At 58.5% G+C, this 57,671-nt stretch carries 51 protein-coding genes and 2 tRNA genes (1 of these 53 running past the window's edge); 33 read left to right on the top strand and 20 right to left on the bottom strand.

Annotated elements, in window-relative coordinates; genetic code table 11:
* Nucleotides 1-787 carry the 5' portion of a glucose-6-phosphate dehydrogenase gene (gene zwf / locus Q5H33_RS03525; protein ID WP_011743063.1) on the bottom strand. The gene continues 776 nt to the left of window position 1, outside the view, so only the first 787 of its 1,563 coding nucleotides appear in the window; its start codon is at nucleotides 785-787; the stop codon falls past the left edge of the window.
* A 122-nt stretch (nucleotides 788-909) separates the two neighbouring features.
* On the opposite strand from zwf, the gene Q5H33_RS03520 reads away from it, so the two are divergent.
* A complete protein-coding gene (locus Q5H33_RS03520) occupies nucleotides 910-2,325 on the top strand; it encodes an MATE family efflux transporter (protein ID WP_201290140.1) in 1,416 nt (471 codons plus the stop codon).
* Here Q5H33_RS03520 and Q5H33_RS03515 read toward each other — a convergent pair.
* A complete protein-coding gene (locus Q5H33_RS03515) occupies nucleotides 2,315-3,109 on the bottom strand; it encodes an SDR family oxidoreductase (protein ID WP_055680428.1) in 795 nt (264 codons plus the stop codon). The two genes, Q5H33_RS03520 and Q5H33_RS03515, sit on opposite strands and share 11 nt — an antisense overlap.
* A gap of 242 nt (nucleotides 3,110-3,351) precedes the next feature.
* Between Q5H33_RS03515 and Q5H33_RS03510 the strand changes: the two genes are divergently transcribed.
* Nucleotides 3,352-3,909 carry a methylated-DNA--[protein]-cysteine S-methyltransferase gene (locus tag Q5H33_RS03510; RefSeq protein WP_033500122.1) on the top strand — a complete coding sequence of 186 codons (558 nt, stop codon included), beginning with the start codon at nucleotides 3,352-3,354 and terminating at the stop codon, nucleotides 3,907-3,909.
* Here Q5H33_RS03510 and Q5H33_RS03505 read toward each other — a convergent pair.
* The 5 genes from Q5H33_RS03505 to Q5H33_RS03485 form a co-directional block, all read right to left on the bottom strand.
* Nucleotides 3,878-4,408, bottom strand: a complete 531-nt coding sequence (locus Q5H33_RS03505) for a flavodoxin (RefSeq protein ID WP_302423043.1) — start codon at nucleotides 4,406-4,408, stop codon at nucleotides 3,878-3,880. The genes Q5H33_RS03510 and Q5H33_RS03505 overlap by 32 nt on opposite strands.
* Before the next feature lie 52 nt (nucleotides 4,409-4,460).
* Nucleotides 4,461-5,666, bottom strand: coding sequence for a MalY/PatB family protein (locus Q5H33_RS03500; RefSeq protein WP_003808927.1), 1,206 nt, complete (start codon nucleotides 5,664-5,666; stop codon nucleotides 4,461-4,463).
* 20 nt (nucleotides 5,667-5,686) lie between these two features.
* The gene (locus Q5H33_RS03495) at nucleotides 5,687-6,532 is read right to left on the bottom strand and encodes a DUF3737 family protein (protein ID WP_042990758.1); all 846 of its coding nucleotides are present in this window, start codon (nucleotides 6,530-6,532) and stop codon (nucleotides 5,687-5,689) included.
* Between the two features lie 182 nt (nucleotides 6,533-6,714).
* Entirely contained in the window at nucleotides 6,715-7,230 is a 516-nt protein-coding gene (locus Q5H33_RS03490; protein ID WP_003808930.1) for an NAD(P)H-dependent oxidoreductase, read from the bottom strand.
* Nucleotides 7,231-7,257: 27 nt separating this feature from the next.
* Nucleotides 7,258-7,638, bottom strand: coding sequence for a hypothetical protein (locus Q5H33_RS03485; RefSeq protein WP_223896008.1), 381 nt, complete (start codon nucleotides 7,636-7,638; stop codon nucleotides 7,258-7,260).
* Here Q5H33_RS03485 and Q5H33_RS03480 point away from each other — a divergent pair.
* Both Q5H33_RS03480 and Q5H33_RS03475 read left to right on the top strand, forming a co-directional pair.
* Nucleotides 7,523-8,245, top strand: a complete 723-nt coding sequence (locus Q5H33_RS03480; RefSeq protein WP_223896007.1) for an AzlC family ABC transporter permease — start codon at nucleotides 7,523-7,525, stop codon at nucleotides 8,243-8,245. The genes Q5H33_RS03485 and Q5H33_RS03480 overlap by 116 nt on opposite strands.
* Nucleotides 8,245-8,580, top strand: coding sequence for a branched-chain amino acid transporter permease (locus Q5H33_RS03475; protein ID WP_026645783.1), 336 nt, complete (start codon nucleotides 8,245-8,247; stop codon nucleotides 8,578-8,580). Before Q5H33_RS03480 ends, Q5H33_RS03475 begins: the two co-directional genes overlap by 1 nt.
* Nucleotides 8,581-8,610: 30 nt before the next feature.
* Here the strand turns inward: Q5H33_RS03475 and Q5H33_RS03470 are convergent, their stop codons facing one another.
* A complete protein-coding gene (locus tag Q5H33_RS03470) occupies nucleotides 8,611-9,612 on the bottom strand; it encodes a glycoside hydrolase family 3 N-terminal domain-containing protein (protein WP_151915626.1) in 1,002 nt (333 codons plus the stop codon).
* 366 nt (nucleotides 9,613-9,978) lie between these two features.
* Between Q5H33_RS03470 and Q5H33_RS03465 the strand changes: the two genes are divergently transcribed.
* The 13 genes from Q5H33_RS03465 to Q5H33_RS03405 all read left to right on the top strand — a co-directional run bounded on the left by Q5H33_RS03465 (nucleotide 9,979) and on the right by Q5H33_RS03405 (nucleotide 25,100).
* Nucleotides 9,979-13,230, top strand: coding sequence for a UPF0182 family protein (locus tag Q5H33_RS03465; protein ID WP_302423038.1), 3,252 nt, complete (start codon nucleotides 9,979-9,981; stop codon nucleotides 13,228-13,230).
* Between the two features lie 94 nt (nucleotides 13,231-13,324).
* The gene (locus tag Q5H33_RS03460; protein WP_011743072.1) at nucleotides 13,325-13,849 is read left to right on the top strand and encodes a GNAT family N-acetyltransferase; all 525 of its coding nucleotides are present in this window, start codon (nucleotides 13,325-13,327) and stop codon (nucleotides 13,847-13,849) included.
* Nucleotides 13,850-13,922: 73 nt separating this feature from the next.
* The gene (gene pth / locus Q5H33_RS03455; RefSeq protein ID WP_011743073.1) at nucleotides 13,923-14,522 is read left to right on the top strand and encodes an aminoacyl-tRNA hydrolase; all 600 of its coding nucleotides are present in this window, start codon (nucleotides 13,923-13,925) and stop codon (nucleotides 14,520-14,522) included.
* Entirely contained in the window at nucleotides 14,512-18,078 is a 3,567-nt protein-coding gene (gene mfd / locus Q5H33_RS03450; RefSeq protein ID WP_055309242.1) for a transcription-repair coupling factor, read from the top strand. The genes pth and mfd overlap by 11 nt, the downstream gene beginning before the upstream one ends.
* A 123-nt stretch (nucleotides 18,079-18,201) precedes the next feature.
* Nucleotides 18,202-19,500, top strand: coding sequence for a phosphopyruvate hydratase (eno, locus tag Q5H33_RS03445; RefSeq protein ID WP_302423031.1), 1,299 nt, complete (start codon nucleotides 18,202-18,204; stop codon nucleotides 19,498-19,500).
* 82 nt (nucleotides 19,501-19,582) lie between these two features.
* Nucleotides 19,583-20,131 (top strand): septum formation initiator family protein, encoded by a 549-nt coding sequence (locus Q5H33_RS03440; RefSeq protein ID WP_003808949.1) that lies wholly within the window; start codon nucleotides 19,583-19,585, stop codon nucleotides 20,129-20,131.
* Nucleotides 20,132-20,138: 7 nt separating this feature from the next.
* A complete protein-coding gene (locus Q5H33_RS03435) occupies nucleotides 20,139-20,705 on the top strand; it encodes a DUF501 domain-containing protein (RefSeq protein ID WP_162836573.1) in 567 nt (188 codons plus the stop codon).
* A 12-nt stretch (nucleotides 20,706-20,717) separates the two neighbouring features.
* Entirely contained in the window at nucleotides 20,718-21,713 is a 996-nt protein-coding gene (locus Q5H33_RS03430; RefSeq protein WP_011743075.1) for a Ppx/GppA phosphatase family protein, read from the top strand.
* A 47-nt stretch (nucleotides 21,714-21,760) separates the two neighbouring features.
* Nucleotides 21,761-21,840, top strand: a tRNA-Leu gene (locus Q5H33_RS03425).
* Between the two features lie 212 nt (nucleotides 21,841-22,052).
* Nucleotides 22,053-22,628, top strand: coding sequence for a cadmium transporter (locus Q5H33_RS03420; protein WP_302423027.1), 576 nt, complete (start codon nucleotides 22,053-22,055; stop codon nucleotides 22,626-22,628).
* 33 nt (nucleotides 22,629-22,661) lie between these two features.
* Entirely contained in the window at nucleotides 22,662-24,122 is a 1,461-nt protein-coding gene (locus Q5H33_RS03415) for an L-serine ammonia-lyase (RefSeq protein WP_302423026.1), read from the top strand.
* A gap of 52 nt (nucleotides 24,123-24,174) precedes the next feature.
* Nucleotides 24,175-24,582, top strand: coding sequence for an FKBP-type peptidyl-prolyl cis-trans isomerase (locus Q5H33_RS03410; RefSeq protein WP_003809595.1), 408 nt, complete (start codon nucleotides 24,175-24,177; stop codon nucleotides 24,580-24,582).
* Nucleotides 24,583-24,620: 38 nt separating this feature from the next.
* Complete coding sequence (locus Q5H33_RS03405; protein ID WP_003809594.1) at nucleotides 24,621-25,100, top strand: transcription elongation factor GreA; 480 nt, start codon at nucleotides 24,621-24,623, stop codon at nucleotides 25,098-25,100.
* 97 nt (nucleotides 25,101-25,197) lie between these two features.
* Here the strand turns inward: Q5H33_RS03405 and Q5H33_RS03400 are convergent, their stop codons facing one another.
* Nucleotides 25,198-26,085 carry a hemolysin III family protein gene (locus tag Q5H33_RS03400; protein ID WP_038444372.1) on the bottom strand — a complete coding sequence of 296 codons (888 nt, stop codon included), beginning with the start codon at nucleotides 26,083-26,085 and terminating at the stop codon, nucleotides 25,198-25,200.
* A 131-nt stretch (nucleotides 26,086-26,216) separates the two neighbouring features.
* Here Q5H33_RS03400 and Q5H33_RS03395 point away from each other — a divergent pair, with 131 nt between their 5' ends.
* Complete coding sequence (locus tag Q5H33_RS03395; protein ID WP_033500243.1) at nucleotides 26,217-27,704, top strand: sensor histidine kinase; 1,488 nt, start codon at nucleotides 26,217-26,219, stop codon at nucleotides 27,702-27,704.
* 82 nt (nucleotides 27,705-27,786) lie between these two features.
* Here the strand turns inward: Q5H33_RS03395 and Q5H33_RS03390 are convergent, their stop codons facing one another.
* The 4 genes from Q5H33_RS03390 to Q5H33_RS03375 all read right to left on the bottom strand — a co-directional run bounded on the left by Q5H33_RS03390 (nucleotide 27,787) and on the right by Q5H33_RS03375 (nucleotide 32,848).
* Nucleotides 27,787-28,065, bottom strand: coding sequence for a WhiB family transcriptional regulator (locus tag Q5H33_RS03390; protein WP_003809589.1), 279 nt, complete (start codon nucleotides 28,063-28,065; stop codon nucleotides 27,787-27,789).
* Between the two features lie 104 nt (nucleotides 28,066-28,169).
* Nucleotides 28,170-29,933, bottom strand: coding sequence for an FtsK/SpoIIIE domain-containing protein (locus tag Q5H33_RS03385; RefSeq protein WP_003809587.1), 1,764 nt, complete (start codon nucleotides 29,931-29,933; stop codon nucleotides 28,170-28,172).
* Between the two features lie 93 nt (nucleotides 29,934-30,026).
* The gene (locus tag Q5H33_RS03380; RefSeq protein WP_171025000.1) at nucleotides 30,027-31,379 is read right to left on the bottom strand and encodes an LCP family protein; all 1,353 of its coding nucleotides are present in this window, start codon (nucleotides 31,377-31,379) and stop codon (nucleotides 30,027-30,029) included.
* A 65-nt stretch (nucleotides 31,380-31,444) separates the two neighbouring features.
* Entirely contained in the window at nucleotides 31,445-32,848 is a 1,404-nt protein-coding gene (locus Q5H33_RS03375) for an LCP family protein (protein WP_021913615.1), read from the bottom strand.
* A gap of 264 nt (nucleotides 32,849-33,112) precedes the next feature.
* On the opposite strand from Q5H33_RS03375, the gene Q5H33_RS03370 reads away from it, so the two are divergent.
* The 3 genes from Q5H33_RS03370 to Q5H33_RS03360 are packed head-to-tail and all read left to right on the top strand — an operon-like array spanning nucleotide 33,113 to nucleotide 38,076.
* Nucleotides 33,113-33,412 carry a WhiB family transcriptional regulator gene (locus Q5H33_RS03370; protein ID WP_021913616.1) on the top strand — a complete coding sequence of 100 codons (300 nt, stop codon included), beginning with the start codon at nucleotides 33,113-33,115 and terminating at the stop codon, nucleotides 33,410-33,412.
* Nucleotides 33,413-33,445: 33 nt separating this feature from the next.
* Entirely contained in the window at nucleotides 33,446-36,550 is a 3,105-nt protein-coding gene (locus Q5H33_RS03365; RefSeq protein WP_033500232.1) for a glycosyltransferase family 2 protein, read from the top strand.
* Entirely contained in the window at nucleotides 36,547-38,076 is a 1,530-nt protein-coding gene (locus tag Q5H33_RS03360) for a DUF5719 family protein (protein WP_033500231.1), read from the top strand. The genes Q5H33_RS03365 and Q5H33_RS03360 overlap by 4 nt, the downstream gene beginning before the upstream one ends.
* 3 nt (nucleotides 38,077-38,079) lie before the next feature.
* Here Q5H33_RS03360 and Q5H33_RS03355 read toward each other — a convergent pair whose 3' ends face one another.
* A complete protein-coding gene (locus Q5H33_RS03355) occupies nucleotides 38,080-38,508 on the bottom strand; it encodes a metallopeptidase family protein (RefSeq protein ID WP_021913619.1) in 429 nt (142 codons plus the stop codon).
* A 76-nt stretch (nucleotides 38,509-38,584) separates the two neighbouring features.
* Between Q5H33_RS03355 and Q5H33_RS03350 the strand changes: the two genes are divergently transcribed.
* Entirely contained in the window at nucleotides 38,585-39,391 is an 807-nt protein-coding gene (locus Q5H33_RS03350; protein WP_033500241.1) for an HAD-IIB family hydrolase, read from the top strand.
* A gap of 19 nt (nucleotides 39,392-39,410) precedes the next feature.
* Nucleotides 39,411-40,118, top strand: a complete 708-nt coding sequence (locus Q5H33_RS03345) for a ComF family protein (RefSeq protein ID WP_033500240.1) — start codon at nucleotides 39,411-39,413, stop codon at nucleotides 40,116-40,118.
* A gap of 4 nt (nucleotides 40,119-40,122) precedes the next feature.
* On the opposite strand, the gene Q5H33_RS03340 is transcribed toward Q5H33_RS03345, so the two are convergent.
* The 3 genes from Q5H33_RS03340 to glgB are packed head-to-tail and all read right to left on the bottom strand — an operon-like array spanning nucleotide 40,123 to nucleotide 44,217.
* Nucleotides 40,123-41,199, bottom strand: coding sequence for a cell wall metabolism sensor histidine kinase WalK (locus Q5H33_RS03340; RefSeq protein ID WP_011743087.1), 1,077 nt, complete (start codon nucleotides 41,197-41,199; stop codon nucleotides 40,123-40,125).
* Nucleotides 41,200-41,223: 24 nt separating this feature from the next.
* A complete protein-coding gene (locus tag Q5H33_RS03335; RefSeq protein ID WP_011743088.1) occupies nucleotides 41,224-41,946 on the bottom strand; it encodes a response regulator transcription factor in 723 nt (240 codons plus the stop codon).
* A 15-nt stretch (nucleotides 41,947-41,961) separates the two neighbouring features.
* The gene (gene glgB, locus Q5H33_RS03330; protein ID WP_270479452.1) at nucleotides 41,962-44,217 is read right to left on the bottom strand and encodes a 1,4-alpha-glucan branching protein GlgB; all 2,256 of its coding nucleotides are present in this window, start codon (nucleotides 44,215-44,217) and stop codon (nucleotides 41,962-41,964) included.
* Between the two features lie 128 nt (nucleotides 44,218-44,345).
* Between glgB and Q5H33_RS03325 the strand changes: the two genes are divergently transcribed.
* Together Q5H33_RS03325 and ispF are read left to right on the top strand one after the other, a co-directional pair.
* Nucleotides 44,346-44,942 carry a CarD family transcriptional regulator gene (locus tag Q5H33_RS03325; RefSeq protein WP_011743090.1) on the top strand — a complete coding sequence of 199 codons (597 nt, stop codon included), beginning with the start codon at nucleotides 44,346-44,348 and terminating at the stop codon, nucleotides 44,940-44,942.
* Nucleotides 44,943-44,952: 10 nt separating this feature from the next.
* Nucleotides 44,953-45,429, top strand: a complete 477-nt coding sequence (gene ispF / locus Q5H33_RS03320) for a 2-C-methyl-D-erythritol 2,4-cyclodiphosphate synthase (RefSeq protein ID WP_221651630.1) — start codon at nucleotides 44,953-44,955, stop codon at nucleotides 45,427-45,429.
* Between the two features lie 8 nt (nucleotides 45,430-45,437).
* On the opposite strand, the gene Q5H33_RS03315 is transcribed toward ispF, so the two are convergent.
* From Q5H33_RS03315 to Q5H33_RS03305, 3 genes are all read right to left on the bottom strand, one after another.
* Nucleotides 45,438-46,274, bottom strand: coding sequence for a metal ABC transporter permease (locus Q5H33_RS03315; RefSeq protein WP_021913624.1), 837 nt, complete (start codon nucleotides 46,272-46,274; stop codon nucleotides 45,438-45,440).
* Between the two features lie 2 nt (nucleotides 46,275-46,276).
* The gene (locus Q5H33_RS03310) at nucleotides 46,277-47,140 is read right to left on the bottom strand and encodes an ABC transporter ATP-binding protein (RefSeq protein WP_042990128.1); all 864 of its coding nucleotides are present in this window, start codon (nucleotides 47,138-47,140) and stop codon (nucleotides 46,277-46,279) included.
* A 200-nt stretch (nucleotides 47,141-47,340) separates the two neighbouring features.
* Nucleotides 47,341-48,408, bottom strand: a complete 1,068-nt coding sequence (locus tag Q5H33_RS03305; RefSeq protein WP_042990125.1) for a metal ABC transporter solute-binding protein, Zn/Mn family — start codon at nucleotides 48,406-48,408, stop codon at nucleotides 47,341-47,343.
* A 145-nt stretch (nucleotides 48,409-48,553) separates the two neighbouring features.
* Here Q5H33_RS03305 and Q5H33_RS03300 point away from each other — a divergent pair, with 145 nt between their 5' ends.
* The 8 genes from Q5H33_RS03300 to Q5H33_RS03265 all read left to right on the top strand — a co-directional run bounded on the left by Q5H33_RS03300 (nucleotide 48,554) and on the right by Q5H33_RS03265 (nucleotide 57,623).
* Entirely contained in the window at nucleotides 48,554-49,429 is an 876-nt protein-coding gene (locus Q5H33_RS03300; RefSeq protein WP_011743094.1) for a bifunctional methylenetetrahydrofolate dehydrogenase/methenyltetrahydrofolate cyclohydrolase, read from the top strand.
* Nucleotides 49,430-49,582: 153 nt separating this feature from the next.
* Complete coding sequence (gene rpsA, locus Q5H33_RS03295) at nucleotides 49,583-51,055, top strand: 30S ribosomal protein S1 (RefSeq protein ID WP_003809549.1); 1,473 nt, start codon at nucleotides 49,583-49,585, stop codon at nucleotides 51,053-51,055.
* A gap of 119 nt (nucleotides 51,056-51,174) precedes the next feature.
* Nucleotides 51,175-51,816, top strand: a complete 642-nt coding sequence (gene coaE, locus Q5H33_RS03290) for a dephospho-CoA kinase (protein ID WP_080505081.1) — start codon at nucleotides 51,175-51,177, stop codon at nucleotides 51,814-51,816.
* Nucleotides 51,800-53,911, top strand: a complete 2,112-nt coding sequence (gene uvrB, locus Q5H33_RS03285; RefSeq protein ID WP_033500223.1) for an excinuclease ABC subunit UvrB — start codon at nucleotides 51,800-51,802, stop codon at nucleotides 53,909-53,911. The genes coaE and uvrB overlap by 17 nt, the downstream gene beginning before the upstream one ends.
* 39 nt (nucleotides 53,912-53,950) lie before the next feature.
* On the top strand, nucleotides 53,951-54,934 hold the full coding sequence (locus Q5H33_RS03280) for a TerC family protein (protein ID WP_033500222.1): 984 nt from the start codon (nucleotides 53,951-53,953) through the stop codon (nucleotides 54,932-54,934).
* Between the two features lie 173 nt (nucleotides 54,935-55,107).
* Nucleotides 55,108-56,550 (top strand): pyruvate kinase, encoded by a 1,443-nt coding sequence (gene pyk, locus Q5H33_RS03275; RefSeq protein ID WP_302423012.1) that lies wholly within the window; start codon nucleotides 55,108-55,110, stop codon nucleotides 56,548-56,550.
* A gap of 154 nt (nucleotides 56,551-56,704) precedes the next feature.
* Nucleotides 56,705-56,778: transfer RNA gene (locus Q5H33_RS03270), tRNA-Leu, on the top strand.
* 80 nt (nucleotides 56,779-56,858) lie between these two features.
* Nucleotides 56,859-57,623: an ANTAR domain-containing response regulator gene (locus Q5H33_RS03265; protein WP_221651633.1), complete on the top strand. Its 765-nt coding sequence runs from the start codon at nucleotides 56,859-56,861 to the stop codon at nucleotides 57,621-57,623.
* Nucleotides 57,624-57,671: the final 48 nt, after the last annotated feature.

Here is a 57,671-nt window from a genome sequence, read left to right as displayed (position 1 = left end):
TGCCGTCGTAGTATCCGGCGCGCCCGGCCACGCCGATGTCCTCGGCCATGGTGATCTGCACATGGTCGACGTAATTGTTGTTCCAGATCGGCTCGTACATGGCGTTCGCGAAACGCAACGCCAGCATGTTCTGCACGGTCTCCTTGCCAAGATAATGGTCGATGCGGAACACGCTCGACGGGTCGAACACTTCGGAGACCACGCGATCGAGCTCCTTGGCGCTGGCCAGGTCATGACCGAACGGCTTTTCGATGATCACACGACGCCAAGCGCCCTTGTCGCTTTTCGCCAGACCACAGTCGGCCAGCTGACGGGACACCTGCGGGAACGCGCGCGGCGGCACCGACATGTAGAACGCGTGATTGCCGCGCGTGCCACGGTCGCGGTCAAGCTCGGCGACCGTGTCGGACAGACGCTCGAACGCTTTCGGATCATCGAACGTGCCCTGTACGAAACGGATACCGGCCGCAAGCTGCTTCCAAGTCGATTCCTTGAACGGCGTACGGCAATGCGCCTGCACGTTCTCCTTGACGAAGTCCTTGAAATGGTCCTCGGTCCAGTCGCGGCGTGCGAAGCCTGTCAGACCGAAGCTTGGCGGCAACAAGCCACGGTTGGCCAGATCGTAGATGGCGGGGAGCAGCTTCTTACGGGACAGATCGCCGGTCACGCCGAAAATCACGATGCTGCATGGGCCTGCGATGCGGGGAAGTCTCAGATCGCGCGGGTCGCGCAGCGGATTCGTCCATGCGTCGGCCGCGTTGGATGCGGTTGAAACGGTTTCACTCATGCCTTTCATACTAACGCGCGGGCTCCACTCGCCGCCAAAGGGAATTCGAAAACGTCATGGCCCTTTTTTAGAGCATCCTACAAAACGGCATGGCGGTTCCCTCGTTTGGTGCCGCCACTACAATGCCTTCGGAAGCGAACGACGAGCCGGCTGCGGCTGGCGGAGGCAAAAACGTGGTGCACAACAAGCAGGGTATAGACATGCTGCACGGGCGCATATGGACGAAAGTCCTGCGATTCGCGCTCCCCGTGGCGGCGACCGGCATTCTGGAACAACTCTTCAACGCATCCGGCATCATGATCGTCGGCAACTTCTCCCAATCCGACGGCACCGCCGCGGTCGCGGCCGTCGGCTCCAACGCGCCCGTCACCGGACTCATCCTCAACCTGTTCATCGGCATCGCTCTCGGCGCGAACGTCGTCATCGCCAACGCCATCGGACGAGGCAGCCGCGAAGCGGTGCGCAACGCCGTGCACACGTCCATCGTCACCGCCCTGATCGGCGGCGTGATCGTCGCCATCATCGGAGAATTGCTCGCCGGACCGCTTCTCGGCATGCTCAACGTGACCGCCGACGTGTTCCCCCTGGCGCTCGCATACCTGCGCATCTACCTCATCGGCATGCCCGTCATCCTGCTATACAATTTCGAAACAGCCATCTTCCGCAGCATCGGCGACACCCAGGCTCCGCTCGCCGTACTCGCCATTTCCGGCGTGCTCAACGTGACCATGGGACTGATTTTCGTCGTATTGTTCCATTGGGGTGTTTCGGGCGTCGCGACGGCCACAGTCATCGCGAACGTCGTCAGCTCCATGATTCTGCTGTATCGACTGGTTCATACTGACGCAGCCATCCATGTTGATTTGCGCGAGTTCGGCATCGACTGGTTCACCCTGCGTCAGATTCTGCGCATCGGACTGCCCGCCGGCGTGCAAAGCGCGGTGTTCGCCGTGGCCAACATCATCATCCAAGCCGCCATCAACAGTCTCGGCACCGTTGTCATGGCCGCCTCCAGCGCCGCGTTCAACATCGAAATCATCGCCTACTACGTGCTCAACTCGTTCAGCCAGGCCTGCGCCACCTTCACCGGGCAAAACTATGGAGCCAAACGGATCGGACGCTGCAAGCGCGTGCTTGGCATCTGCATTCTGGAGGATTTCATCGTCACCGCGGCCACCATCGCCGTCGTGCTGTTCTTCGGCCATAGTCTGCTGGCGTTGTTCGATGCGACACCGGAGGTCATTTCCGTCGGCTACACCAGACTCGTCATGGTGTTCTCCGCCTACACGTTCAGCATGCTGTACGAGGTCATGTCCGGATATCTGCGCGGCTTCGGCATCTCACTGGTGCCGGCGCTGCTCACCGTAATCGGCGTGGTCGGCGTGCGCATCACCTGGATCGCGTTCGTGTTCCCCGCGCATCGCACGTTCGAGGCCATCATGATCGTCTACCCGATCAGCCTCGCCGCAACCGCCGTACTCATCGGCATCGCTCTGCTCTGCTACCGTCCGTCCAAGCGATTCGCCGTTAAACCTTAAGCGTGTGCGGCTTGCCGCCGTTCATGAACGCGGCGATTCGCCGGGTCAGAGCGCGGGGAAGAACCCGTTCCGCGAGCGCGCCCGCCTTGGTGAGCGGACCATGGTAGGCGAGGGTTGAGCCGCGCATCATCCTGCGGTAGGCGTACGTGGCAAGCTGACGTGCGGTGGCCGGTTTGGTCATGGTGAAGAAGTTGCGGCCACTCATATTCGCAGCCTTCTGAAAGCCGGTCGTGGTCGGACCGGGACATACGCAGGTCACCGTCACGCCCGTGCCGCGCAATTCGTGGGCCACGGCCTCGGATAGCGAGCGCACGAATGCCTTCGACGCGAAATACATCGCCATGTATGGGCCTGCCATCATCGAGGCGACGGACGAAATATTCAAAATCCTGCCATGCCCGTTGGCGCGCATGTCTCGGCCATACCGATACGTCAACTCAGCGAGCGCATGCATGTTGAGCTGCATCATCTCGTTTTGCCGGTTCCAGTCGGCGTCGAGAAAATCCGTCCAGTCAGCGAAGCCTGCGTTATTAACGAGATGGTCGACCGCAATACCTTGTGATGTGGTGAAATCATGGAGTTTCTTCGGTGCGTTGGCTTCGCTCAGATCTATGGCGAACGTCACCACATGCACGCCAAAACGCTGCTCGAGCTTGGTTTTTATCATGTCAAGCCGTTCCTGGCTGCGGGCGGTGATCACCAGGTCATGTCCGTCCGCTGCGAACAGCGCCGCCAGTTCGCGTCCGATGCCGCCGGACGCTCCCGTGATGAGTGCGTATCCCATGCCAACTCCTTCGTTTTGGTCCTATCTCGCCTATGAATGGCGGATTTGCGGGTCTGCCTGATGCTATCTCCACTATAGATGGCGGATGTTTTTCGACTTATACCCCCTGAGATAGCGTATGGGGGTAAAAAGCGCGGCTTTTCACTTTGCCGTCCGCCATCTATAAGCGAGATAACATGTGTCGAAAGACGAAATCCGCCATCCATAGGCGAGATAGGTGTTTTGTGGAGGGATGGAGGACAGTGGTGAAAACAAAGTCGCATTACGATTCGCCGCTTGGCGGCATCACGCTGATCACCGACGAAACGGCATTGCTCGGCCTGTGGTTCGATTGGCAGCCAGGCTATGCGGACGATGATTCCGCGGTTTTGGGTGATTCGCCGACGATTGGCGCCGCGAAACGATGGCTGGACGAATACTTTGCAGGTTGCATACCTCGGACCGAAGTGCCGTTGCGGCTGGAAGGCACGCCGTTTCGCAAGGAAGCATGGGCATTGCTGCGGAAAGTGCCATACGGCGAAACGGTTTCATACGGCGGACTCGCACGTCGATTGGAGTTGAAACGTGCGGACGGGCGTAGGGTATCCGCACGCGCCATCGGGGGAGCGGTGCACCGCAATCCGATCGCGCTTATCGTGCCCTGCCATCGGGTCGTCGGCGCTGACGGCAGTCTCACCGGTTATGCGGGAGGCATTGAAACCAAAATCCGTCTGCTCCAACTCGAAGGCGTGCTGAAGCAGACGGAACGGATGGATGTGGATTGCGAATCTATAGACCGGATTTGGCGATCCACCCGCTGACGGCTTCGGCGGCTTTACTTGCGTTGTTCTGTGCGTCGGTCCCCATGACCGCAAGCCCCGGCTTCACCGTCGTCTTGGTGATTGCGGTGATACGTTCCGGAGTCCGTCCAAGCCCGCTGCCGCCGTGCGTGCAGAACGGATAAATGGTTTTGCCGGACCAGTCGCGGCTTTCCAGAAAAGCGTACACGGGCATCGGCATATCGCCGCACCAAATCGGATAGCCAAGGAACACGGTATCGGACGAATCGAGCGCATCGGTATCGCCGCTGAGCGTGAACAGCGGACGCGCGTTGACACGCTGCTCCTCCTGCACCATTTCTGAGGTCGCGGCGTACCGTTCCGGATAAGGCTCGGTACGTGTGATTTCAATCATCGGCGAATCGGTCCGCCGGGCCACCTCTTGGGCAAGCTTCGCGGTATTGCCGACCGTCACCTCGCCCACTTCGTAGTTTTCGCCGGCGCGGGAGAAAAACACCACCACCATGTTGCGTCCTTTCATGGTCCTTGAAGAGGCCGTTGCCGCATCCGTCATGCGTCAGTCCAAGGGTTTATCAGTCCATCTTTGGAAACGATTGTGCTCGATACGCGAGCAGACCGTCGATGAACCGTGCAAGACCCTCGATCATGCGTGCACGCGGACAGGCCACGTTGATACGCACGAAATCATGACCGTTGCCACCATATTCGGAACCCTCGGAGAACATCACCTTATGCTCGCGCTTGAGATAATCGCACAACGCATCCGTGTCATGCGTGATGGCCGAACAGTCGACCCACAACAGGTAGGTGGCATGTCCTTCGACCATGATGATGCGCCGGTCGGCCGGCACCGAAGCGTTGTATTTGTCGAACATCGCACGCGCGGTCGCCTTGTTGCCGGCCAGATAGGCTCGTAATTCGTTCAGCCACGGTTCGCCCTCATTGAACGCGGCCAGGGTGGCGTCCATGGCGAAGGCGTTCGGCTCCGCCACCTCATCGGTGTTCAAAGCTCGCCACACCTTATGACGCAACACCGGATTCGGAATCATCACGGCCGCGGAATTCAGTCCTGCGATGTTGAACGTTTTGGTCGGAGCCATGCAGGTCACCGAATTCATCGCGCAATGCTCACCCACCGAGGCGAACGGCACGTAATCGAAACCCGGATCGGTCAGATCGCAGTGAATCTCATCGCTGACCACCGTCACATGATGCTTCCAGCACAGTTCGCCGATACGTTCCAAAGTCTCACAATCCCAAATACGGTCGATCGGATTATGCGGGTTGCACAGAATCATCAGCGTGGTCTGCGGGTCGGCGAGTTTCGTTTCGAAATCAGCCCAATCGATCTCGTAATGTCCTTCGCCGTCATAGGCGAGCGGCGATTCAAGCACACGGCAGCCATTGTTGAGAATCGAATTGAAGAAGATGTTGTAGACCGGCGTCATGATCACGACGTTCTCGTTCGGCGTGGTGAGTTTCCTGACCATGCTGGAGATCGCCGGCACCACACCGGTGCAGAACACCAGCGAGTCCGGGTCGATGGCAAGCCCATGACGGCGTCCCCACCAATCCACGTACGCCTGATTCCATTCTGGCGGCACGATCGAATAGCCGAAAACGCCATGCTCGACGCGCCGACGCAACGCCTCGCGGATTACGGGCGCGGTCTGGAAATCCATATCCGCCACCCACATGGGCAGCGCGTCGCCAGCCTCCTCCCATTTGAGCGAGTACGTGCCGGAACGGTCGATCGGAGTATCGAAATCGTAAGTCATACCGCCAATCCTACCTACTGTTATGCGGCGTCGGCTGTCACGATCGTCGTGGCCGTCGGATCGATTTTCGCCGGATCGAGCGTCAGCTCGTTGATATGGTCGGCGCGAATCGTGCCGGACGAAGGATTGAACACGCTGTCGATCGTGCCATGCACGTCGGCATCGACGGAGGAATATTCGAACGCGAGCGTCGTATTGACGAGCCGGCAGTCACGCAACACCAGATGGTCCACGTAGCACAGGCCCTGCAGGCTTTCGATCGTGCAATGCTCGAACGTCACGTTACGCGAGTTCCACGCCAGATACTCGCCGGAAATGAACGAATCGCGCACTGTCACGTTCTCACAGTTCCAGAAACAATCCTTCGAAATCAGACGGGAATTGGAAATCTCCACGTTCCTTGCGCCATCGAACGGATAATTGCCCACCAAACGTAGGTTGTCGGCTTTCACATCCGCGCAATTCATCGCCAGATAGTCGCCATGCGCGCTCACATTGTCCAACGTCACGCCGGAACAGGCCCACAACGTCTCCTCGGCGTTGACGAAATCCACGTTGCGTAACGTCACGTCATGGCAGCGGCGGAAATTCTTCGGCGCCTCGATCGTTGAATCCTCCACCGTGATATGGTCCGTGTACCATACGCCCGCACGTGCCATCTCAAACCACGTGCAGTCCTTCGCATCGATATCCGAGCAATACCACAGCGGATACTTCCATTTGAACGAGCTCGACCTCAGTTCGATGTCATGGGCATGCTTCAACGGCGATTCGCCATCGTCGAAAATCGTATCGACGTACCGGCGGTCATGCGCGAAGAACTCCGCGCGCTCGCCGGTGAGGAACGCCTGGCGGGTTTCGGACATGTCCTGCTCCGCAGCGGATGTAAATGTATCTGGAGTGTTATTCACCGTATGCTCCTTCATGCTCTGTTGGAAGAGACTAGGAACTTCAAGTACTTGAAGTCAAACAGGGAGCCACGTTCGTCTGGAACGAACACGGCTCCCTGCGGAAAATCGGGAAATGCGCGCCGAAACAGGCAGAGGAATCAGCCGATCAGCGCTGCCGGATACTTCGCCACGGCGGCGTCGATCTGCTCATCGGTGGACGTGGCGACGCCTTGGATGAGGAACGGCTTCAGATATGTGGCATGCGTATGACGGAACGTGGTCTCGAACGGGGAAAGCAGCTCCTCCATGGTGCGCACATGGCTGCCTTCACGCGTGTAGGAGTCCGCCGGAGAGCCGGTGGACACGGCCAACATGAACTCCTTGCCTTCGAGCGCCCGCCCGCCGCCGTAGGCCCAGCCGGCCTTGATCACGTCATCCTCCCACTGCTTGAGCAGCGCGGGGGAGCTGTACCAGTAGAACGGGAACTGCAGCACGATGCGGTCATGCGTTTCGATGAGCTCCTGCTCATGTTCGACGTTGATTTTGAAGTCGGGATATGCGGCGTACTCGTCCACCACGGTCACGTCGCCGGTCTCGTTGGCCGCGTCCATGAGCTTGCGGTTGACCTGCGATTTTTCCAGATGCGGGTGGAATACCAGTACCAGTGTCTTCATTCATGCTCCTTGTCCAAAGGTTTTTCGTTACGTTCCAGTATGCAGCATGATAATCTCGTCGCGCTTGCTTTGTACGTAATTCGTCGATGTCCACGCGTCGATACGGTTGCGCATGGTTTGTCGGGGTCGGCGATAGTATGTTGGCCGTCGTTGTGGCGCGTCGGGGTATATCAGGACGCGGCAAGAGAAGGCATGAGAAGAGAAGCATGGGAACGGACGGAAGAAGGGCTGATATTTAATGGTGCGGACGCAGAACAGGAACGCCGTCATGGGCAAGGCGCTCAGAACGGCATTGCCGCGGACGTCGCCGGTCTGCATCAGCTTTTTCCTTCTGGCGTTGTCGTACGGCGTGCTGATGGGCACGCGCGGCTTTTCGTTCCTGTGGCCCATGTGCATGAGCGCGTTCATCTTCACCGGTTCCATGGAATTCGTCACCGTGAATCTGCTGGTGTCCGCGTTCAACCCGTTCGTCACGTTCATGCTGGCCGTCATGCTCGGCACCCGTCATCTGTTCTACGGCATCTCCATGCTCGGCCGGTTCAAGAACATGGGCGCCAAGAAGCCGTATCTCATTTTCTCGTTGTGCGACGAGACCTTCGCCATCGACAACGGCACCATCATTGCGGCCGACGTCGATCGCGGATGGTTCTACTTCTTCGTCGGCCTGCTCAACCAGTCATCATGGGTGGCCGGCGCCACGCTTGGCGGCCTTCTCGGAGAACGCATCACCTTCAACACCTCCGGTCTCGACTTCATCATGACCGCCATGTTCGCCGTCATTTTCGTGGATCAATGGCTGACCACGAAACGCAAAAGCCACATGGCCGCGCTTACCGGCATAGCGGTGCCCGCGATCTGTCTGGGGGTGTTCGGCGCCGACAATTTCATGATCCCATCCCTGGTCGCCATGCTCGTCATGTTCATTCTGCTGCGGCCATACCTGGACGACCTGAAGATCGACAAGACGGACGGGGAGAACGAAACGAACAACGCGGACAAGGAGACGAACGCATGATGATCATGACCACGTGGCAAGGCGTCATCACCATCATCATGGCGATGCTCGGCACCATGCTGACACGTTTCCTGCCGTTCCTGCTGTTCCCCGAATCGAAGGAACCGCCGCGTTTCATCACCTACCTGGGCACCGTCCTGCCGTATGCCATGACAGGCCTGCTTGTCGTGTACTCGCTCAAAGGAGTGCACCTGACGTCAGGCAGCCACGGCATTCCCGAATTGTTGGCGATTATCGCAATCGCCCTGCTGCACATATGGAAAAGGAACATGCTGCTGTCGATCGCCGGCGGCACCGCCGTCTATATGCTGCTGGTACAGCTGGTTTTCTCGTAAGACGGCTTCCGCCTGTGCTTGGCATTGCGATTACCTGGCGAGCCCCATCTCGTATTTGAGCGTCATCACACGAATGGCGGATTGCTGCACCTTCCGCGCGAACGTCGCATCGCCGGCCGCTTTGGCGTTCAATCCGTCCAACACCGGCTGCACGTAGGAAGAGGCGCCGATACATGCCAAATCGCCGCCGGCTTCGACCAGCCGCACACCCAAATCACTCGGCTGCACGCCACTCAAAGCCGTTGCGGACAGGGAATCGGAAGTGACGACGCCTTGGAAGCCGATTTTCCCGCGCAGATAGCCGGTGACCAGCGTTGATGAGAACACGGCCGGATTATTCGGATCGATCGCCTGATATGTGGCCAAAGACATCATCACCATCGAAGGGCTTGCCTCCAACGTGCTGTTGAACGCGCTGATTTCCGGACCATCCAACGTGGTGGTGGTGTCGAGGATGCCGTTCGCGGTGAAATCGGTATTGCCGGTCACCGATCCCAAACCCGGATAATGTTTGATGGCGCTGCCTACCCCCGAATCGGACATGCCCTGTATGAACGCCTTCGCATGGTCCGCATTGCCGGCCGGATCAAGACCGAAATCACGGTACAGCGCGCCAATCGGGGCGTTCGACGAACGGTCCACGGTCACCGTGCCGACGACGGGTGCCAGATCGACATTGATGCCGGCAGCCTTGAGCTGCGTGCCCCATGCGGATGCCGATTGCCTCAACTGGCTGACATCCATTGCGCCCTGCTGGGTGGCCGAAGGCATGGTATCGAACCCGGCCCCCTTGAGATGCTGGACCAGACCACCCTCCTGATCGGTGGACATCAACAGCTGGTTGTCGCCCGGAGCATACGATTGCAGCGTGGATGTGGCGGCCGCGACCCCGGCGATCCCCGAAGTCCAGTTGCCGATGATCAAAACCGAACCAACATGCCTGTTCGCAATGAGGTCATACAACGATGACGGATCGGAACCAGCGAACAATGGCGCCATAACCAGCTGCCCGACCCGTTCCTCGACACTCATGGACTCCACGGCCCGCACCGCCTTGGCATGCGGCGAATCGTCGCGGACGGACGGCACTTGCGCCTTGTCGAGGGAATCATGCGTGACCGTCGGCCGGCGAGTGGAAAAAGCTGCGGTGGCGGCGTCCGATGGGGAAGCGTCGCCGGAACATGCGGCCAACGTGACCGGCAGCATCGCCACGCAGCAGGCAGCCACCAATCGTGTGAAAAACCCATGAGCCTTCTTCATACCGCCATTATGGCATGCCGGCATTCCCCATATGTTCTCTTCATACGGACATGCCACGGAACAGCCGATTCAGCCCACGGCCAGATCCGTTCGGCTGGCGGCTTAACGGCGTTCCTCGCCTGTCGCTAGGCTATTAGCATGTCTTTCTTTGATATGTTTGGTCCCATGTTCGATCCCGAAGGCGGCTCGAACCGTGCCGGCAGGCAGAATCCGCGCAAACCCAGCAACGACGATCCGATCATCCTCAACGTCGAAACCGACGGAGGGGACGGTCCGCAACCATCGTCGAACGTTCCCCCGAAACGACCTTCGGGCCCCCGCATCACCAGCAAGCCGAACCGTCCGCGCAAACCGTCGAACGGCAGCAAGATCTTCATCGGCGTGGTGCTGGCGCTCGCCATCGTCATCGGACTGTTCTTCGCGCTCGCGCAGTTCGTCACCGATGTCATGTGGTACAGCCAGCTCGGCTTCCAAAGCGTGATTTGGACGCAGCTGGGCACCAGGGTCGGCCTCTGGCTGGCGTACGCGGTGCTCATCGCCGCAGTCGGCTTCATCTCCGCCACGCTGGCGATATGGGCGCGTCCCGACGCTGCGGACGGCTCCACCATCCGCGTGAACGGCGACACCATCGAAATCGGCAAGAGCGTGAGCTCCAAGAGCGCTCGACGCATCGCCGTGGTCATCTCCCTGATTGTCGGACTGGTGTTCGGCTCCCAGTTCAACGCGAACTGGTCCGAAATCCTGCTCATGTTCAACTCGCAAAGCTTCGGCACCAAGGATCCGCAGTTCGGCATCGACAACGGCTTCTACGTGTTCGTGCTGCCCGGACTGAAACTCATCATGTCCGCTGTCTCGCTGTTGCTGCTCGCTGGCATCATCTTCTCCATCGTCACCCACGTGCTTATGGGCGGCATCCGCATCACCATGCCGGTGAACGGCCATGGCCTGTTCCGCATCACCAAACGCGCCCGCCGCCAGATCGGCATCTGGCTGATGCTCAACATGTTCGCCTGGGCCGCCAATCAGGTTCTGGGAGTGTTCTCGCACCTGACCGAGGAAGGCAGCAGAATCACCGGTGCCACCTACACCACGGTGAACGCCACCATCCCCGTCACGTTCATCATGGCCGCCATCACCGCCATCCTTGGCGTGATACTGGGCCTGTGGATTATGAAATCCCATACGTTGGAAGGTTCCGCACCCATCGCGGCACGTGCTTCCGAAGCGCTCAAGGCGTGGAAGGTGCCGACCGTGGCCATCGCCTCCGCCATCGTGGTGAGCCTGGTGCTTACCGTGGCCTGGCCGGTGCTGCTGCAGCGCTTCCGCGTCAATCCGAACGCGCAGGAAATGGAATCCACCTATATCCAGCGCAACATCGACGCCACCCGCGCCGCGTACGGTTTGGACAAGGTGAAGGCCGAACAGTACAAGGCCACCACCGAAGGCGAGGAAGGCGCATTGGCCGATTCCGCGGAATCCACCGCTCAGATCCGCCTGCTCGACCCGCAGATCATCTCCCCGACGTTCAAACAGCTGCAGCAGTCCAAGCAGTACTACACGTTCGCCGACACCGTCGCGGTCGACAAATACGACGTCGACGGCGTCAGCCAGGACACGGTGATCGCCGCGCGCGAACTCGATCTGGACGGTCTCGACAACCGCAACTGGGTCAACGACCACACCGTGTACACGCACGGCTATGGCGTTGTGGCCGCCTACGGCAACAAGGTGACCGCCGACGGCCAGCCGAAGTTCTTCGAAGCGGGCATCCCCACCCAAGGCAAGCTCACCGATTACGAAAAGTACGAGCCTCGCATCTACTTCTCTCCGAACGCCACCGAATATTCGATCGTAGGCGCTCCGGAAGGCACCAAATCCTGGGAATTCGACTATCCGACCGGTTCGGAAGGCGCCACCAACACCTTCAAGGGCGATGGCGGTCCGAAGATCGGCAACATCTTCTCCAGACTGCTGTACGCCATCCGCTTCGGCTCCGACCAGATCCTGTTCTCCAACCGTGTGAACTCCAATTCGCAGATTCTCTACGACCGTTCCCCGAAGGAACGTGTGGCCAAAGTCGCGCCGTATCTGACGCTTGACGGCCGCGTATACCCGGCCGTGGTGGACGGACGGGTCAAGTGGATCGTGGACGGCTACACCACTTCGGACGCCTACCCATACTCTCAGATGACCGACTTGGGCGAGGCCACCAAGGACTCCACCACGGAATCCTCCGACACGGTAAGCAGCCTGAACTCGAAGAACGCCAACTACATCCGCAATTCCGTGAAAGCCACCGTGGACGCATACGACGGTTCCGTGGACCTGTATGTATGGGACCAGTCCGACCCGGTCATCAAAGCCTGGGAGAAGATCTTCCCCGGCCAGTACCACCAGCTGTCGGAAATCTCCGGCGACCTGATGAGCCACATGCGTTATCCGGAAAGCCTGTTCAAGGTGCAGCGCGAACTGCTGGCCAAATACCACGTGTCCAGCGCCAACCAGTTCTTCTCCGGAGAGGATTTCTGGCAGACCCCCGTCGACCCGACCGAATCGCAGCAGGCGCAACAGCGAGACATCCTGCAGCCGCCGTACTATCTGACGCTGCAGACCGGCGGCTCCAGCGAACCGGTGTTCTCGCTGACCTCGTCGTACATTCCCGCAGGCTCGTCCACCAGGGAAATCCTGACCGGCTTCCTGTCGGTCGATTCCGACGCGGGCCACGAGAAAGGCAAAATCGGCTCGAGCTACGGCACCATACGATTGCAGGAACTGCCGAAGGATTCCAACGTGCCGGGCCCCGGCCAGGCGCAGAACAACTTCAACGCATCCGCCGACGTGTCGAAGGAACTCAACCTGCTCGAATCCGGCTCGACCAATGTGCAGCGCGGCAACCTGCTCACCCTGCCTCTCGGCGGAGGCCTGGTCTACGTGCAGCCGGTGTACGTCAAATCGTCCGGCTCCACCAGCTTCCCGCTGCTGAAGAAGGTGCTCGTCGCATTCGGCGACCAGGTCGGCTTCGCCGACACGCTGGACGAGGCTCTCGACCAGGTGTTCGGCGGCGATTCCGGCGCGTCCGCAGGCGACGCCGAAAACGTGGGCGACACCACCGATGACAAGCAGGATGCTAAGAACGACGATTCCGCCGATGGCAAGACCAACACTGACGGCAAGCAGGACACGCCATCCAATACCGACGGTAAGACCGGCGGCAATAATGGCGATTCGTCCGGCACGATGAGCGCCGACCTGAAGAAGGCACTCGACGATGCCGCACAGGCCATGAAGGATTCCGATGCCGCCATGAAGAAGGGCGATTGGTCCGCCTACGGCGACGCTCAGAAGCAGCTTCAGGAAGCACTGAACAAGGCCATCGAACTCGAACAGTGATTCCCGTCCGATTCCCTTCATGAAATACGCAGGGGCCGGCTCCTTCCAAAGGAACCGGCCCCTGTTGTCGTTCGCCGCCGGGTATGCTGGGCGCATGGCCGACTATTCTTTCCGCATCGCGACGCAAGACGATATCCAAGCGATCACCGACATCTACAACGCGGCAGTCATCCGCGGCGGCTCGTCCGCCGACACCACGCCACGTACCTACGCGCAACGCAAGGCATGGGTGGAATCGCACCACGATCCATATGCGGTGTTCGTCACCACCGTGCCTGCCACGGATGCAGCCACGGAAGGCGGCGAACGGATCATCGGCTTCTCCGCGCTGTCCGTGTTCTACGACCGCGCCGGCTACGACGGCGTCACCGACCTCGCCTACTACATCGCCCCCGAATGGCAGGGCAGGGGAGCGGGCACCTTCACACTGGCCAGACTGCTTGACGAATGCCGAAACCGCCACATGCGCAAAGCCTGCGGCATCATCTTCGCCGACAACCGCGGATCCATCGCACTGATGAAACATTTCGGATTCACCCAATTCGGACTCATGCCCCAAGCCGCCACCGACTCCACCGGAACCATGCGCGACATGAGCTACTGGCATCTCGACCTGTAAGCACCTGACAGTAGAATCTGTGCGGTTAAACAAGACGAGAGCACGCAAGAACACAGAGGAATGGACGATTATTATGGCATCTGATTTCTGGCTGATCGCAGGACTGGGCAACCCCGGCTCCAAATATGAGGGCACCCGCCACAACATGGGCTTCATGACCGCCGACGTGCTGGCCGAACGCTGGTCCGTCAACTTCTCCGACCACAAGGGACTCGCCATGCTCGGCAAAGGCGTGATGAACCTATCCGGCCGCAACGTCAAATTCTTCCTCGCCAAGCCACTCACCTACATGAACGAATCCGGCAACGCGGTCGCCTCCATCAGCGCCTACTACCAGATCGAACCGGACCATATCGTGGTTATCCACGACGACATGGACCTCGACTTCGGCAGAATCAAAGTCAAAGCCGGCGGCTCCGCAGGCGGGCACAACGGCATCAAATCCATCGACCGTTCGCTCGGCACCCCGAAATACGCGCGCGTGCGCATGGGCGTCGGCCACGCCCAACGCGGAGCCCACGCGCACGACAACACCGTGAACTGGGTGCTGGGCGGCTTCGGACCGGACCAACGCAAGCAGCTCCCCGAATTCCTCGCCGACGGTGCCGACGCGGCCGAAACCATCATCTTCGACGGTCTCGCCAAAGCCCAGGAGCGATTCAATGGCCGCTGAACCGACGTCTCCGGCGCAACCACCGCAACTGCCGACCGCAGGCTCGCTTGCCGGCATCCTCGACGTGCTGGAAACCGATGACGATTTCCGCGCGCTCATCGCCGGGGAAATCGAAGAACCGGAATCAGACATCGACCCCAGCATCACCGTCGGTGTGCCGGACGGCCTACGCCCGGCGCTCGCAGCCGGCGCTGCGGGCAAACAGCCGGTCGTGCTCGTCGTCGCCTCCAGCCGCGAAGCGGAGGAAGCCGTGGAGTCCATCCGTTCCTGGTATGACGGAGACCCAAACGATGTGGCGCAGCTTGAAGCATGGGAGACCCTTCCCCATGAACGGCTTTCACCACGCGCGGACACTGTGGCAAGCCGCATGGCGGTGTTCCGCAGGCTGAAGCATCCCGAAGAGGGCAGCACGCTGTTCGGCCCCATCCGCATTCTGGTCATGCCGGTGCGCTCCCTCATCCAACCGGTGGTCGCAGGCTTGGGGGACGTCGAACCACTCGTGTTCTCCCAAGGCGAGGAACTGCCTCTTGACGAAGCATCCCGCAAACTGGTGGAAAACGCGTACACGCGCGTCGACTTGGTGATGGACCGTGGCGAATTCGCCGTCCGCGGTGGCATCATCGACGTTTTTCCGCCCACTCTGCCGCATCCGGTGCGTATCGAATTCTTCGGCGACGAGATCGACACCATACGTGAATTCCACGCATCCGACCAGCGCACCTACGGTAAGGATATTTCCACCGTATGGGCCACGCCATGCCGTGAACTGCAGTTGACCGACCAGATTCGCCAACGTGCGAAATCGCTGATCGGCTCCATTCCCAACGCCGAGGACATGCTCGAATCCATCGCCAACGCCATCCCGGTGGAAGGCATGGAATCGCTGCTGCCCGCGCTGGTCGACGATATGGAACCGGTGCAGGGCATGCTGCCCAAGCATGCGCTGGTCATGCTGTCCGACCCGGAAAAACTTCGTCGCGCCGCCGACGATCTGGCGAAAACCGCCAACGAATTCCTTGCCGCAAGCTGGCATGTCGCCGCATCCGGACATGGCGCCGGAGCGCCGATCACCTTCGACCAGGCGAATTTCTACGATTTCGAGGAAACCATCTCCGCACTCGTCTTCTCCAAACATGACGTGTGGAAACTCACCAGCTTCGGCGTCGACGCCACCCGGGAAGGCCACATCCAACTTGATGCCACCAAACCCGGTGAATACCGCGGTGACGAAAACAAAGCGGCCTCCGGCATCGAAGGACTGCTCGACGCCGGCTATGCGGTGACGATCACGGCCGCGGCCCAAGGCACACTCACCCGACTGAAGCGTGCGATCAACGAAACCGGCATCGCGAATTTCGATTGCGTCCGATCGCGCGCCATCGACGGTTTCGTGGACGACGCCGCGAAAATCGCCCTGCTCACCGAACGCGACCTGACCGGCCGCACATCCGCCGCAGGACAGGCGAAAACGCCGAAACGCCGCCGCAAGGCCATCGACCTGATGGAACTCAAAACGGGCGATTACGTCGTGCACGAACAGCATGGCATCGGCCGGTTCGTCGAGATGCGCCAACGTACCATCGGCAAAGGCGAGAACCAGACCACCCGCGAATACCTGGTCATCGAATACGCTCCCAGCAAACGAGGCGCGCCGGCGGACAAACTGTTCATCCCCACCGACCAGCTCGACCAGGTCAGCAAATACATCGGCGCCGAAACGCCGAAACTCAACAAGCTGGGCGGTTCCGACTGGGCCGCCACCAAAGCCAAGGCGCGCAAGCATGTGCATGAGATCGCCGAGGATCTGGTCAAGCTCTACTCGGCACGCCAGCGTACGAAAGGCTATGCCTTCAGCAAGGACACGCCGTGGCAGAAGGAGCTGGAGGACGCTTTCCCCTATCAGGAGACGGCCGACCAGCTCACCACCATCGACGAGGTCAAGTCGGATATGGAGAAACCCATTCCGATGGACCGTCTGATCTGCGGCGATGTGGGCTTCGGCAAAACCGAAATCGCGGTGCGCGCCGCGTTCAAGGCGGTGCAGGATTCCAAGCAGGTGGCCGTGCTCGTGCCGACCACACTGCTCGTGCAACAGCATTTCGAGACTTTCACCGAACGTTTCGAAGGCTTCCCCGTGAACGTGGCTGCCATGAGCCGATTCCAGACCACCAAGGAGATTAACGAGACCATCAAGGGGCTTGAAGACGGTTCCGTGGATGTGGTCATCGGCACGCACAAGCTGCTCAATCCGAAGATCAAGTTCAAGGATCTGGGACTCGTCATCATCGACGAGGAACAGCGTTTCGGCGTCGAGCACAAGGAGACGCTCAAGGCGTTGCGCACCAATGTGGACGTGCTGAGCCTGTCGGCAACGCCTATCCCGCGCACGTTGGAAATGGCTGTCACCGGTATCCGCGAAATGTCCACGCTGGCCACGCCGCCGGAGGATCGCCTGCCGGTGCTCACCTACGTCGGCGCTTACGAGGACGCGCAGGTCACCGCCGCCATCCGGCGCGAGCTGTTGCGTGGTGGGCAGGTGTTCTACGTGCACAATCGTGTGCAGGACATCTCCTCCGTCGCGGCGAAAATCCACGAGCTCGTGCCCGAATCGCATGTCGGCATAGCCCACGGCAAGATGGGGGAGAAACAGCTTGACGGTGTGATCCGCGACTTCTGGCATCGCGACATCGACGTGCTGGTATGCACCACCATCATCGAAACCGGCCTTGATATCTCCAACGCCAACACGCTGATCGTCGACCATGCCGACCGCTTCGGCTTGAGCCAATTGCATCAGCTGCGTGGCCGCGTCGGTCGTGGACGTGAGCGCGCGTATGCGTACTTCCTGTACGATCCGACCAAGCCGATGACCCAGCAATCGCATGACAGGCTCGCCACCATCGCGCAGAACACCGCGCTCGGCTCTGGCTTCGACGTAGCCATGAAGGATCTCGAATTGCGCGGCACCGGCAATTTGCTGGGCGATGAGCAGAGCGGCCATATCGAAGGCGTCGGCTTCGACCTGTACGTGCGTATGGTGTCCGAAGCGGTCGAACAGTACAAGGAGCCGGAACGCAAGGAATCGGTTGCCGTCACCATCGACCTGCCGATCGAGGCGTCCATTCCCGTCGACTACATCGATTCGGACAAACTGCGATTGGAAGCGTACCAGAAACTCGCCTCCGCACGCACCGAAGACGATCTCGACGAGCTGCGCGACGAACTCACCGACCGTTACGGCAAGCCGCCCGTCGATTTCGAGGCGCTGTTCGACGTGGCGCGGTTGCGGTTCAAGGCGCGTAAGCTCGGCATTTCCGAGATCATCGCGCAAGGACGCAACGTGCGCGTGTCGAAGTTCGAGCCGCGTGAATCCGTGCAGATGCGCATGGCCAGAATCTACAAAGGCATCCAGTACCGGCCGTTGACCAAGACGTATCTGGTACCGGCTCCATTCGCAGGCTCGCTTGGTTCCAAGCCGATGAGCTCGGACGAAGTGGTCGGATGGACCAGTCAATTGCTTGACGATCTGGACTGGAAACCGACACCGCGTCAATGACAATGGGATGCAAAAAAGAGTGTGAGCGTTCACATGGAACATGCGGGCAAAGTTTGGCATACGTCCATAAATCGCACTATTCTTGGCATTGTCATCACAACCTAACGTTTATAAGGAGTAGTTGTGGCAGTAATTGAAAGCGTTTACGCGCGTCAGATTCTCGATTCCCGCGGCAACCCGACCGTCGAGGTCGTTCTTGACACCGATGACGGTGCTCAGGGCCTGGGCCTCGTTCCGTCCGGTGCTTCCACCGGTGAAGCCGAGGCTTGGGAGCGTCGCGATGGCGACAAGTCCGTTTACCAGGGCAAGGGTGTGCTCAACGCCGTCAAGGCCGTGAACGAGGAGATCGCTCCGAAGGTCATCGGCATGGACGCTTCCGATCAGCGCGCTCTCGATGAGACCATGATCGAGCTCGACGGCACCCCGAACAAGGGCCGTCTGGGCGCCAACGCCATCCTCGGCGTGTCCCTGGCCGCTCTGTACGCTTCCGCCGAGTCCGCGGATCAGCCGCTGTACCGCTACATCGGCGGCACCAACGGCCACATCCTGCCGGTCCCGAACATGAACATCATGAACGGTGGCGCCCACGCTGACTTCGCCACCGACATCCAGGAGTACATGATCTCCCCGTACGGCTTCAACACCTACAGCGAGGCTCTGCAGGCTGGCGTCGAGGTCTACCACACCCTGAAGAACGTCCTGAAGAAGCAGGGCCTGAACACCGGCCTCGGCGACGAGGGCGGCTTCGCTCCGAAGATGAAGTCCAACAAGGACTCCCTGAACTACATCATGGACGCCATCTCCGCCGCCGGCTACGAGCCGGGCAAGCAGATTGGCATCTCCCTCGACGTGGCTTCCTCCGAGTTCTACAACAAGGAGACCGGCAAGTACCACTTCGAAGGCGACGACCGTGAGGCCGGCTACATGCTCGACTTCTACGAGAACCTCATCAACGAGTACCCGATCGTCTCCATCGAGGATCCGTTCCAGGAAGAAGGCTGGGACGACTGGGCGGCCATCACCGCCAAGCTCGGCGATCGCCTGCAGTTCGTCGGCGACGACCTGCTGGTCACCAACCCGGCACGTCTGGCCAAGGGCATCGAGCTCGGCGCCGCCAACTCCCTGCTGGTCAAGCTGAACCAGATCGGTACCGTCACCGAGACCCTCGACGCCATCGAGCTGGCCACCAAGAACGGCTTCACCTCCATGGTTTCCCACCGCTCCGGCGAGACCCCGGACACCACCATCTCCGACCTGGCTGTGGCAAAGAACACCGGCCAGATCAAGACCGGTGCCCCGGCTCGTGGCGAGCGTATCGCCAAGTACAACCGCCTGCTCGAGATTGAGGAGGAGCTCGGCTCCACCGCTCAGTACGCCGGCTACAGCGCTTTCAAGGCCTGCAAGAAGTACATCGCTGAGTGAGCGTAGCCAGCGCATCATGAATGCGTTGACATAGAAATACCCGTCGTGTTCCAAGTCGAACGCGACGGGTATTTTCGTTGCTATGAGTTCGAAGGCACGAAAAAAACCATCACAACGCGGCGGCGCCGGCCCGGTCGCGTTCTTCGTGGCATTGTTCATCGTGGCTTTGGGAACCATCCAGTTGGCATCGACATTCCATACCTATGCGTTGAATCTGGCAGAGCTTAACGGACTGAAAAAACAGGAAGCGGCGTTGGTCGCGCAGAAACGCGAGCTGGAGAACGATATCGCAAGATGGGATGACAAGGCGTATGTCACCGCCCAGGCCAGGGATCGTTTGGGATTCGTCTTCCCCGGCGAACAGGCGATTCGTGTCGAGCATCCCGAAGCGGTGACCGGCAAGAGCGAGCCGAAAAAAGGGACGACATACGACGAATCACCGAAAACCGCCCTGCCGTGGTATAAGGAACTTGCATATTCCTTCAAGCAGGCGGATCGGTCGGATCCCGTGAAGGCCGACTCGACGAAACAGTCGCAGCATGCCGGCGAAGAAGACAAACAGGACAGTCAACAACAGACTGGCCAATCGCAACAGGACGGTCAGCAGCCGTCGGAAGACGGACAGGAGTGACATGGACATGACGATTATCGAACAGGCCAAGGGTTTGGCGGACAAAGTGCTTGCCCAACCCGCCACCGAACATGATATCGCCGTGGTGGAGCGTCAGCTTGGACGTTACCCGCGCGGCATGGTCGCCGTCGGAGCCCGTTGCGTATGCGGCCGGCCTTTGGCTGTGGTCACCCGGCCGTTGCTTCCAGGCGGTGTCCCGTTCCCGACGACCTGCTATCTGACCGGGCCCGAAGCGGTGAAGGCCATCTCCCACATCGAAGCCGAAGGCAAGATGAAGGAATACAACGATATGCTGGCCGAAAACGAGGATCTGCGTGCCGGATACGAACGTGCCCACGAACTGTACCTCGCGTTCCGCCATGAAATCGCTTTGGCCTTGGAAGACAGCGAGGAACACATCGAAGGCACCAGTGCCGGCGGCATGCCGGTGCGTGTCAAATGCCTGCACGCGTTGTTGGCCCAGACGCTGGTGATGGGTGAGGGCGCCAACCCCATCGGTGATATGGCCCTGTCCGCCATCAAACATGAGTTCGATCCGGCCGTATGCCGTTGCGCAGTGGAAAACGAAGAGTAGAAGGTGGGAGTAATGAAGTCGGTAACCGTTGCCGGTATTGATTGCGGCACGAATTCGATTCGTCTGAAAGTCTCGCGTGTGAGCGAGGACGGTGTGGAAGACATCGTTCCGCGCATCCTGCGGGTGATTCGTCTCGGTCAGGACGTGGACAAAACCCATCGCTTCGCCGACGAGGCGTTGGCGCGCGCCTATGAGGCCGCCCGAGAATTCGCCGGCGTGCTTGCCGAACATCCCGTGGACGGCATCCGCTTCGTGGCCACATCGGCCACCCGTGATGCCGAGAACCGTGAGGAATTCGAAGACAACATCGAGAAGATCTTGGGCGTGCGTCCCGAAGTCATTCCAGGCACGGAGGAAGCGGATTTAAGCTTCCTCGGTGCCACCAGCATCGTCCATCGCGAGGTTGAGGCCCCCTATCTGGTGGTCGATTTGGGCGGAGGTTCCACCGAACTGGTGCTGGGAGGCGACGGCGTCACCCATCCGAGCACGCAGGTGCAGGCCGCGTTCTCCATGAATATCGGGTCTGTCCGTATGACGGAGCGTCATCTGAAAAACGACCCGCCGACCGAGGGACAGATCGCCGAGGCGGTCGCGGATATCGACGCGCATATCGACGAGGCGTTCAAGACCGTTCCCGCCGGCAAGACCCACACCATCATCGGCGTGTCCGGAACGGTCACCACCATGACCGCATTGGCTATGGGATTGACGGAATACGACCACACCGCCGTGGACGGCGCACGCTGCACGCTGGAAGATGCCTATGCCGTTGACAACCGGTTCCTGCACATGCCTCGTGAGGAGCGTCTGACCTACAAGACTATTCATCCCGGACGCGTCGATGTGGTCGGCGGCGGCGCATTGGTGTGGAACCGTGTGCTTGCCAAGGTGTCTGAAGCCGCATATGAGGATCATGGCCAGCGCATCGACTCCTTCATGGCCAGCGAGCATGGTCTGTTGGACGGCATCGTGCTGGATTACGGCAAGAGATTGCTTGCTGCGCGCTGACGTGGCATAATAGCTTGGCGTCGGCTTTTTCTTCTGGCCGGCGCAAAGCCTCCATGGCGAAATCGGTATACGCAGTCGACTTAAAATCGACCTCTTCGGATTGCGGGTTCGAGTCCCGCTGGAGGCACTTTTGGAAACCGCCAGAGATGGCGGTTTTCCTTTATTCTCCAACGGTTTTGGCATCATCGCGATTCACTGCGATTCAACCCTTTTCCACGGTGGGTTATGGAAAAATGTGGGCAATGTGTAGGCAAAATGTGGCATATCGTTCCCGAAACATTCCGTAGGTACACTGTCGGACATTACAAACCGTATGACACCGACTGAAACGGATGACGCATGACTTCGAAAGACATCAAGCCTGTAATCGAACAGCCCGCCACTGAAATCCCCCTGATGCTTGCGCAGGTGATTATCGTTGCCGGCGTGCTCGCTATCGGCGAAATCGCATGTTCTCCGCTGTACTTTACCTTGATGGACCATTCGTTGGCACTCGTTCCGTGGGCATTGGAAGCCGCATTCCTTGCCGTGGCGTTCACCTTCGTTGTGGGCTTCGCATTGTTGTGGTGCGCCGAATCGTTCACTTTCAAACTCAAGGAACGATTCCGCCCGTTCGGCTATGCGGCGGTAGGATTGATTGGATACGGCGTATGGAGCCTGCTGGTGTTCACCGCCACCATCAATTCGATACTCGCCAAAGTCGGGGAAAGCGTTCTTACCAACGGCCAGGTCGGCGCGATCGCGCTGAACGGAGCAGCCTTGGGCTTCGTCGCTTTCCTTTTCGCAAAACTGCTCGACGTCAAACTCGGCAATCGCAAAATCGTTGCGATAATTCTGCTTATCGCGGAAATCGTCATTGCCATCATCGGCCTACTCATCATGATTCGCATGTTCAGCGTGCTTTACGTGGCGTGACGGCGAAGACGCGGAAAAGAGAGCGCAATATACATGTTCAGCATTCTGGAGATGTTCACCATCGGCGTCGGCCCCAGCTCGTCGCACACCGTAGGGCCGATGGTCGCGGCCAGCAGATTCGCTGCCTCCCTTGAACGTGACGGCATACTGAACCGGGTCGGCCGCGTGCGAACGGTACTGTATGGTTCGCTCGCCCTGACCGGTCTTGGGCACGGTACCGATCGCGCCACGGTGGCGGGCTTGGAAGGCAACGTACCGAAAACCGTCGATACCGATCACATGAGCAATATCCGTATGGAATGCGAGGCAGGCGGCGAGCTGATGCTCAACGGCACGCATCGCATCGATTTCGATTACGGACGCGATGTGGTGATGGATGTATGGCACCGCATGGCGGCCCATCCCAACGGCATACGATTCCAAGCCTTCGACCGGCAGAACAATCTCATCGACGAACAGGTCTGGTATTCCATTGGCGGTGGATTCGTCAGACAAGGCGACGCCGACGACCTGATGATCGGCATCCATGAGAAACCCCCTGCGGGAACGGCCTTCGCCGATCAGACCGACGATTCCTCAACCGATATCGATATGGACATGCCCTATCCGTTCACCACATGCGACGAACTGATCTCGCTGTGCGATGAACGTCACATGAGTGTGGCCGATGTGGTGTGGGCCAATGAGACGGCCATGCGGTCCGCCGTGCAGGTGCGCAGCGATTTGGACACTGTATGGCATGTGATGCGCCGCTGCGTGCAGCACGGTTGCAATACCAACCAAACCGTTCTGCCTGGCGGCCTTGACGTGCCCCGCAGGGCGCCAAAAATGTATGCAAGGCTCGCATCCAACAGCGACGTGCTCAAACGGGACGGCAGGCGCTCCGACGCCGTACTCGAATCATCGGACGCCGCATGGGTCGACCTGTTCGCATTGGCGGTTTCCGAGGAGAACGCGGCAGGCGGACGCATCGTCACCGCGCCTACCAACGGTGCGGCTGGCGTCATTCCGGCGGTGCTCCACTATTATTGGCATTTCGTGGATCATGCGGATGAGGATGGTGTGGTGACGTTCCTGCTGACCGCAGGGGCGATTGGATACTTGTTCAAACGCAACGCGTCCATTTCCGGTGCCGAAGTCGGATGTCAAGGCGAGGTCGGCACAGCCTGTTCCATGGCCGCGGCGGGGCTGTGCGCCGTGATGGGCGGCACGCCTCACCAAGTGGAGAATGCCGCGGAAATCGGTATCGAGCACAATCTGGGACTGACCTGCGATCCGGTCGGTGGTCTGGTGCAGATTCCCTGCATCGAACGCAACGCCATGGCGGCCAATACCGCCATCAACGCGGTCCGTATGGCCATGCTGGGCGACGGCACGCATATCGTGAGTCTTGACCAAGCCATCAAAACCATGAAGGACACCGGCGAGGACATGATGGCCAAGTACAAGGAGACGTCGAAAGGCGGTCTTGCGGTCAATGTTGTTGAATGCTAGCGATGGATGGTGCTAATCTTGGTGACACTGTGTTTTTTCAAGGAGGTTCACCATGGCATCTGAAATGCCTGTTGTCAATGCCGAATTCGGCGATCGGCCGACCATCGAATTCCCGACTGAGATCGCTCCCGCCGGCCTGAAGGTCGTGGAGCTCTTTGAAGGCAATGGCCCGATGGTCCGCCGTGGAGACACCGTCACCGTCAACTACCATGGTGTGGTCTGGGGCAAGGACACCCCGTTCGACTCCAGCTTCGACCGTCACCAGCCGGCCACGTTCGGCATCGGTGTGGGACAGGTCATCAAGGGCTGGGATCAGACCGTTCCGGGACACAACGTCGGTTCCCGCCTGGTGGTGTCCATTCCGCCGGAGTACGGTTATGGTTCCCGTGGCGTTCCGCAGGCCGGCATCGGCGGCGAGGACACGCTGGTGTTCGTGATCGACATCATCTCCACCCGCTGATTGACGGGTATCATTCTTCCAAGGTCAAGGAGGATAACATGGCCGAAGAAAAGACGATCCTGCTGACGCAGGAGGCGTACGACAAGATGAAAGAAGAACTCGCCTGGCGTGAGGGCGAGTACCGTGACGAGATTCTGTCCAAGGTCTCCGCGGCGCGTGCCGAAGGCGATTTGAGTGAGAACGGCGGCTATCAGGCTGCCCGTGAGGCGCAGCGCGTGAATCAGGGACGCATCGACGAACTGACCGTCAAACTGCGCAATGCGAAGATTCTGACTGCGCCCAAGGCCGGTGAGGTCGGTGACGGATCCCTAGTGACCCTTGAAGTCAACGGACGTGAAATGGTGTACGTGCTTGGCACGCGAGACCTGTCCATCGCCACGGATTACAGCATCATCAGTCCTGAATCGCCGATTGGCGCCGCCATCAATGGCGCTCATGCCGGAGATACGGTGACCTATACCGCTCCGAACGGCCGTGAGATTTCCGTGACCATCAAGGAAGCCAAGCCGCTCGCCTGACATACGTGTGACGAAAACAACAGCCCGTTCCTCCATCGCATTCGTACGATGAGGGGACGGGCTTATTTTGTTTTGTCCATGTGGGGTTGATTACGCCTTAGGGCCACAATTGCACGATCACCATGTAGATGGCCACCATGTGGCAGGCGTATCCCGCCACGGTTCCGGTATGGAAGATCTCATGGAAGCCGAACACCTTCGGCCAGGGGTCGGGCTTGCGCAGCGCATACACGATGGCTCCGGCGATATAGCAGGCGCCGCCGGCACACAGCAGTATCACCACGGTAGGTCCGGCATAGGGGGACATCCAGAACAATCCCATGAACGCGACGCCGGACACGCCGAAAATAATATAGACAAGAACATAAAGCCAGCGAGGCGCGCTGATCCAGATGACATGGATGATGAGCGCCACCGTGGTGCAGATCCACATGCCCGCGATGATGGAATCACGCCAGAATGTCGTGAGCGCGAAGGAAACGGGCGTATAAGTGCCGGCGATCAGCAAAAAGATGTTCATATGGTCGATGCGACGGAGCACATCGGTAACCCGTGGTGACCAATCTCCCAGATGATAACAGGCGGAATTGCCGAACAGTACCAGCGAGCAGGTCATGAACACGGCGCACGCCCATTTGAGCCCGGTGCCATGAGCGAGGCAGATCAGCACGATGCCCGCGGCAAGAGCCAGGGGAGTGGCGATGGCGTGGATCCAGCCACGCAGGAGCGGCTTTGGCCTGCCATGCACGTCGAGTCTGATTTTGCGTTCGATTTCGGCGGGGACGATGCCTTCGATTTTTGCGGCATGGGCTTCGCCTTTGGCGATGGCACGTTTGGCTTTTGCATCCGCCTTGCGTCGAATGTTCTCGGCCTTATTGTGCGCCTTCACGCGAATGGTCTCAGCTTTCGCCTGCAGGGCCTGCTCGCGTGCTTCGGCGATGACCGCGCGTTTCGCCTCGATTTCTGCGTTTGTAGGTTTCGCCATCGGATGCCTCCACTATAAGTTACGGAACCGTAACCTACGTTAGCGTAACCGTCGGATATGTCAATCGGCGTTTCCGCATTATACGTGGGCATATGGTATGCAACCTCGCCATTGATGCGTATTATGGTTGCATGGCTGATTTCTCACATATCCTGATGACCCGTCCGGATTTCGGTGACGACGATCGTGAATGGTTGCACCAGTTGGTGGCCGATTGGCAGGTGATTGCCGATTTGAGTTTCGCCGACTTGCTGCTAATCCTGCAGAACGGCGAGGGCAAGTACATCATTGCCGAGCAATGCCGTCCGTCCACGGTGATGAGTCTGAGAGCCGAGGATGTGGTCGGCAACGTCGTCCCGGAATCCCTGTGCGCCGAGCTTGACGCGGCCATGGACTCCGAATCGGTGTTCCGCTCCTCGAAACTGCGTACGGTCGGCAAGGCCAAGGTCTGCAACGTGTACGCCCCGGTGCGTCATAATGGCAAGACGCTTGGCTTGGTGGTCCGCGAGACCAACATGGCCACACGCGAATCGAACGGCCGTTATGAGTCCGAAAGCATCAGCGCCGGCAAACAGCTGTATGAGATGATTCCGCGCGGCCAGTTCCCGTACCGTAACCCGGTTATGAACCAGCGCCATAACGCACGTGTGGCGGATGGCTTCATCGTGCTCACCGTCGACGGCATCGTCCGATACGCGTCTCCGAACGCCATCAGCTGTTTCCGTCGTTTGGGATCGGTCAGCACCATGCAGGGGGAGTATCTGAGCGAGATCGGCACCAAACTGCTGCATGAGAACGATCCGGTGCTGGAAACGCTGCCATTGGTACTGAGCGGCAAAGCCGCGGTGGATTCCGAATTGGACGCCAACAAAGCCGCGGTGTCCATGCGCTCTCTGCCGTTGATGGACGCCAATGGTCGCGTGGGTGGTATCGTGCTGTGCCGTGACGTCAGCGAATTGCGCCGCCGCGAGAAGGAATTGCAGACCAAGGACGCCACCATTTCCGAGATTCACCATCGTGTGAAGAACAATCTTCAGGCGGTATCCGCGTTGCTGCGCTTGCAGGCGCGCAAGACCAAGTCCGAAGAGGTCAAAAAGGAGCTCAAGGAAGCACAGCGCCGCGTGCAGACCATCGCCATGGTGCATGAGGGATTGAGCCAGACCGCCGATGAGATCGTCGACTATGACAAGGTCATTTCCAACCTGCTTAAGATGGCCGTCGATTTGGCTACGATGCGCGACCAGCACATCGATGTCGATTTCGTAGGCAAATTCGGCATGATGCCGGCACAGGATGCCACGCCGCTATCGTTGGTGCTTACCGAACTGATCACCAATTCGGTGGAACACGGTTTCGAAGGACGTAAGGAAGGACATATCACGATTTCCGTGGGCCGCGGTGGCAATAACCTCAACGTGGTGGTGGAGGATGATGGCACCGGCTTGGCGGATGAGGAGCATGATGGCATGGCTCGCTCTTCCGGATCAGGGCTTGGAACACAGATCATCAACACGTTCGTCACCAATGATTTTGGCGGAACGGTGCATTGGGAGCCACGTCGCGGTGGTGGTACCCGTGTGGTGCTCGACATGAAACTGCGTGCCGCGCAAGATAACTGACCTCTAGAACTGGAATGGCATATAGAAGGGCCGGTCGGATTCCATCGAATCCGACCGGCCCTTCCATATGCCCTGAAAAGAATCAGACCTGCATCTGCATGGCCTGCGAGCGACGTGCACGCATCGCGCGCCGCTTGAGCGCGCGCCGCTCGTCTTCGCTCAGACCGCCCCAAACGCCGTAGTCCTGATTGGTGTCGAGCGCGCATTTCAGACACGCGTCAATCACCTTGCAGGTACGGCAAACGGCCTTGGCTTCTTCGATTTGCTGATAGGCGGCACCGGTGTTGCCGACCGGGAAAAACAGTTCCGGATCCTTATCCCGGCACGCGGCCTTGGCTCGCCAATCGAAAGCACTGCTCATGTAATCGCCTTCCTCTTGCCATAAGTGGCGTTCTATCCGTTATTTAGATAACCACGAATCGGATGATTTTTCAAGACTTTTTCGCAAAAGAAGCCAGGTTTTTTTTAGAATCCTTGGAATTCCGCGCATTGCACGGGACATGCCCGTGCTTGTTGGATGAAGACCCCACGCCCGGCAATGGCATAGTCATCGACGCCGAAACCGTCGAGAACCGCGCTGGGAATCCCCATCATCACATCGGTGGCTCTCTCTCCGCAAGGAAACGCAACACGTGTGAGGCAACGTTCAAGTAGGGTGCTTTGCGGCTTTTCCACAGCTGCGATTACCGTGACGGACGGATCGGCGAGTGCGGTCTTGAGTTTATCGGCTTCGGGCATGGCTGCGAAAGGGGAGAGCAATTCGTCGGCGTCATCCACGAACCATATGGTGCGTTCGTGCTGCGGCGATATTCTGCCGTCGTCGGTGGTCCATTCGCTGTTCGTCTTGCGTGTGAACCGGATGGTGCAGCGACCGGATTCATAGAGACGGCTGGCGCAGCAGAGCAGCAGATTGGTTTTGCCGCTTCCGCATGCGCCAATCACGGCGATGTTGCCGTGTCCTACGTCAAGGAATGCGGTGGAGATGAGTACACCGTCGTCGCTCAAAGCAAAAGGCACATGGTGCCATGCCTCTCGCTGTGGCGCCGTCAAATCGTCTTTGCCTGCATGTGGTGCGAGCGGCGCGGAGAACAAAGGGGAGGGATTGGTGGTGCCGCTGAATGCCGATGCGGTGTTGATGGCATGCACCAAGGAATCAATGTCATGGACCGCGCTGCAGCGGAAAGGAACAGTGCGTTGACCGTCATGACAGTAAGCGGCACCGGGGAAGGCCGGTGGAATCAAAGCTGCATCCTTGGTGCCGATCAGTTCATTCGATTGCATTTGGTCGGTGACGCGTAGGCAGATGCTCAGCGATATGTTGGCCTTCATATCGGCATGGACCTGACCCATGGGATTTTGCGTGCATACGATGAGATGCATACCCAAAGAGCGTCCGAGCGACGCCAATCGATTGAGTCGCTGCATATAGTCGGGTAGACGGTCGCGCAATGCATGGAATTCGTCAATGACCACCACGAGCCGTGCAGGGGGATGGGAAAGCTGGTCGAATCTGGAAACGCGTTCGGCACTTACCAAGGCCTCCCTGCGTGCCAATTCTTGTTCTATGGCGTTCAGCGCACGGACGGCATGGGCGAGGTCAAGATCGCAGACGTTGCCCACGGTATGCGGCAGACGCTCCAAAGCGTTGAAGGTCGATCCTCCTTTGAAATCCAGAAAGACGAAATGGAGGGTTTGAGGACTATGCCGAATCGCCAATGCCATGCACCAACTGATCAGCAGTTCGGATTTCCCCGAGCCTGTGGTCCCCGCGACCATGGCATGTGGTCCGGATGATGCCAGATCTATATGGAATATGCCATGTTCTGACATGCCGATGCCGTTCGTTGGGGAACGGACAAGCCAATTACGCACGATGGTGCGCCATATGAGCGGGTCGTTGTCCAGGCCATGCAGATGCTCAAAACTTATGGACGGCATGTCGGCGAAAAGCTGAGCATGGTCGATTTCGTTTCCGTTATGATGCGTTGGAACCGGCGAATCGCTTCCAGTAATGGTGTTGCTGTTCGTTTCTTCATGCCTGACGCGCATGATCATGGTGATGAGCATCAATGCGCTGCCGAGCAGACTCGGAGCGAGCATCGCCGCATAGAGCCAATGACGTTGCATACACATGACAATCAGCATGATGAGCTGCGCCAGCAAAGGCGCGCTCCAACTCAATACAGTGAGATGTTGTTCGCTTATACGGTGAGGGGCCTTTTTGTTCATACGGCCAGCATGGGCAAGAGCGGCGGCATGCCGCAAGCCAATATGAGGGTTGTGGTCGGAGGATGTGGGTTATCCACATCCTCCGGCGTGTCGTCAGTTTTGCTGTTCGGCCAGCGTGCCCACGGTTCCTGCGGAATGCGTGCCGTGTGAGAGTTCGGAGAAAAGCTGGATGTTCTTCGCGTCATTCAGCAGAACGCACGATCCGACCCCATCGACGTAATAGTCCGGATCGGTCCAATACACGCTTCCCGAAATGCCATCCTTGCCTGAGGCGCTTTTGAAAGCCAACGCCATCCGAAGCAGAGAGGAAGTCGATGCTTTCTCATCCACGGTTACGGAGCTCAACGCCGCTGCGGCGACCTTTTTGGTCTTGTTGAAATTCGTGAGCGTCTGTTTGGAAGCGCCCTTCTTGACGATGGCGTTGATCACCTGGCGCTGACGTGCGGCACGGCCGAAATCGCCTTGCACATCGGCATATCGCATACGGGAGAACGCCAAAGCGGTGTTGCCGTCCACGGTGTGGCATCCGGCGGTCCAGTTCATACCCGAATAAGGGTCATTCACATTCTGGTCGTAGCATAGGTCCACGCCTCCCAAGGCATCGACCACTTTGACGAGTCCGCCGAAGCGGACCATTGCCACATGGTTGATTTTCTGGCCGGTGATGTCCTCCACCTCGTTGACCAACTGTTTGCGGCTGTACAGCTGCGCCACGGCGTTGATCTTCATATAGCTCCCATCGATTTCCACCAGGGAATCGCGAGGAATGGAAATCAGCGAGGACGATCCTGTCTTCGGCTTGGTGAGTACAAGAATGGTGTCGGTTCTGAAACCTTCGACGTCGCCGGCGTCTCCGATGGTGCCCTCACGTTCGTCGGAGCCAAGAATAAGCCAGCTTTCGCCGGCGGTGTCCGCTTTGGATGTCAGCCAGGTCTGTTTGTTGAGCTGGTCATCGACCCAGTTCCAAGCGGAGAATACCCCTATTCCCAGTGCGAGAATCAGTACAAGGAAAATGGAAAGGACGATACGTCCGACGCGAGGTCTTCTTTTTGGCACGGAAGCCGTCGCTGGAGAGGATGGAACAGATCGGAGCGCCGTGGAGACGGAGGATGACCCCCGGAACTGCTGCGTTGGATTGGCCGTGCGGGTATGTTCTGGAGCGAAGGACACCGGAGATGATGAAGGGTTTCTTCTTGTCTCGCTCGTTGCCCGTGCCGCAGGCTGGAAGCTTTGCGGAACCGAGGAAGAAGGACGCGCCGTGCGTTTGGCCGGTTTTACAGATGATGCATGGTCAGAACGTTTCGCCGGTGCGAAACTCGCTGGCTGGCTCGGTGCGCTTTGCGAGCGGGAGGAATCCGTGGACGGCATGGTTTTTTTGCGTCCTGATGACGGAATGAAACTTGGTGGCACGCTCGTAGGCTCTTTTGCTCCTTTGCCTTCACTCATGGTTCCTCCAAAAAGATTCGTCCCTGCGTCATACGTTGAAAGGGGACGTGATTGCGTGGTCTACGTCAGTTCTTTGCCGGAACGGCACATACGGTCGCATTAAGGTATCGATCCGCAAGGCCGATATACTGGCCCGTGGTCGCGTCATGAATGGAGCCGTCATCCGGGTCGACGGTGCCGCCAGTGCTTGGATCGACCAACGTGCCGTCGGATTTGGTGATCAGTCCCGTGACGGGATCGGGAGTCTCGGCAGTGGTGTCCGACTGGTTGCTGTCGGTCGTGCCGGAATCGTCGGAGCTGGCTGAATTATCTGAACTGGTGTCGGAGGAGTCGCCCGAGTTTGAATCGGCGGTATCGAAAATCGGCTTGCCCGCTCGCATCTTCTCCCAGAGATTGTCGGCTTCGTCGGTCCAGACGGAACGGTTGGGGTCGGACGGTGCTGGGACCACGGGGACGGTCTGGGTCTGCAGGTTGGTCATGGTGAAATTCTTCAGGCTCATGGCAAGTCCCGCCAAAGCCGCGGTATCAGCCATGCCTTGGGATATGTTGAGCGATTTCAGCGCGGATTTCGCCAGCTGGTACAGCTGCGCGGTATCAGTGAACAGATTCTTGCTGAGCGCCTCGCTCATCAGCTGCTTGATGAGATACTGCTGACGTGTGGTACGCGAGGTGTCGGATCCGTCTCCTATGCCGTGACGGATCCGGGCGTACTGCGTCGCCGCAACGCCGTCAAGATGGTGCATGCCCTTGTCGAGATTGAGTCCGGTGTACGGGTCGTTGACGTTCTGCGGAATGCACAGGTCCACGCCGCCGACTGAATCAATCATCTTGACCAGGCCGGCGAAGTCCACGACGATGAAGTTCTGAATATTCAACCCGGTGAGACTGTTCACGGCGTTCAGCGTGCAGCTGGCCGCCGAGGAGAGATCTCCGCCGGTTTTGTAGGCACCTGCGAAGATGGAATTGAACATGACGTTATACTGTGCGGGAATCGTGCCCTTCGACGTTTCGCACTGAGGCACGTCCACCAGGGAATCTCGTGGAATGGAGACCAGGTTGATTTCCTTGCGGTCGGCGGAGATCTGCACAATCATGGCGGTGTCGGCCTGATGGTTGCCGATGACGTCATCGAAACTGCCTCCGATGGCTTGGTTCTCCGCGCCGTCACGGGAATCCTGTCCGATCAGCACGAACTCGATCGGCTTGCCGGAGTTCGGATCGATGATGGATGCGTCCGTATTCAGGGAACCCTGGCCGATCACGCCGACCGAATTGTTCTTGATGATGCCATTGACGTCCATCCAAGTAGCGGCAGCTGCAGTGCCGACGAACACCAGAGTCGCGGCGATTGCCGCGGCGACTGCGGTCCTGACGTGATGCTGCACGCGATATCCCAGGCTGTGACGTGGTTTCGCATCCTGAAGACCATTGATGTTAGGAAGCTTATTGCCGGTTGATGACGTTGCCACGGTGTTGCCTTCCTGATTGAGATGCGCGTTTGACGCAATGCTTTTAGAACCTACCACTATCCAAATGGGCAATTATAGGGTTAATGGCCGATTTTCACCGATTCTGCGACTGTAGACCCCAGATTGGGCTGAACTTTAGCATGGATTTTCTGAAATATAGGCATTGACACGGGGAAACTTGACAAAATTACATTGCGTGTGTGTAATTTGAAGCGGTGTGAAAGTATGCGCATAAAAGGTGCGCACACAATTATGGGAGGACTCATGTGGGGCGTGACTGATGAGTCTTCTGAGAATCCGCTTGCTGAACTGTGGGGTTTGTTCAAGCGGGATGATGACGTGTCTTGGCAGCACAAAGCGCTGTGCTCGCAGACCGATCCCGAAGCATTCTTCCCGGAAAAAGGCGGTTCCACCAGGGATGCGAAGAGGGTTTGCGCCCAGTGTGAAGTCCGTGAACAGTGTCTGAAATGGGCCATCGACCATGATGAGCGTTTCGGTATCTGGGGCGGTATGAGCGAGCGTGAGCGTCGTCGCTACAAAAAAGAGCACAAGGAACGGGCTTGAAGGCATGGTGCGTCCCGTGCGTACACTTAAATTATGAATTCTAACGCCAGCAGCGATATCCAGACAATCGTGACCGATGTGCTGAACAGCAGACTGTATACGCATCGGCAGGACGTCGATATGTCCGTGGCTGCGGTGATCACCGCGCAGCATGACCTTCGATTCCTCGCTTCTACCGTTGGAGCGGTGCTTGCGCAGCGCATGCTTCCAGGAATGATCGTTATCGCCGATTGCACGGGGCAGATCGAGCAGCCCATGCAGATGACCTTCGATGTCATTCACTCATCACAGGATGTGCTTACGGAAGTGCCGGAAGCCAAAACGGTGAGGGTCATTCTGGTGGGAGTGAAGCAGGCGGCGTCCTTCATGGACGCTGTAACGCGTGCGATGGATCAGATCGGCATTGATGCCGGCATCCGCGCGTTGTGGACCTTGCATGACGATTCGCGGCCGGCGGATGACCGGTGCTTCGAGACGTTGCTGGATGCGTGGAGAAACACGCCGACAGCCGCGCTGCTCGGTGCCAAGCAGTTGGATTGGCAGGCGAAGAACCTGCACAATGTGGGTTTGTATGCCGGGCACCATGATGTCGTTTCCTTGGTGGTCGACGGCGAGCCTGACCAGGAGCAATATGACGGGCGTCAGGATGTGCTGTCGGTCTCCCTATCGGGCGCGTTGGTGCCGTTGGCTACGTTGCGTGCGTTCGAAGGGGCTGACCCCTGGTTCGGCACCTTCGCGGAATCCACGGACCTGTGCCGCCGCATATGTCTTGGCGGTGGGCGTGTCGTAGTGGTTCCCCAGGCTCGCATCGCCCACAGAAGAGCCCGATTCGAAGGAATCCGTTCCAAGAACGGGCGCCCTGTGGAAGACGAGGACGGTCGCATCGATCCGTATCTTGCCGTACGCGAGGCGAATGCCAAATACGCGTACACTGACATGCACCGTTCATGGTGGCCGTTGCTTTGGCTGTGGTCCATCATCCAGTCGTTGGGATTGGCCGTGCTTTGCTTGGCGCGCAAACAGCCGTATCATGCATGCTGCGAGCTGGCGATGCCGTGGCGTGCGCTGCTGCGTCTGCGGGGTGCTTGGCGCGCCCATGCGCGGTTGCGCAGGCAAAGCAAGGTCACGCTTAAATCGCTATCCACGCTGTCTGCGAATCATCGGCAGGTCAGGGAATGGCTCGACCGTCGCCGTGCGTTGCGCGACCAGAGGGATGTCGTGCTGCTCAGTCCTCTTGAGAAGGACCATCTGCGTAAACGGTTGCTGCGTAGATGGGGATTGGCCTTCGGCGCGGCGCTGATTGCCGGCATATGGATAGTCGTGCTGTATTGGGACGTGCTTCGTTCCGTATGTTCGGGTGCGTCGATGTATTCCGCACAGCTGTTGCCCACGGGCGCGAGCTTCACCCAGTTGCTTCATACCGCGACCACGTCATGGTCGTATGCCTCAGGCACGGGCATCAGTGCGCCTAACGCGCCATGGCTGTTGGTGCTTGCGCTGGCGTCGGTGCTCACTGGTGGACATGTTGCCGGAGCTGTCGGACTGATGTTCTTCCTTGCAGCCCCGCTCACGGTGTTTTCCTTCTGGGCGCTGGCCGGCATCTTCACCCGCTCGGATGCGGTGCGCTGCGTGGTCGCGTTGGCGTGGTTCGCGTTGGCGTTGTCCATGGGACTTTATGATGACGCGGATGTCACGATGCTGACGGTCATGGTGTTTCTTCCGGCCGCTTTCGCCTTCTCGTTCCGTGCGGTCGGCATGTATCGGACGGAGGATCTGGTCAATCCCCACGCGTCGGTCCAGGCGGCGGCGGTTGCGGCGCTGTGTTTCATTCCGGTCGTCGCCGCGCAGCCGCAGTTGTTGCTGCCGCTGATGCTCACCTTCCTGGGATTCCTGCTGTTCGTCCGCTCCCATAAGCCCGCGTTGCTTCTGATTCCGCTTCCGGCGGCGTTCGTATGCGCGCCGACGTTGGTCAATGCCGTTCGTTTCGCTTCCGACGGTACATGGCGTCAGCTGTTCGGCAGCGTCATGCTGCCCTCCTCCGCGCATGATGGCAAACCGGTCGTCGCGAATCTGTCTGATCTGTTGCTGCGGGTGTTCGGCATCGGCGCCGACGGTGGCGCATGGCGGTATGTGGCGGTTTCCATACTGGCGTTGATCGTATTGCTGGCCGCGGTGTCATTGGTGTTGCCTTTCGTGCTGCGCGTGTCCCGTATGATGTGGGTCGCCGTGTTCGCGGGATTGGCGACGGCCTTGCTGTCCGCGGCGATTGCGGTGGCCGTCGATGTGGATGGTCCGGTCTCCGGTTCCATGCTTCCGGGAACCACATATGCGATGATGGGCTTGCTCGCCTGCATCTGCATGATGTCGGGCGGCGCGGTTCGACGTTTCGTCATGCTGAGACAGCATGAGAAGACCGGCGCCGTCGAAATCGAAGGACGCGGCTCGAAGGCAGTGTCGATTGCCTCGCATGTGGGTCGTGCCGTATTGGTTTGCCTGTTGGCCGTCTCCGTCGTGGCCTGTGCGGGATTCAACTATGTCGAATGCGATCACAGCCAGGTAAAGACCAGCGATGCTGGACTGCCGATGGTGGCGACCGATTTCCTTGGGCAGGATGATGCACGTCGCGTGCTTGCCTTGCGTGCCGATAGCGCCGAATCGGTCAGCTACAGTGTGATGCGTACCGGTCGTGGCGACTTGATTGACAGCTCTCCCGCGCAACGCGTCGAAGTGGTTTCGGGACGTTCCGACGGGTCCAGCAGAACCATTGCGCAGGATTGCGCCCAGTTGCTGGCCAATGCCGATTCCGATGCCATCAACGAGCTTGGCAAGTTGGGCTTCGGCGGCATTTACGTTATCAAGCAGAACGGCGACAAAGCGCAGCGAGAGGCCTCGAACCAGCTCAATTCGAACATTGGAGCCTCTGACGGGACACAGAATGTCGTCAGTCTGGATAATGGCACGTATTATCGTTTGACGGTTCAGGATCTATCCAAGCAGCATATCGATCGAAGCGGGCTTGATAAGGCCGGCTCAAGTGTGTGGCGTCGTTCATGGCTGTGGTGCATGGGCGTCGTTCTTGTAGCGTATTGCCTGGTGGCGCTTCCGCGCATTCGTCGTCAGGGTCTGGAGGAAGCATGAGCAGACATTCTCGTCCCAATACGCCTTTGCGTATTGCGCTTGCCGTAATCTCGGTGTTGCTCATCGTGGTCCTGATGGCCGTGACGCTCATATACCGGCCATCATGGCTGCATGCGGACACGCCCACGGTGGAACGCTCCTCGGTGGGTCGTACCGTCAGCCCCCGGCAGCGGCAGACGTACTGCCCGTCTCGCATGACCATTGCCGATACCGATGCCTATGGAGATAGCGAATACCAGGCATCCAACGGCAATATCGCGTCTTCCGCGAGATACGCCGCCTTCGGTTCGGTGTTCCATTCATCCGTCGCCTCGATGGGAGCCGACATGACGGCATCCGTGTCGATGCTGGACAAAAAAGACGACTCGTCCGATGACATCTTTGTGGCTTCCGGCAATGTCGATGACGGCTCCCGATTGCAAGACACGCGTCTGCTGACGGCTTCGAACGGTACCGGCGCGGTTTCCTCAGTGATGTCATGGGCCACGGACGGTGATTTGAAGGGCGTATCAGCAGCCTCCTGCGTCGTGCCGGCGCTGAAACAGGCGTTCCTGCTTTCCGGTACGAAGACCGGCTTGACGCAACAGCTTGTTGTGGCCAATCCCTCCGCCAAGGACACATCGGTGACCATCAGAATCTGGGGCTCCGACAAATCCGGCGCGCTGGCGCTCTCCACCGGATCGACGCTGACCGTGGCCTCAGGCAAGGAAACGGTACTGAATCTTTCCGCAGCTGCTTCCGGCCAAGACGCGCTGTATGCCACGGTGACTGGAACGGACACTCCTGTGGCCGCAATCGTCCGCACCGTCTCCATGGACGGATTGACCTCAAAGGGATCGGATTACGCGCTTCCGAATAACGCTTTCGCGAAATCTCTGGCCCTCTACGGCTTGAATGGCGGAGACCATGCGACACTGTACCTGTATACGTCCCGCAAAACGGATGTCACCGTATCCTGGATCGACTCCAAGGGGGCACAGCAGACCAATCAGCAGGAGCTGAAGGCGAACCGCGCGTCCGCCATCGATCTTGGAGACGTTCCAAAATCCGCTACCGGCATCGCCATAGCCGCTTCCGAACCGGTGTCTGCCACGGCGAAGATTTCAGACGATGGCCCCGATGGGCAGTCCGATTTCGCCCTAGTCAATGCGTCCGCTCCGGCGAAGATCTCCGCCATCGCGGTTCCTGACCAATCCACCGCGACGGTAGGCTTCGTCAACACCGCGGATGGGGATCGGACCGCGATCGTGACGGCTTACGACACGGACGGCAAACAAGTGGACAGGCGTGAAATCGCCATCCGTCCCTCGGCCTCGACGTCGGTGCGCATCGCCGATATTAATGATGGCGATGTCGCCGCCATCCGTTTGAAGGATCCCGCCCAAGCCGTGGTCTGGAATCTTCGTGTCGGACAGAAAGATGTGTCCGGTGCGAAACTCGCCGGACTTGCCATCATCGGCGCCGTCGATTTGAAGGAGGCCAGAGAGCAGGTCTGGGCGAATCAGGATATGACTGTTGTCCGTTGAAAGTCACATGCCCCAATCAGGATCTATTTCTTCCGGACGGCGTCCGTAGATTTCCGCCAGACGTGAGACCACCTCGTCCCTGATTGCGAATTGCAGGTCCATACGGTTACGGGCATGCGATTGCAGCGGCATGCGGTACAGCACGATACGGGGTGGAATGCCGTGCCCGGCGGGAAATGACTGCGATCCAAGATGCGGAACGTCCTCCCAAGGCGCGGGATCGGATGGCGGAACATCCTCCACAGCGAATTGGACCGGAGCTATGAGCTCAGGCCATGCCCCGTTGAGTCTGCGGATTTGCGCCACCAGCATATCGTCGAACATACCGCTTCTGGTACGGTACCGGGGCAGTCTGGTACCAAACATGGGCGTACGCGTGCCACGTCCATGGCGGTTGCGGTATATCGGGGTCTCCCAAGGCATCTGTTGCATGGTTTCTACCTTATCAGGGCTTATTCGAAACATGCGATACCATGGTATGGGCTGCTCGACAAGGGGAGAAATGATCATGGCGGATATTTCCGTACCTTATTGGAACATCGTTGATGTCAACATGCTGTGCGAAGGCGCGCGGCTGATTGGGTTTGACCTCGACAACACGTTGGCGCGGTCCAAGAAACCTATGAAAGCGGACATGGCCGAATGCTTCTCTGCATTGACATCATTGATTGACGTCGCGGTGATCACCGGCGGCAAATACTCGTTGCTGCAAAGTCAGGTGGTGGACAGGCTGTCCGACCATGCCGACAAGTCGAAACTTCACCTCATGCCGACCAGCGGAACCCGCTACTACCGGTGGGACGGGCAACGGTGGGGGAAAGTGTTCTCCCACGATCTAAGCGACGAGGACCGTGCCAAGGCGAAGGAATCGCTGGAACGGAATGCTCGTGAGCAAGGCATTTGGGCCACTCATGTCTGGGGCGAGCGCATCGAGGACAGAGGCAGTCAGATCACCTTTTCCGCATTGGGGCAGCTTGCCCCCGTCGAGGCCAAGGAGGCTTGGGACCCCACCAACGAGAAGAAGAACCGATTGGCCTGTGCGGTTGCTGCCGAACTACCGAATCTTGAAGTAAGACCTGGAGGCTCCAGCAGTGTTGATATCTCGCAGCGTGGCGTCGATAAGTCGTTCGCCGTCCGTGAACTCGCGGATATTCTCGATATCGAGGTCGGCCAGATCGTGTTCATCGGAGACCGGATGGAACCCGACGGCAATGATTATCCCGCGGCGAAGGCCGGCACAAGGGCTGTCAAAGTGAACGGTCCCGCGGATACCGTGAAATTATGCGGCGAGATCATTGCCAGATTGTCCCGATGACGGAGCCGGCGTGAATCTGATGGCGGGTTCATTCGCGCATATGGCGAATCTGTTGTTCCCACGAGGCTGTGCGGGATGCGACAAGCCTGATGACGTGTTGTGCGATGCCTGTCTTGCGTCATTCGACTGCGAACTGTCCCAACCATTGGAAACGGCTGAGATGGGTCGATGGTTCGCGTGCGGATGGTATCGGGGTGCCGCCAGACAGTCGATTCTGGCATGGAAAGACCACGGAGACGAGGAATGCGACCGTCCGTTCTCGGATGCGTTGTGCAGGCTTGCGGAACGCGCCGGTGTGATTGACGCCATGGATGGCGTTCGTGAGATCTGCGATACCATACTGGTCGTTCCCGCGTCGTCGTCGATTGCTTCCATGCGTCAGCGCGGACGACGGCACATGATGCCGCTGGCAAAACGGTTGTCGGCGTTTCTACGGTGCCGGACAGGTTTCCGCGTACAGGTATGCGATGCGTTGACGAACAAAGGAATCAAAGGCAAATCCGTCGAGACCAAGGGCACGGAACAGAGGGCGCAACGCCTTAAGGGGCATGTCATGGTTCGTCCGGGCGTCACCCTTCAAAACAAGGCGGTGATTCTGGTGGATGACATCGTCACCTCTGGAGCCACCATGCGTCGTTGTGTTGACGCTCTAACTTCACAGGGAGCTTTGGTCATTACCGTGCTGGCGTTGGCACACACTCCGGTCGGCAGACCTTTGGCGGCGTAAATCGTCACTCGTCATCGGAAATGTGATATTTCGGCAAAGTGATTTCGAAATCGGCGCCGCGCGGATCATCCACCACTCGTACCGTGCCGCCATGCAACTGCGCCGCCCATCGGGCGATTGACAGTCCAAGACCGGTTCCTCCCGATTCGGTACCCGGTCCCGTCTTGCCTTTGACGAATCGACGGAAGATATCGGACCGCGCTTCTTGGGGAATCTGCGAGCCGAAGTTGACGACATTCGTCACAATCGTGCCGAAATCCTTGTTTTCATGCGCTTCGATGAGCACCGCGGTATTGTCTGCGGAGTGTTTGAGCGCATTGGCGATGATATTGGTGAACAACTGGCGCAGACGATCCTGATCGCCTTCCATTTCGATGTCGTCGGGCACGTGGATTTCGATATTGTGGGCATGCCCGGCATCGGCGATTTCCAACGGTTCCACGGTTTCGTCGATGAAATCCGCGAAATTGAATTTATCGATCTGCAGGCTCGCCGCACCGGCTTCCATGCGGGACAAATCAAGCAGAAACGCGATCAGATCCGACAAACGGTGCGTTTGGTTGAGAATGCTTTCCAGATTCGATGGGGTCGGTTCCACAACGCCGTCGGCCATGTTCTCGACCATGGCCTGCAACGCGGATACAGGCGTACGCAGCTCGTGGCTCACATTGGCTACCATGTCCCGTCTCATCTGGTCGGCATGCTGCAGTTCCTCCGCCATCTCATTGAAAGACAAAGCCAGCTGTCCGACTTCGTCGCGGCTGTTGGCATCGACATGCACCCGGACGGTGTAGTCGCCGTCCGCCATAGCCTCCGCGGCATCCCGCATCTCGCGCAGGGGAGAGGTGAGTCCTCTAGAGAAGAAATAGGTGATGCCCAAAGCCACGGCAAGTGTGATCGGCATGGCTATCCACAGGCTCAATCCGACTTTGAGCAGGAACCAAGCCATGATGAATGCGATGATGGTGGAAATGGTGATCAGCACGCTCAATTCCATTTTGAGCGAAGAGAACAAACCAATAGGGCGTTCGGTATCCAACGGATTGACCGAACGCCCTGGTTTTGAATCAGTGGTACGCATACCACCAAATCTTAGCGCATCATACTATTCTTCCGGCGGTTCGAACGCGTAGCCTACGCCATGCACGGTTCGAATGGTCTTCGAACCCAGCTTGTGACGTAGCGCCTTGACATGCGAATCCACAGTACGGGTGCCGGACGCATCCACCCAATCCCACACTTCCTCGAGCAGCTTCTCGCGAGTGAGCACGGACTTCGGCTTGCGGGCCAAAGTGGCCAGCAAATCAAATTCCGTTGGGGTCAAATGCACCTGCTCCCCATTGACGGTGACGATACGCTGGGCCGGATCGATGACCAGAGAGCCGAAATCAAGCAGTTTCTCGTTTTCGGAGTTCTTGGCGATGACCTTCGCCCTGTCCACACGACGAAGTAGCGCCTTGCACCGGGCGATGAGCTCGCGCATGGAGAACGGCTTGGTCATGTAATCGTCGGCTCCGGCACCAAGACCGATGACCTTGTCGGCCTCGTCGTCTCGCGCCGTCAGAATCAGCACAGGCACAGGACGTTCAGCCACGATGCGCTTGGTGGCCTCAAGACCATCCATCACGGGCAGCATGATATCCATGATGACCAGATCCGGACGGAGCGTGGAAGCGGCCTGGACGGCGCTGGCGCCGTCGGAAGCCACGCGCGCGGTCCAACCCTCCGCAGTGATGCGCTGCGCGATGGCGGTGGCCAAGGTCGGTTCATCTTCGACCACCAGAACGGTACGTGGAATTACTGTGGATTGTGCTGATGAATTGAGCATAGCGTTCCGCCTTTCTCAGAGTTCCGGCTTCAAGAATACTGCTCCCAGTGCCGGAACGGTGATTTTCGCGGACCAATCACGGGAATGATACTCACCCTTGACCGCCTTGAAGGTGCCGTTGTGAATATCGGAACCGCCGTACTTCTTATCGTCCGTGGTCAGCACTTCGGTCCACTTGCCGCCCTTGGTGAGCGGAACCTGGTAATCCTCCCATGCCTCGCCCGAGAAGTTCACGACAACGACCATCTGCTCGCCATCCTTGCCGATACGCACGAAGCTGAGCGTGTTATGGTCGGCGTCATCGCTGGTCAGCCATTGGAATCCGGCAGGATCGAAGTCCTGGCTCCACAATGCGGGAGACGCCTTGTACAGGGTGTTCAGGTCGGCGACGAGCTTCTGCACGCCACGGTGGTCAGGCCAATTGAGAGCATCCCAATCCACCGAACCGTCATGATCCCATTCGCCGTACTGCGCCACCTCATTGCCCATGAAGGAGAGCTTTTTGCCCGGATGGGCCCACTGGTAGGCGAACAGCGCGCGCACGCCGGCATAGCGCTGCCAGTCATCGCCCGGCATCTTGCCGAACAGCGAGCCCTTGCCGTACACGACCTCGTCGTGGCTGATCGGCAGCACATAATGCTCCGAGTATGCGTACACCATGGAGAAGGTGATCTCGTTGTGGTGCCACTTACGGTTGATCGGCTCCTCGTGCAGATACTGCAGGGTGTCGTGCATCCAACCCATGTTCCACTTGAGGCCGAAGCCCAAACCGCCGGCATCGGTCGGTGCGGTGATGCCGGGATACGCGGTGGATTCCTCGGCGATCATCATGATGCCCGGATTGTTCTTGTACGCGGTCGCCGTGGCTTCCTTGAGGAAGTCGATGGCCTCGAGGTTCTCTCGTCCACCGTAGATGTTCGGATGCCACTGGCCCGGCTTGCGGCTGTAATCCAAGTACAGCATCGAGGAGACCGCGTCCACGCGCAGCGCGTCGATATGGTACTCGTCCAGCCAGAAGCAGGCGTTGGCCACCAGGAAGTTGCGCACTTCGCGGCGTCCGAAATTGAACACATAGGTGCCCCAATCCGGATGCTCGCCACGGGTCGGGTCCGGATCCTCGTACAGAGGCGTGCCATCGAATCTGCCAAGGGCGAACGCGTCCTTCGGGAAATGCGCCGGAACCCAGTCCATGATTACGCCGATGCCGGCCTCGTGCATCTTCTCGACGAGATACTTGAAGTCGTCAGGGCCGCCAAGGCGCGAATCAATCGCGTAATAGCCGGTTACCTGATAACCCCACGAGCCGGAGAAGGGATGCTCGGCCAGCGGCATGAATTCCACATGGGTGAAACCTTCCTTCTGGACGTAGGGGACCAGCTTGTCGGCCAGTTCGCGATAGTTCTTCACATCCTTGCGCCAGCTAGAGGCATGGACCTCGTAGATGCTGACCGGACCGTTGTGCGGGTCGGTCTTGGCTCGCTGGTCCATCCAGTTCTCGTCATGCCACGCATGGACGGAGTCGACGACGATGGAACCGGTGCGCGGCGGGATCTCATGCGAACGCTCCATCGGATCGGCCTTCATGACCCATTCGTTGTTGGCGTTGAGGATCTCGTACTTGTAAATCGTTCCCGTTTCGACACCAGGAATGAACAGCTCCCAGACTCCAGAGGAGCCCAGTTCACGCATGGCGTGGATGCGTCCGTTCCAGCCGTTGAAATCTCCCACCACACGTACCGCATGGGCATTCGGAGCCCACACGGTGAATGCGGTGCCCACCAGCTGTTCGCCCTTGACGCCGTCATTGGAGCCCAACGGATCGTCATAGCGCAGCACGCGCGCTCCCAAAGCCTCCCAAAGGCGCTCATGGCGTCCCTCGCCAAACAGGTACATGTCCAAATCGCCGATGGTGGGCAGATAACGGTACGGGTCGTCGGACACCACGGTGGAACCGTCTTCATATTCGGTGCTGATGCGATAATCGGGCACGCCGAAGCCGTCATCGGTCTTGATGGCCGGAATGAGTGCCATGAAAACGCCATTGTGTTCATGCACCGCCTGGGTCCGGGCATTTTCGGTGATGATCGTCACGGATTTCGCCAACGGACGAAGCACGCGGATCGTGACGACATCCTCATGCTCGTCGGGACCGAGATGCCCGCCGAGCACCTCGTGTGGATTGTAGAACGTACCGTTGCTTACTGCATCCAGGTCGCCCTGTGCAACAGGAACGGCAACGCTATCTTCTTTGATCTTGGATTCTGTAGCCATGGGAAAAGTGTAAGCATGAAATGCTTGAAAATTGGCCCGTGTCGCGTCTTTTTTTGGTTTTTTTTAGGCAAGTCCAACCCTGATGGCACAATAATTCGGGTTTTGTGTAAGCTTTTCACGGAGGATTCATGGGTTACAAGGTCGGCGACATGGTCGTCTATCCGCGTCACGGCGCAGCGAAGGTGGAGGCCATCACCGAGCGAACGGTCAAGGGTGTGACCCGAGAATATCTGCAGCTGTCGGTGCTGTCGTCCGACGGGCTGGTCATCAATGTTCCGGTGGAGAACGCCAAGAAAGTGGGTGTCCGAGACATCGTCGGCGCCAAGGAGGTCGCGAAGGTCTTCGAGATTCTGCGTACTCCGATCATCGAAAAGGAAATGAACTGGTCCCGCCGGTACAAGCTGAACGTTGAGAAGATCGCCACCGGCGATGTGAATAAAATCGCCGAAGTCGTGCGAGACCTCGCCCAGCGTGATGTCGACGAGCATGGGCTGTCCGCCGGTGAGAAGCGCATGCTCACCAAGGCTCGCAGCATCCTGACTTCCGAGATCGCGTTGTCGGAGCATCTTGATGAGAATGAGGCCCAGCGTCTGCTTGACGTGAACCTTGGTTATGAACCGCCGCGCCCTGGCGACGAGGATCATCACACCGAAGCTCCTGAAGAGGCGGCCATGGACACTTTGGCGCGCGTCGAGGCGGAGAACAAGAAGTCCAAGAAGAAGTAAGGGAATTTCCATGCGTATCGGTCAGGGATTTGACGCCCATCGATTCGCGTCCCATGATGCAGGCAAGCCGTTATGGCTTGCCTGTTTGCGTTGGGATGGTGACGGCATCGAAGGTGATTCGGACGGTGATGTCGCAGCCCATGCGTTGATTGACGCGTTGCTTTCCGCAGCCGGATTGGGTGATATAGGCATGCTTTTCGGTGTCGGTTCCGATTCCGCCGGTGCCGGCAAGCACGGCGACGAGATGCTCCGCGCGACGGTTGCGTATTTGCGTGCGCATGGCATGAGGCCGGTGAGCGCAAGCGTGGTCGTCGTGGCCAATCGTCCGAAAATCGGCAAGCGTCGTGACGAGGCGCAACAGGCGTTGAGCCATGCCATCGGCTGTGAAGTGTCGCTGACGGCCACCACTACCGACGGCATGGGATTCACCGGTTCGGGCGAGGGCATCGAGGCCATCGCCAGCGCCTTGGTGGAACCGATCGGCTGATACTTTCGCTACCTGCGGCGTGCCGATTCGATTATTTTGGCGACAATCCAGAACAGTGTGGAAATCGTCACGATGATGAAGCTTGGGGGAGCGGGGAACATGGCGGAAACCAACAGTCCACCCCAAATGGAGATCAAACAGATCACGGTGGAGACGACCATCGCGGCGAATGGGGACCGTGAGATGATGTTCGCAGTCGCGGCGGGCGTGACCACAAGAGCGAATATCAGCAATGTGCCCACGGCGGGCACCGCGATGGTGATCACACCGGCCATAATGGCCATGAAGCAGATGTTCATGAGATTCACCGGCACGCCTTTTGCCTGCGCCACCTGTTCATCAAGCGAGCTGAACAGCAGCGGTCGATAGATAACGGCCAAAACGGCCAGCAACAACACGTCGAAAACCGCAAATCCGACGATCTGCCCGTCCGTGATCGTCAGGATGGAGCCGAAAAGAATCGATTGCATCTGCTGCGAGGCGGAACTGGACAAGCGTGCGAAAAACAGACCCATGCCTGTGGCGAACGCCAATACGGTTCCTGTGGCGATTTCGCGTTGCGATGCCTTTTTGCCCAGTGCACCGATCACCAATGCTCCGCCGAGAGCGAACACGCCGAGACCGGCACTGACCGGCAGACCCAACAGCACGGCTCCGGTCGCTCCTGGCAGTCCGATGTGCGCCAGCGCATGCGCGGCGAACGTGGAATGACGGGCGATGGTGAAGTAACCCATCACTCCAGCAGCCAAGGCGATGCACAGGCCGGCGAGGAAAGCGTTTGTCATGAATGGCGCGGTCAGCGTGCCCATCCAATCCGGATCGAAGGAGAAAGCGGTTTCGTTCATGATCATGCCTCCTGCGAAATGCGGTTGTGTTGGTGGAATCTTGCGATTTCCTCCGGCGCGTGGGCGTCGACGTCAATGTCATCGGGCTCATCCTCGCTTGGAGTGACGAACATATCTCCTTGGGGAGTGGTGACCACCTGCACCGTGGTGCCATATAGATGGGTGAGCAGCTTCGAATCCAGCACCTCGTTCATCTTCGCATAATGCGGATGCCCGTCGAGCAGATATACGGCTCCGGTGAGAATCGGCAGAAGCATGTTCAAATCGTGCGCCACTACTTGAATGGACATGCCGAGTTCTCGGTTGAGTTTGGCGAGCACGTGCACTGTGGCGCGTTGGCTGGCCAGATCAAGATTGGCGAGCGGTTCATCCAACATGAGTAGTTGGGGGTCCGACACCAGCGCTTGGGCGATGGCGACGCGTTGCCGCAGGCCTCCTGAGAGTTCCGACAGCCGGTATCTCGCCTTGTCCTGCATGCCGACGAATTCCAGCGCATTGCGTACTTTGTCTTTTTGCAGGCGGGTGATGGGATGAATGCCGAACCTTGCCCCGGTCAGGCCAAGCAGCACCGACTGTTCGGCGGTGATGTTCGATTCGATGTCGGATGCGTAGCTCTGCGGCACATACCCTATACGGTGATTCATGTCGCCGGCCGGCTTGCCGAGCACGGTTATGTCGCCGTGGGCGATGGGAATCAATCCGAGTTCGGCCTTCATCATGGTGGTTTTTCCGGCTCCGTTGGTGCCGACGATGGCTGTCACCGAGCCTTGCGGGATACGGAAGGTGCCATGCTGCCAGATGATGTGTCCGCCGCGTGAGACCCCTGCGTCGTCGAATTCGATACAGAATGATGCCTTGTCGTGCATGGCTCGCTCCCTTGATAAGTCAACGATAGTATTCTCACAAACGGTGTTGACAATCATTCTCAATAAGAAGCATGCATGGACGATGAAAAGTCTCGTGATGAATCCGCCTGGATCGTAACCGTTGCTGGAAAAAAAGAGTCCGCCGATGCCGGGGAATTACTCGACATCGGCGAATCGGGGGAGGGAGGATGACCGTGGCTTTATTTACCGGGGTCCGTCTGCCCTGTGTTGTCCGGCGTTGCGGCGTCGGAATCGGAGTCGGGATTGTCGTTCGACGGCTGCTCGCCATTCGATTCAGAGGGAGAGGCGTCCGAATCTGATGATGTCGCATCATCTTTGGAGGAAACCGCCTCATTCATTTGCTTGATGAGCTGCGCGATCCATGAGATCAGGCTTTTGCTGTCGGCCGGCATCTGTTCCGTGACGTCGATGACCGGCACATCGGATTTGTGTGCGGTGCCGGTCAGAATATTTGTGGCATCATCCGCCTTCTGAACATTGTTGATCAGCATATCCACTTGATGCCCCTCCAGAATCTTCTGGAAGTCCTGGAGTTCCTTGGACGAGGGTTGCGAGCCTTCCGAGATGGACTGCGTGTAGCTTTCGGGAGTCTTATCGGATAGGCCCATGTCGCTGAGCAGATAATATGCGACCGGCTCGGTGGCTGCGTAGGAGACGTTCCTATGTGTATCGGAGAACTCTTTCATGCTTCTCTCGATTACCGTCTCGCGTCTGTTCCACGCCTTGAGTTTGTTTGTGAAGTATTTCTTTTGCTTGGGCATGATGCGGCTGTAGGTGTCGGCAAGCTCCTTCGCCATGGCGTTGCGTGCGTCGCTGGAGAACCAGAGATGGGGATTGTCTCCCTCAACGGCTCCGACCATTTGTGCGGCCGAAACGGAAACGGTGTCTCTTTCCAGGTTTTTTGTGGCCCAGGAGTCGTATCCCGCTCCGTTGGACACGACGACCTGTGCCTTCTGCAGGGTGTCGACAGCAGTGGTCTTCGGTTCGAACGTGTGGGCGTCCTCTGTTGTGGAGGACAGAATCGAGGTGACTTTGACGTGCACGCCGCCGATCTGCTCCGCCAAAGCCCCCCACTGGTTGACCGACGCCACCACGTTGATCGGGGTGGTCTGCTCCTTTGGTGTGTCGGGTGCCGTTGGTTGATCGGGCTCCGAAGAAGCGCCAAAGCAGGAAGCGGTGCCCAGCACCGTGCACAATGTGATTCCCGCGGCAAGGATGCGGAAAAATGGACGCTGGTGAGAGCGCATGTCGATTGCCTTCCTCTTGGGTCGTCCGTCGTTTCGGTCGCGTCCATCTCATATAGCACATGCGCGACTTACGACTGAAACCAAGATAGCCTACGATACTTGCAAATGCCAATACGACAAGCGACTTAGCGAGGAAGTGGACCACATGGGAACAAGGATTGATGGCAAAAAGGTGGCGGCACGGACCAAGGCGGACCTCGCCAAACGCGTGGAACTGCTGAAGGCGAGGGGAATCCAACCTGGATTGGGTACCATTTTGGTCGGATCAGACCCCGGCTCCGTGAAATATGTCGCCGGCAAACATGCCGATTGCGCCGAAATCGGCGTGAATTCCATCAAGCGCGAGCTGCCTGAGAATGCGACGTTCGATCAGGTCGCCGATGCGGTCCGCCAGCTCAATGCGGATCCCGCCTGTACCGGATATATCGTGCAGCTGCCCTTGCCAAGGGGAATCGACGAGAACGCCATCATCGATCTGATCGATCCCAAGAAGGACGCCGACGGGATGCATCCGTATAATCTCGGCGAACTTGTGCTGCATGCCCGAGGAGACATCACCACGCCGTTGCCATGCACGCCTCGCGGCGTGATCGAGCTGTTGCGCGCCTACGACATCGATTTGGACGGCAAGGAGGTGTGCGTGCTGGGCCGTGGCATCACCATCGGCCGCACCATCGGTCTGTTGTTGACTCGTAAGGCGGTCAACGCCACCGTCACGCTGTGCCATACGGGAACCAAGGATGTGCGTGACCACATGCGACGGGCCGATGTGATCGTCGCAGCCATGGGAGTGGCTGGTTTCGTCAAGCCGGAAGACATCAAGGAAGGGTCGATTCTCGTCGACGTCGGAGTATCCCGCGTGTTCGATGAGGAATCCGGTCGATACAAGGTCAAGGGTGATGTCGATAAAGCCTGTTACGAGAAGGCTTTTGCATACACGCCGAATCCTGGAGGCGTAGGGCCGATGACGCGTGCCATGCTGCTGCAGAATGTTGTGGAGATGGCCGAACGTCAGTTGTGAGTTTCGCGATAGTGCTTTCGGGCGTGTCGTGACATGCGACACGCCCGATTTTTGTGCATGGCTTCTTGTAGACTTTCGCCTTGTGTGTATTTGCGCACACGTATAACTGAAGAACGATTTTATCCATCCACTATTTTGTAAGAAACCACATTAATGGCAGAGAACAATAACGAAGTCGCCAAGGTCGCCATCAACGACATCGGCACCGAAGAGGACTTCATCAAGGCAGTCGATTCCACCATCAAGAACTTCGATGATGGTGATCTGGTCGAAGGTACCGTCGTCAAGGTCGATCATGACGAGGTCCTGCTCGACATCGGCTACAAGACCGAGGGCGTCATCCCCTCCCGCGAGCTTTCCATCAAGAAGGACGTTGATCCTGACGAAGTCGTCGAGGTCGGCGACACCATCGAGGCCCTTGTCGTCACCAAGGAAGACAAGGAAGGCCGTCTGATTCTGTCCAAGAAGCGTGCACAGTACGAGCGCGCTTGGGGCGACATCGAGAAGATCAAGGAAGCCGATGGCGTTGTCGAAGGCACTGTCATCGAAGCTGTCAAGGGTGGCCTCATCGTCGACATCGGTCTGCGTGGCTTCCTGCCGGCATCTCTCGTCGAGATGCGTCGTGTCCGCGATCTGTCCCCGTACATCGGCCAGAAGATCAAGGCCAAGATCCTCGAGCTCGACAAGAACCGCAACAACGTGGTCCTCTCCCGTCGCCAGTACCTCGAGGAGACCCAGTCCGAAGTGCGCGAGACCTTCCTGTCCCAGCTTAAGAAGGGCCAGATCCGTGAAGGCGTCGTGTCCTCCATCGTCAACTTCGGCGCGTTCGTCGATCTGGGCGGTGTTGACGGCCTGATCCACGTTTCCGAGCTGTCTTGGAAGCACATCGATCACCCGTCCGAGGTCGTCAAGGTCGGAGACAAGGTCACCGTCGAGGTGCTTGACGTTGATCTCGATCGTGAGCGCATCTCCCTGTCCCTCAAGGCCACCCAGGAAGATCCGTGGCAGCGCTTCGCCCGCACCCACGTTCCTGGCCAGATCGTCAAGGGCAAGGTCACCAAGATCGTTCAGTTCGGTGTCTTCATCTCCGTCGAAGACGGCATCGAAGGCCTCGTGCACATCTCCGAGCTGGCCAACCGCCACGTGGAGAACCCGGAGACCGTCGTCAAGCCGGGCGAGGAAGTCTTCGTCAAGGTGATTGACGTCGATCTCGACCGTCGCCGCATCTCCCTGTCCCTCAAGCAGGCCAACGACTCCGTTGATCCGGCTTCCGAGGACTTCGATCCGGCTCTGTACGGCATGCCGGCAGAGTACGACGAGCAGGGCAACTACAAGTATCCGGAAGGCTTCGACCCGGCAACCAACGAGTGGATCGCTGGTTACGAGAAGCAGCGTGAGGAGTGGGAGTCCCAGTACGCCACCGCTCACGATCTGTGGGAGCAGCACAAGGAATTCGTTGCCAAGGAACTCGAGAACGCCGAGGCTTCCGCAGCCGAAGACGGCCAGGCTCCGAAGGAAGAGAAGGTCGAAGAGGTGTCCAACTACTCCTCCGACAACACCTCCAACGGCACCCTCGCCGATTCCGACCAGCTCGCCGCTCTGCGCGACCAGCTGCTCGGCAAGTGAGTTTCGACGAATCGAAATAAACTGATTCGCGTAAACCGCTGATAAATGGCCCCGCACCTGATGGTGTGGGGCCATTTGCGTATGTTGCGAGTCCGTCAAACATTACAATGGCGGTTGTGATGATTCGAATTGGGTTGACCGGAGGCATCGCCGCCGGCAAAAGCACCGTCGCTACGCATCTGCGTGAACTGGGCGCGACGCTTGTCGATTATGATGTGCTCGCCCGAAAAGTCGTGGAACCCGGAAGCGTGGGCCTGCAACGAATCGTGGAACATTTCGGGCCGGATGCGATGAACGCGCAAGGTGGTCTTAATCGGCGATGGATGTCCGAACACGTCTTCTCCGATCCGAATGCCGAATCCGAACGTAGAATCCTTGACGATATCGAACATCCGTTGATCTACGATCTTGCATTGTCGGAGGAACGGCAGGCGGTCGAAAAGAATCCGGATGCCGTGGTCGTACATGATATTCCGCTTTTGGCGGAAGTAATCGATGACATACCCATGCGTTTCGACCATATCGTAACAGTCGAAGCACCGGAACAGACGCGTGTGGAACGTATGATGCGCACCCGTGGCATGAGCGAGGCACAGGCGAAGGCACGTATCGCGCATCAGCCCACGCGTGCGGCACGAGAATCCATAGCCGATGCGGTGATTGACTCATCCCAGGATGTAGAACACATGTTCGACTGTGTTGATAGGCTGATGGAACAGTGGCGTAAGGAAGCGAGACGGAACCATGGGATTCAACATTGAGCGAGTGAACAAGCCGTTTGCGGTCAAATCTCCATATAAGCCTTCAGGCGACCAGCCGAAGGCCATCGAGGAGCTGGCCACGCGCATCGAGAATGGCGAGAACGACGTGGTGCTCATGGGCGCCACCGGCACCGGCAAAACCGCCACTACAGCGTGGCTGATCGAACGTCTGCAGCGACCGACGCTTATCATCGAGCCGAACAAGACGCTCGCCGCGCAGTTGTGCGCCGAATTCCGCGAACTCATGCCGGACAATGCGGTGAGCTACTTCGTTTCCTACTACGACTACTACCAGCCGGAAGCGTACATTCCCCAGACCGACACCTACATCGAGAAGGATTCCAACATCAACGACGATGTGGAGCGATTGCGCCACGCCGCCACCGCGAACCTTCTGACCCGTCGCGATTGCGTGGTCGTGGCCACCGTCTCCTGCATCTACGGTTTGGGAACGCCGGAAGAATACGCTGGCCGTATGCTGTTCCTCCAGGAAGGCCAGCAGATCGACCGTGACGATTTACTGCGCAAATTCGTGGACATGCAATACAAGCGCAACGACATCGCCTTCACGCGAGGCACATTCCGCGTGCGCGGCGACACCGTTGAGATCATCCCCGTATACGAGGAACTGGCCATCCGCATCGAATTCTTCGGCGACGAAATCGACCGCATCTCCACTCTGCATCCGCTGACCGGCGACGTGATCGCGCACGAATCGCAGGTGCACATCTTCCCGGCCTCGCATTACGTTGCCGGACCGGAACGTATGGAACGGGCGCTCAAAACCATCCAACAGGAACTTGACGAGCGTACCGCCGAATTGCATAAGCAAGGTAAGGAACTTGAAGCGCAGCGTCTCACCATGCGCACCACATACGATCTGGAAATGCTCTCGCAGGTCGGCACATGCTCCGGCGTGGAGAACTATTCGCGGCATTTCGACGGACGCGCGCCGGGCACGCCTCCGCACACGCTGCTTGACTTTTTCCCCGATGATTTCCTGCTCGTCATCGACGAATCACATGTCACCGTGCCGCAGATCGGTGCCATGTACGAAGGCGACGCGAGCCGCAAACGCACGCTGGTCGAACACGGTTTCCGCCTGCCGTCGGCAATGGACAATCGACCGCTCAAATGGCCGGAGTTCCAGGAACGAGTCGGTCAGACGGTGTACCTGTCGGCAACGCCCGGCGATTACGAACTCGGTTTGAGCGACGGTGTGGTCGAACAGATCATACGTCCGACCGGACTAGTCGATCCGCAGATCGACGTGCGGCCGGTGGAAGGGCAGATCGATGACCTGCTCGCCGAAATCAAAGACCGCGTGGCAAGGAACGAACGTGCGCTGGTCACCACGCTCACTAAGAAAATGGCCGAGGATCTGACCGACTATCTGCTGGAACGCGGCATCAAAGTCGAATATCTGCATTCCGATGTGGACACCTTGCGTCGTGTCGAACTGCTGCGTGAACTGCGTGAAGGCAAGATCGACGTCATCGTCGGCATCAACCTGCTACGAGAGGGCCTCGATCTGCCGGAAGTGTCATTGGTCGCAATCCTCGACGCGGATAAGGAAGGCTTCCTGCGTTCCTACCGTTCGCTCATCCAGACCATCGGCCGTGCGGCGCGAAACGTGTCCGGCACCGTCGTCATGTATGCGGACGACATCACCGAAGCCATGCGCAAGGCCATCGACGAGACCAACCGCCGCCGTGACATCCAGATTGCCTACAATAAGGAACATGGCATCGATCCGAAGCCGCTCATCAAGAAGATCTCCGATGTCAACGACATGCTCGCCAAGGAGGACGTCGACACCCAGACATTGCTCGGTACCGGATACCGAAACGCGGACAAAGCCGGCAATTCGCATCTCGGCGTGCCACATACCAGCAAGGAGGAATCCGGCAGGCGGCACGAGGAGATTCTCAAGGCCGGATTGCCCGCGCAGGATCTGGCTGATCTCATTCGACAACTGTCCGAGCAGATGCATACCGCCGCAGAACAACTGCAATTCGAGCTTGCGGCTCGTCTGCGTGACGAGATCCGTGACCTGAAAAAGGAACTTCGGCAGATGACGGAGGCGAGCAAATAGTTCTCGACCGGTCATACGGCATCCGTACCATAGTGGATTATGGCTGAAACACCACTTGCTTTTGAAATCGCCACGTTCGCGGTGCTTGCCGTCTTCTTCGTGGTGGACCTGTTCATCATCGGGCGCAAGCCGCATGTGCCGTCCACCAAGGAATGCGTGCAGCATATCGCGTTCTTCGTGGTCATGGCGTTGATCTTCGGCGGACTCATGTGGTTCTTCGCGGGATCGAAACCGGCCATCGAATTTTATTCGGGCTGGCTTACGGAATATTCGCTGAGTATCGACAATCTATTCGTCTTCGTCATCATTATGTCGAATTTTGCGGTGCCAAAACAGCTGCAGAAATTCGTGCTGTCCATCGGCATCACCATCGCATTGGTGTTGCGCGGCGTGTTCATCCTCATCGGCGCGGCCATTATCTCCCGCTTCACCTGGGTGTTCTTCCTGTTCGGCGCATTCCTTATCGTCACCGCCATCAAGTTGGTCACCGGGGGAGACGAAGATGAGGAATATCATGAGAATGGCTTGATTCGCGCATTGCGCAAGGTCATCAAGATCACCGATGAATACGACGGCGAAAAGCTGCGTACCGTCAAAAACGGTGTGAAGCATTGGACCCCGATGCTCATCGTGTTCCTGACCATCGGCACCACCGATGTGATGTTTGCCTTTGATTCCATTCCTGCGATTTTCGGTTTGACGAAGGATCCGTTCATTGTGTTCACGTCCAATGTGTTCGCGTTGCTCGGTTTGCAGCAGCTGTACTTCCTGCTCGGAGAGCTGCTCGACAAGCTGGTGTATCTGCCGCTTGGACTTTCCGTGGTTTTGGGCTTCATCGGCGTCAAGCTCATCATGGAGGCATTGCATGGCAACTCGCTGCCGTTCCTCAATGGCGGCCAGCCGATTTCCTGGGTTCCGGAAGTGCCTACATGGCTGTCGCTTGTCGTGATCGTTCTTGCGATTGGTGGTGCGGCTTTGGCAAGTGTTATTAAGATGCGCACCATGAAAGCGAACGAAAAGTGACAGTCCGGCAAACGTTGGGAGAATAGAGCTTTTCTATTCTCCTACGAAATTGTGAGCGCTCACAACACACCTAGTTCTGAGGTGGAAGTGGGCGCTTTTTGCTAGTAAGCTATGCCATTGGAAACAGGGTCGTCAGATCCAAAATCAATATCAACAAGAATAGGCAGGCATTCATGCGTAAAGCCAAGATCGTAGATACCATCGGTCCCGCTACCGAGTCCCTGGAAGGCATCACCAGCCTTGTCGAAGCAGGTATGGACGTCGCTCGTCTGAACCGCTCCCACGGCACTCCGGAAGACCACCTCAAGGTCTACAACAACCTCCGTGCCGCCGCCAAGGCCACTGGCCGCAACGTCGCAGCCCTGGTTGACCTGCAGGGTCCGAAGATCCGCTGCGGTTGGTTCAAGAAGAACGCCGACGGCGAGGACAAGGTCCAGCTGACCGAAGGCCAGGAGTTCGTCATCACCACTGATGACATCGAAGGCGACGAGCACATCACCTCCACCACCTTCAAGGGTCTCCCGGGCGACTGCCATGCAGGCGATCCGATCCTCATCGACGACGGCAAGGTCCGCCTCGAGGTCACCAAGGTCGAAGGCAACAACGTGTACACCAAGGTTGTCGTTGCCGGACCGGTCTCCAGCCACAAGGGCATCAACCTTCCGGGCGTCGCCGTGTCTCTGCCGGCTCTGACCGAGAAGGACGAAGAGGATCTGCGCTGGGCCATCCGCACCGGCGCCGACATCATCGCCATGTCCTTCGTGCGCTTCGCCACCGACATCGATCGCGCCCATGAGATCATGGACGAGGAAGGCCGCCGTATCCCGGTCGTCGCCAAGATCGAGAAGCCGCAGGCCCTCGAGAACCTCGAGGAGATCGTCAAGGCGTTCGACGGCATCATGGTCGCACGTGGCGATATGGCCGTCGAGTGCCCGCTGGAAGAGGTCCCGCTGGCCACCAAGCGCTGCATCGAGCTGGCTCGTCAGTACGCCAAGCCGGTCATCGTGGCCACCGAAGTCCTCGGCTCCATGGTCAGCTCCCCGGTCCCGACCCGTGCAGAGGCATCTGACTGCGCCAACGCCATCCTTGACGGCGCCGACGCCACCATGACCTCCAACGAGACCGCCGTCGGCAAGTACCCGGCAGTCACCGTGAACACCATGAGCCGCATCTCCACCTTCGCCACCGAGCATGGTTTCGACCGCATCCCGGAGCTGAAGAACCTGGATATGTCCTCCACCGGTGCCGTCTCTTCCGCCGCCGTCGACCTGGCCGACAAGCTCAACGCCAAGGCCATCGTCGCCTACACCCAGACCGGTTCCACCGTGCACCGCGTGTCCCGTGAACGTCCGGCCACCCCGATCTACGGCATCACCAACAATGAGCACACCTTCCACTGGCTGGCCCTGTCTTGGGGCACCGAGTCCTTCCTGGTCGACGAGGATTACCATGACAAGTCCCGCAAGGACCTCATGGTTTTCACCGACAAGGTCCTCAAGGACGCCGGCAAGGTCTCCGATGGCGACAAGATCGTCGTGCTGAGCTCCGCCCAGGGCGAACACCAGCCGGGTCGCACCGATTCCATCTACGTCCACACCGTTGGTGCCTGCGACTGAGATTTGAATCGTCGCGTTAAACGCTGATTCCATAATCCTCCCATTGGTTCCCGATGGGAGGATTATTGTTTTTACGCGATGTCCCCGAATGATGACAACGCCGAGATTTGGCGCAAATCGCAATCATGTGGTATTCTTCCAGAGTTGCGTGCAAGCCCTCGTATCCCAATTGGTAGAGGAAGCAGCCTCAAAATCTGCGCAGTGTGGGTTCGAGTCCCACCGAGGGCACGTAAGAAATCAATATCAATCCAGGCCCGGGTTGGGGCATGTTAGGCCGGCTTTGGGTGTGACAGTGGAAAGAGACCGACATGGCTGCAGAGAAGACCACGGAACCGGACGAAGTACTCACTGATGAGGAGCTCCAAGCTGCTGCGGCTCCCGAGCCGGATTCTGCCAATAATAACGAGGCACACAAGCGCACCGTCGTCGTTGCCGAAGACGAATCCGTGAACCGCATGGATTTGGTCGCCATGCTTGAGGATAACGGCTATGAGGTCGTCGGAGAGGCCGCCAACGGTGAGGAAGCCGTTGAACTGACCCGTAAGTTCCGCCCGAGCGTGGTGTGCATGGATGTCAAGATGCCTCGCATGGATGGCATCGAGGCCGCTGGCATCATCTGTGATGAGAACATCGCTCCGGTCGTCATGCTGACGGCATTCTCCCAGTCTGATTTGGTCAAAAAGGCCACGGGCGCTGGCGCCATGGCGTATGTCACCAAGCCGTATGAGGAATCCAAGCTGCTGCCGGCTTTGGAAGTCGCCATGGGCCGTTTCGCCGAAATCAACGATTTGCTTGACAATGTCGAACGTAGCGAGTCCAAACTGCAGGAAACCGAGGAACAGCTGAAGAAGGCCGAAGAGCAGCTGAAGAAGGCCGAAGAAATGCTGGAGGAGCGCAAGCTCGTCGACCGCGCCAAGGGCCTGCTGATGGACAAGGCGGACTTCTCCGAACAGGGCGCTTTCCGTTGGATTCAGAAGACCTCCATGGACCAGCGCATTCCGAAGAAGCGTCTGGCCATGGCCATCATCGCCAAGTATGGCGAACAGAAGTCGGAAGCAGAGGATGAGCGCTAACACACCAACTGTGGAAGGCACTTCACGCGGAACGCTATTGGTCGTTGA

It is taken from the genome of uncultured Bifidobacterium sp., from assembly GCF_959020145.1.
GTDB lineage: Bacteria > Actinomycetota > Actinomycetes > Actinomycetales > Bifidobacteriaceae > Bifidobacterium.
This window is presented reverse-complemented; position numbering and strand designations above follow the sequence as displayed.

Coding starts and splice junctions, on each gene's coding strand:
- Q5H33_RS03520 (WP_201290140.1), top strand. CDS start 910: ATGCCTTCGGAAGCGAACGACGAGCCGGCTGCGGCTGGCGGAGGCAAA.
- Q5H33_RS03515 (WP_055680428.1), bottom strand. CDS start 3,109: ATGGGATACGCACTCATCACGGGAGCGTCCGGCGGCATCGGACGCGAA.
- Q5H33_RS03505 (WP_302423043.1), bottom strand. CDS start 4,408: ATGAAAGGACGCAACATGGTGGTGGTGTTTTTCTCCCGCGCCGGCGAA.
- Q5H33_RS03500 (WP_003808927.1), bottom strand. CDS start 5,666: ATGACTTACGATTTCGATACTCCGATCGACCGTTCCGGCACGTACTCG.
- Q5H33_RS03495 (WP_042990758.1), bottom strand. CDS start 6,532: ATGTCCGAAACCCGCCAGGCGTTCCTCACCGGCGAGCGCGCGGAGTTC.
- Q5H33_RS03490 (WP_003808930.1), bottom strand. CDS start 7,230: ATGAAGACACTGGTACTGGTATTCCACCCGCATCTGGAAAAATCGCAG.
- Q5H33_RS03485 (WP_223896008.1), bottom strand. CDS start 7,638: ATGAACGCGCTCATGCACATGGGCCACAGGAACGAAAAGCCGCGCGTG.
- Q5H33_RS03475 (WP_026645783.1), top strand. CDS start 8,245: ATGATCATGACCACGTGGCAAGGCGTCATCACCATCATCATGGCGATG.
- Q5H33_RS03470 (WP_151915626.1), bottom strand. CDS start 9,612: ATGAGTGTCGAGGAACGGGTCGGGCAGCTGGTTATGGCGCCATTGTTC.
- Q5H33_RS03465 (WP_302423038.1), top strand. CDS start 9,979: ATGTCTTTCTTTGATATGTTTGGTCCCATGTTCGATCCCGAAGGCGGC.
- Q5H33_RS03460 (WP_011743072.1), top strand. CDS start 13,325: ATGGCCGACTATTCTTTCCGCATCGCGACGCAAGACGATATCCAAGCG.
- pth (WP_011743073.1), top strand. CDS start 13,923: ATGGCATCTGATTTCTGGCTGATCGCAGGACTGGGCAACCCCGGCTCC.
- mfd (WP_055309242.1), top strand. CDS start 14,512: ATGGCCGCTGAACCGACGTCTCCGGCGCAACCACCGCAACTGCCGACC.
- Q5H33_RS03440 (WP_003808949.1), top strand. CDS start 19,583: ATGAGTTCGAAGGCACGAAAAAAACCATCACAACGCGGCGGCGCCGGC.
- Q5H33_RS03435 (WP_162836573.1), top strand. CDS start 20,139: ATGACGATTATCGAACAGGCCAAGGGTTTGGCGGACAAAGTGCTTGCC.
- Q5H33_RS03430 (WP_011743075.1), top strand. CDS start 20,718: ATGAAGTCGGTAACCGTTGCCGGTATTGATTGCGGCACGAATTCGATT.
- Q5H33_RS03420 (WP_302423027.1), top strand. CDS start 22,053: ATGACTTCGAAAGACATCAAGCCTGTAATCGAACAGCCCGCCACTGAA.
- Q5H33_RS03415 (WP_302423026.1), top strand. CDS start 22,662: ATGTTCAGCATTCTGGAGATGTTCACCATCGGCGTCGGCCCCAGCTCG.
- Q5H33_RS03410 (WP_003809595.1), top strand. CDS start 24,175: ATGGCATCTGAAATGCCTGTTGTCAATGCCGAATTCGGCGATCGGCCG.
- Q5H33_RS03405 (WP_003809594.1), top strand. CDS start 24,621: ATGGCCGAAGAAAAGACGATCCTGCTGACGCAGGAGGCGTACGACAAG.
- Q5H33_RS03400 (WP_038444372.1), bottom strand. CDS start 26,085: ATGGCGAAACCTACAAACGCAGAAATCGAGGCGAAACGCGCGGTCATC.
- Q5H33_RS03395 (WP_033500243.1), top strand. CDS start 26,217: ATGGCTGATTTCTCACATATCCTGATGACCCGTCCGGATTTCGGTGAC.
- Q5H33_RS03390 (WP_003809589.1), bottom strand. CDS start 28,065: ATGAGCAGTGCTTTCGATTGGCGAGCCAAGGCCGCGTGCCGGGATAAG.
- Q5H33_RS03385 (WP_003809587.1), bottom strand. CDS start 29,933: ATGAACAAAAAGGCCCCTCACCGTATAAGCGAACAACATCTCACTGTA.
- Q5H33_RS03380 (WP_171025000.1), bottom strand. CDS start 31,379: ATGAGTGAAGGCAAAGGAGCAAAAGAGCCTACGAGCGTGCCACCAAGT.
- Q5H33_RS03370 (WP_021913616.1), top strand. CDS start 33,113: ATGTGGGGCGTGACTGATGAGTCTTCTGAGAATCCGCTTGCTGAACTG.
- Q5H33_RS03365 (WP_033500232.1), top strand. CDS start 33,446: ATGAATTCTAACGCCAGCAGCGATATCCAGACAATCGTGACCGATGTG.
- Q5H33_RS03360 (WP_033500231.1), top strand. CDS start 36,547: ATGAGCAGACATTCTCGTCCCAATACGCCTTTGCGTATTGCGCTTGCC.
- Q5H33_RS03355 (WP_021913619.1), bottom strand. CDS start 38,508: ATGCAACAGATGCCTTGGGAGACCCCGATATACCGCAACCGCCATGGA.
- Q5H33_RS03350 (WP_033500241.1), top strand. CDS start 38,585: ATGGCGGATATTTCCGTACCTTATTGGAACATCGTTGATGTCAACATG.
- Q5H33_RS03345 (WP_033500240.1), top strand. CDS start 39,411: ATGGCGGGTTCATTCGCGCATATGGCGAATCTGTTGTTCCCACGAGGC.
- Q5H33_RS03340 (WP_011743087.1), bottom strand. CDS start 41,199: ATGCGTACCACTGATTCAAAACCAGGGCGTTCGGTCAATCCGTTGGAT.
- Q5H33_RS03335 (WP_011743088.1), bottom strand. CDS start 41,946: ATGCTCAATTCATCAGCACAATCCACAGTAATTCCACGTACCGTTCTG.
- glgB (WP_270479452.1), bottom strand. CDS start 44,217: ATGGCTACAGAATCCAAGATCAAAGAAGATAGCGTTGCCGTTCCTGTT.
- Q5H33_RS03325 (WP_011743090.1), top strand. CDS start 44,346: ATGGGTTACAAGGTCGGCGACATGGTCGTCTATCCGCGTCACGGCGCA.
- ispF (WP_221651630.1), top strand. CDS start 44,953: ATGCGTATCGGTCAGGGATTTGACGCCCATCGATTCGCGTCCCATGAT.
- Q5H33_RS03315 (WP_021913624.1), bottom strand. CDS start 46,274: ATGAACGAAACCGCTTTCTCCTTCGATCCGGATTGGATGGGCACGCTG.
- Q5H33_RS03310 (WP_042990128.1), bottom strand. CDS start 47,140: ATGCACGACAAGGCATCATTCTGTATCGAATTCGACGACGCAGGGGTC.
- Q5H33_RS03305 (WP_042990125.1), bottom strand. CDS start 48,408: ATGCGCTCTCACCAGCGTCCATTTTTCCGCATCCTTGCCGCGGGAATC.
- Q5H33_RS03300 (WP_011743094.1), top strand. CDS start 48,554: ATGGGAACAAGGATTGATGGCAAAAAGGTGGCGGCACGGACCAAGGCG.
- rpsA (WP_003809549.1), top strand. CDS start 49,583: ATGGCAGAGAACAATAACGAAGTCGCCAAGGTCGCCATCAACGACATC.
- coaE (WP_080505081.1), top strand. CDS start 51,175: ATGATTCGAATTGGGTTGACCGGAGGCATCGCCGCCGGCAAAAGCACC.
- uvrB (WP_033500223.1), top strand. CDS start 51,800: ATGGGATTCAACATTGAGCGAGTGAACAAGCCGTTTGCGGTCAAATCT.
- Q5H33_RS03280 (WP_033500222.1), top strand. CDS start 53,951: ATGGCTGAAACACCACTTGCTTTTGAAATCGCCACGTTCGCGGTGCTT.
- pyk (WP_302423012.1), top strand. CDS start 55,108: ATGCGTAAAGCCAAGATCGTAGATACCATCGGTCCCGCTACCGAGTCC.
- Q5H33_RS03265 (WP_221651633.1), top strand. CDS start 56,859: ATGGCTGCAGAGAAGACCACGGAACCGGACGAAGTACTCACTGATGAG.